This is a genomic window from Citrobacter sp. KH_055_1 (genome assembly GCF_057838705.1).
On record NZ_CM174473.1, the window covers coordinates 4,079,850 to 4,137,520 of the forward strand.

50 protein-coding genes (2 of these 50 cut by a window edge) are annotated in these 57,671 nt (G+C 52.8%); 27 read left to right on the forward strand and 23 right to left on the reverse strand.

The features are described 5' to 3' along the window. Together fhuF and AC3ITF_RS19205 are read left to right on the forward strand one after the other, a co-directional pair. A protein-coding gene (gene fhuF / locus AC3ITF_RS19200) for a siderophore-iron reductase FhuF (protein ID WP_489175935.1) crosses the window boundary here: on the forward strand, nt 1-265 show its end. It extends 533 nt beyond the left edge of the window; the window shows 265 of its 798 coding nt (coding positions 534-798); its start codon lies beyond the left edge, outside the window; the stop codon is at nt 263-265. A gap of 155 nt (nt 266-420) precedes the next feature. Then, nucleotides 421-879: a YbaK/EbsC family protein gene (locus AC3ITF_RS19205; protein ID WP_115259534.1), complete on the forward strand. Its 459-nt coding sequence runs from the start codon at nt 421-423 to the stop codon at nt 877-879. 54 nt (nt 880-933) lie between these two features. Here AC3ITF_RS19205 and bglJ read toward each other — a convergent pair whose 3' ends face one another. Together bglJ and AC3ITF_RS19215 are read right to left on the reverse strand one after the other, a co-directional pair. Beyond that, nucleotides 934-1,611 carry a DNA-binding transcriptional activator BglJ gene (gene bglJ / locus AC3ITF_RS19210; RefSeq protein WP_174360736.1) on the reverse strand — a complete coding sequence of 226 codons (678 nt, stop codon included), beginning with the start codon at nt 1,609-1,611 and terminating at the stop codon, nt 934-936. After that, nucleotides 1,572-2,297, reverse strand: a complete 726-nt coding sequence (locus tag AC3ITF_RS19215) for a helix-turn-helix transcriptional regulator (protein WP_117342363.1) — start codon at nt 2,295-2,297, stop codon at nt 1,572-1,574. The genes bglJ and AC3ITF_RS19215 overlap by 40 nt, the downstream gene beginning before the upstream one ends. 456 nt (nt 2,298-2,753) lie before the next feature. On the opposite strand from AC3ITF_RS19215, the gene AC3ITF_RS19220 reads away from it, so the two are divergent. The 6 genes from AC3ITF_RS19220 (at nt 2,754) to opgB (ending at nt 8,480) form a co-directional block, all read left to right on the forward strand. Next, nucleotides 2,754-3,530 (forward strand): threonine/serine exporter family protein, encoded by a 777-nt coding sequence (locus AC3ITF_RS19220; RefSeq protein WP_138140550.1) that lies wholly within the window; start codon nt 2,754-2,756, stop codon nt 3,528-3,530. Further along, nucleotides 3,521-3,994, forward strand: coding sequence for a threonine/serine exporter (locus AC3ITF_RS19225; protein ID WP_096758421.1), 474 nt, complete (start codon nt 3,521-3,523; stop codon nt 3,992-3,994). The genes AC3ITF_RS19220 and AC3ITF_RS19225 overlap by 10 nt, the downstream gene beginning before the upstream one ends. Before the next feature lie 122 nt (nt 3,995-4,116). Next, complete coding sequence (dnaT, locus tag AC3ITF_RS19230) at nt 4,117-4,656, forward strand: primosomal protein DnaT (protein WP_096758422.1); 540 nt, start codon at nt 4,117-4,119, stop codon at nt 4,654-4,656. A 2-nt stretch (nt 4,657-4,658) separates the two neighbouring features. Beyond that, nucleotides 4,659-5,396 carry a replicative helicase loader DnaC gene (gene dnaC / locus AC3ITF_RS19235; RefSeq protein WP_096758423.1) on the forward strand — a complete coding sequence of 246 codons (738 nt, stop codon included), beginning with the start codon at nt 4,659-4,661 and terminating at the stop codon, nt 5,394-5,396. Between the two features lie 68 nt (nt 5,397-5,464). Further along, on the forward strand, nt 5,465-5,953 hold the full coding sequence (locus AC3ITF_RS19240; protein WP_115259538.1) for a YjjA family protein: 489 nt from the start codon (nt 5,465-5,467) through the stop codon (nt 5,951-5,953). Nucleotides 5,954-6,188: 235 nt separating this feature from the next. Next, complete coding sequence (gene opgB / locus AC3ITF_RS19245; protein WP_135912628.1) at nt 6,189-8,480, forward strand: phosphatidylglycerol--membrane-oligosaccharide glycerophosphotransferase; 2,292 nt, start codon at nt 6,189-6,191, stop codon at nt 8,478-8,480. Nucleotides 8,481-8,526: 46 nt separating this feature from the next. On the opposite strand, the gene AC3ITF_RS19250 is transcribed toward opgB, so the two are convergent. Beyond that, nucleotides 8,527-9,549 carry a zinc-binding alcohol dehydrogenase family protein gene (locus AC3ITF_RS19250; protein ID WP_096758426.1) on the reverse strand — a complete coding sequence of 341 codons (1,023 nt, stop codon included), beginning with the start codon at nt 9,547-9,549 and terminating at the stop codon, nt 8,527-8,529. A gap of 137 nt (nt 9,550-9,686) precedes the next feature. Here AC3ITF_RS19250 and AC3ITF_RS19255 point away from each other — a divergent pair, with 137 nt between their 5' ends. Together AC3ITF_RS19255 and AC3ITF_RS19260 are read left to right on the forward strand one after the other, a co-directional pair. Then, nucleotides 9,687-10,601 (forward strand): GntR family transcriptional regulator, encoded by a 915-nt coding sequence (locus AC3ITF_RS19255; RefSeq protein ID WP_096758427.1) that lies wholly within the window; start codon nt 9,687-9,689, stop codon nt 10,599-10,601. Nucleotides 10,602-10,814: 213 nt separating this feature from the next. Then, complete coding sequence (locus AC3ITF_RS19260) at nt 10,815-12,176, forward strand: MFS transporter (protein ID WP_096758428.1); 1,362 nt, start codon at nt 10,815-10,817, stop codon at nt 12,174-12,176. Nucleotides 12,177-12,258: 82 nt separating this feature from the next. On the opposite strand, the gene tsr is transcribed toward AC3ITF_RS19260, so the two are convergent. Next, on the reverse strand, nt 12,259-13,923 hold the full coding sequence (tsr, locus tag AC3ITF_RS19265) for a methyl-accepting chemotaxis protein (protein WP_115259543.1): 1,665 nt from the start codon (nt 13,921-13,923) through the stop codon (nt 12,259-12,261). Between the two features lie 489 nt (nt 13,924-14,412). On the opposite strand from tsr, the gene btsT reads away from it, so the two are divergent. From btsT to yjiA, 3 genes are all read left to right on the forward strand, one after another. After that, entirely contained in the window at nt 14,413-16,563 is a 2,151-nt protein-coding gene (gene btsT / locus AC3ITF_RS19270) for a pyruvate/proton symporter BtsT (protein ID WP_135912629.1), read from the forward strand. A 107-nt stretch (nt 16,564-16,670) separates the two neighbouring features. Then, a complete protein-coding gene (locus AC3ITF_RS19275; protein WP_003830038.1) occupies nt 16,671-16,865 on the forward strand; it encodes a YbdD/YjiX family protein in 195 nt (64 codons plus the stop codon). Nucleotides 16,866-16,877: 12 nt separating this feature from the next. Next, nucleotides 16,878-17,834 (forward strand): GTPase, encoded by a 957-nt coding sequence (yjiA, locus tag AC3ITF_RS19280; RefSeq protein ID WP_489175936.1) that lies wholly within the window; start codon nt 16,878-16,880, stop codon nt 17,832-17,834. 110 nt (nt 17,835-17,944) lie between these two features. Here yjiA and AC3ITF_RS19285 read toward each other — a convergent pair whose 3' ends face one another. Continuing rightward, nucleotides 17,945-18,247 carry a BrnA antitoxin family protein gene (locus AC3ITF_RS19285; RefSeq protein WP_117342368.1) on the reverse strand — a complete coding sequence of 101 codons (303 nt, stop codon included), beginning with the start codon at nt 18,245-18,247 and terminating at the stop codon, nt 17,945-17,947. 291 nt (nt 18,248-18,538) lie between these two features. Here AC3ITF_RS19285 and AC3ITF_RS19290 point away from each other — a divergent pair, with 291 nt between their 5' ends. From AC3ITF_RS19290 to symE (AC3ITF_RS19310), 5 genes are all read left to right on the forward strand, one after another. After that, nucleotides 18,539-19,705 (forward strand): restriction endonuclease, encoded by a 1,167-nt coding sequence (locus AC3ITF_RS19290; protein WP_489175937.1) that lies wholly within the window; start codon nt 18,539-18,541, stop codon nt 19,703-19,705. Nucleotides 19,706-19,961: 256 nt separating this feature from the next. Continuing rightward, nucleotides 19,962-23,483 carry a type I restriction-modification system endonuclease gene (gene hsdR / locus AC3ITF_RS19295; protein ID WP_489175938.1) on the forward strand — a complete coding sequence of 1,174 codons (3,522 nt, stop codon included), beginning with the start codon at nt 19,962-19,964 and terminating at the stop codon, nt 23,481-23,483. 66 nt (nt 23,484-23,549) lie between these two features. Then, nucleotides 23,550-25,169, forward strand: coding sequence for an N-6 DNA methylase (locus AC3ITF_RS19300; RefSeq protein WP_489175939.1), 1,620 nt, complete (start codon nt 23,550-23,552; stop codon nt 25,167-25,169). Further along, a complete protein-coding gene (locus AC3ITF_RS19305; RefSeq protein WP_489175940.1) occupies nt 25,166-26,503 on the forward strand; it encodes a restriction endonuclease subunit S in 1,338 nt (445 codons plus the stop codon). Before AC3ITF_RS19300 ends, AC3ITF_RS19305 begins: the two co-directional genes overlap by 4 nt. A gap of 349 nt (nt 26,504-26,852) precedes the next feature. Next, nucleotides 26,853-27,197, forward strand: a complete 345-nt coding sequence (gene symE / locus AC3ITF_RS19310) for an endoribonuclease SymE (RefSeq protein ID WP_489175941.1) — start codon at nt 26,853-26,855, stop codon at nt 27,195-27,197. A gap of 103 nt (nt 27,198-27,300) precedes the next feature. On the opposite strand, the gene AC3ITF_RS19315 is transcribed toward symE (AC3ITF_RS19310), so the two are convergent. Then, a complete protein-coding gene (locus AC3ITF_RS19315) occupies nt 27,301-27,465 on the reverse strand; it encodes a DUF1127 domain-containing protein (protein ID WP_181498931.1) in 165 nt (54 codons plus the stop codon). Nucleotides 27,466-27,640: 175 nt separating this feature from the next. Between AC3ITF_RS19315 and AC3ITF_RS19320 the strand changes: the two genes are divergently transcribed. Continuing rightward, entirely contained in the window at nt 27,641-29,053 is a 1,413-nt protein-coding gene (locus AC3ITF_RS19320; RefSeq protein ID WP_196207848.1) for an aminotransferase-like domain-containing protein, read from the forward strand. 26 nt (nt 29,054-29,079) lie between these two features. Here AC3ITF_RS19320 and AC3ITF_RS19325 read toward each other — a convergent pair whose 3' ends face one another. Further along, a complete protein-coding gene (locus tag AC3ITF_RS19325; protein WP_489176458.1) occupies nt 29,080-29,148 on the reverse strand; it encodes a hypothetical protein in 69 nt (22 codons plus the stop codon). A gap of 317 nt (nt 29,149-29,465) precedes the next feature. Here AC3ITF_RS19325 and mdtM point away from each other — a divergent pair, with 317 nt between their 5' ends. After that, complete coding sequence (mdtM, locus tag AC3ITF_RS19330; protein ID WP_181218809.1) at nt 29,466-30,707, forward strand: multidrug efflux MFS transporter MdtM; 1,242 nt, start codon at nt 29,466-29,468, stop codon at nt 30,705-30,707. Between the two features lie 81 nt (nt 30,708-30,788). Here mdtM and metC read toward each other — a convergent pair whose 3' ends face one another. Beyond that, nucleotides 30,789-31,979, reverse strand: a complete 1,191-nt coding sequence (gene metC / locus AC3ITF_RS19335) for a cystathionine beta-lyase (RefSeq protein WP_115259546.1) — start codon at nt 31,977-31,979, stop codon at nt 30,789-30,791. Nucleotides 31,980-32,011: 32 nt separating this feature from the next. After that, a complete protein-coding gene (locus AC3ITF_RS19340) occupies nt 32,012-33,244 on the reverse strand; it encodes a cation:dicarboxylate symporter family transporter (protein WP_182270498.1) in 1,233 nt (410 codons plus the stop codon). Nucleotides 33,245-33,468: 224 nt separating this feature from the next. On the opposite strand from AC3ITF_RS19340, the gene AC3ITF_RS19345 reads away from it, so the two are divergent. The 5 genes from AC3ITF_RS19345 (at nt 33,469) to AC3ITF_RS19365 (ending at nt 37,870) form a co-directional block, all read left to right on the forward strand. Beyond that, nucleotides 33,469-34,395: a LysR family transcriptional regulator gene (locus AC3ITF_RS19345; protein WP_115259548.1), complete on the forward strand. Its 927-nt coding sequence runs from the start codon at nt 33,469-33,471 to the stop codon at nt 34,393-34,395. Between the two features lie 75 nt (nt 34,396-34,470). Further along, nucleotides 34,471-35,751: a DUF445 domain-containing protein gene (locus tag AC3ITF_RS19350; RefSeq protein WP_115259549.1), complete on the forward strand. Its 1,281-nt coding sequence runs from the start codon at nt 34,471-34,473 to the stop codon at nt 35,749-35,751. A 9-nt stretch (nt 35,752-35,760) separates the two neighbouring features. Next, nucleotides 35,761-36,000: a DUF2164 domain-containing protein gene (locus AC3ITF_RS19355; protein ID WP_115259550.1), complete on the forward strand. Its 240-nt coding sequence runs from the start codon at nt 35,761-35,763 to the stop codon at nt 35,998-36,000. An 88-nt stretch (nt 36,001-36,088) separates the two neighbouring features. After that, nucleotides 36,089-37,276 carry an MFS transporter gene (locus AC3ITF_RS19360; RefSeq protein WP_137399038.1) on the forward strand — a complete coding sequence of 396 codons (1,188 nt, stop codon included), beginning with the start codon at nt 36,089-36,091 and terminating at the stop codon, nt 37,274-37,276. Nucleotides 37,277-37,468: 192 nt separating this feature from the next. Next, a complete protein-coding gene (locus AC3ITF_RS19365; protein WP_115259552.1) occupies nt 37,469-37,870 on the forward strand; it encodes a hypothetical protein in 402 nt (133 codons plus the stop codon). A gap of 63 nt (nt 37,871-37,933) precedes the next feature. Here AC3ITF_RS19365 and AC3ITF_RS19370 read toward each other — a convergent pair whose 3' ends face one another. From AC3ITF_RS19370 to dld, 6 genes are all read right to left on the reverse strand, one after another. Next, nucleotides 37,934-38,941, reverse strand: coding sequence for a porin (locus AC3ITF_RS19370; RefSeq protein WP_096758445.1), 1,008 nt, complete (start codon nt 38,939-38,941; stop codon nt 37,934-37,936). A gap of 190 nt (nt 38,942-39,131) precedes the next feature. Continuing rightward, on the reverse strand, nt 39,132-39,332 hold the full coding sequence (locus tag AC3ITF_RS19375) for a hypothetical protein (RefSeq protein ID WP_096758446.1): 201 nt from the start codon (nt 39,330-39,332) through the stop codon (nt 39,132-39,134). A gap of 715 nt (nt 39,333-40,047) precedes the next feature. Next, the gene (locus AC3ITF_RS19380) at nt 40,048-40,743 is read right to left on the reverse strand and encodes a LutC/YkgG family protein (RefSeq protein ID WP_489175942.1); all 696 of its coding nucleotides are present in this window, start codon (nt 40,741-40,743) and stop codon (nt 40,048-40,050) included. After that, on the reverse strand, nt 40,736-42,163 hold the full coding sequence (locus tag AC3ITF_RS19385) for a LutB/LldF family L-lactate oxidation iron-sulfur protein (protein WP_072663053.1): 1,428 nt from the start codon (nt 42,161-42,163) through the stop codon (nt 40,736-40,738). Before AC3ITF_RS19385 ends, AC3ITF_RS19380 begins: the two co-directional genes overlap by 8 nt. A 10-nt stretch (nt 42,164-42,173) precedes the next feature. Continuing rightward, nucleotides 42,174-42,893 carry a (Fe-S)-binding protein gene (locus tag AC3ITF_RS19390; RefSeq protein WP_064186363.1) on the reverse strand — a complete coding sequence of 240 codons (720 nt, stop codon included), beginning with the start codon at nt 42,891-42,893 and terminating at the stop codon, nt 42,174-42,176. 130 nt (nt 42,894-43,023) lie between these two features. Continuing rightward, nucleotides 43,024-44,721, reverse strand: coding sequence for a D-lactate dehydrogenase (gene dld, locus AC3ITF_RS19395; RefSeq protein ID WP_149385165.1), 1,698 nt, complete (start codon nt 44,719-44,721; stop codon nt 43,024-43,026). 432 nt (nt 44,722-45,153) lie between these two features. Here dld and AC3ITF_RS19400 point away from each other — a divergent pair, with 432 nt between their 5' ends. Continuing rightward, nucleotides 45,154-46,707 carry an L-lactate permease gene (locus AC3ITF_RS19400; protein ID WP_489175943.1) on the forward strand — a complete coding sequence of 518 codons (1,554 nt, stop codon included), beginning with the start codon at nt 45,154-45,156 and terminating at the stop codon, nt 46,705-46,707. A gap of 472 nt (nt 46,708-47,179) precedes the next feature. Here AC3ITF_RS19400 and AC3ITF_RS19405 read toward each other — a convergent pair whose 3' ends face one another. Both AC3ITF_RS19405 and AC3ITF_RS19410 read right to left on the reverse strand, forming a co-directional pair. Next, complete coding sequence (locus AC3ITF_RS19405; protein ID WP_096758451.1) at nt 47,180-48,445, reverse strand: aromatic amino acid transporter; 1,266 nt, start codon at nt 48,443-48,445, stop codon at nt 47,180-47,182. 189 nt (nt 48,446-48,634) lie between these two features. Further along, on the reverse strand, nt 48,635-50,005 hold the full coding sequence (locus AC3ITF_RS19410) for a tyrosine phenol-lyase (RefSeq protein ID WP_096758452.1): 1,371 nt from the start codon (nt 50,003-50,005) through the stop codon (nt 48,635-48,637). A gap of 780 nt (nt 50,006-50,785) precedes the next feature. On the opposite strand from AC3ITF_RS19410, the gene symE (AC3ITF_RS19415) reads away from it, so the two are divergent. Further along, nucleotides 50,786-51,148 carry an endoribonuclease SymE gene (symE, locus tag AC3ITF_RS19415; protein ID WP_096758453.1) on the forward strand — a complete coding sequence of 121 codons (363 nt, stop codon included), beginning with the start codon at nt 50,786-50,788 and terminating at the stop codon, nt 51,146-51,148. 129 nt (nt 51,149-51,277) lie between these two features. Here the strand turns inward: symE (AC3ITF_RS19415) and AC3ITF_RS19420 are convergent, their stop codons facing one another. From AC3ITF_RS19420 to AC3ITF_RS19445, 6 genes are all read right to left on the reverse strand, one after another. Continuing rightward, nucleotides 51,278-51,604, reverse strand: a complete 327-nt coding sequence (locus tag AC3ITF_RS19420; protein WP_181218798.1) for a DUF1493 family protein — start codon at nt 51,602-51,604, stop codon at nt 51,278-51,280. Nucleotides 51,605-51,729: 125 nt separating this feature from the next. Next, a complete protein-coding gene (locus tag AC3ITF_RS19425; RefSeq protein WP_146717588.1) occupies nt 51,730-52,740 on the reverse strand; it encodes an Ldh family oxidoreductase in 1,011 nt (336 codons plus the stop codon). Nucleotides 52,741-52,751: 11 nt separating this feature from the next. Further along, nucleotides 52,752-54,353: an APC family permease gene (locus tag AC3ITF_RS19430; RefSeq protein WP_489175944.1), complete on the reverse strand. Its 1,602-nt coding sequence runs from the start codon at nt 54,351-54,353 to the stop codon at nt 52,752-52,754. A gap of 11 nt (nt 54,354-54,364) precedes the next feature. Further along, nucleotides 54,365-55,972 (reverse strand): aldehyde dehydrogenase (NADP(+)), encoded by a 1,608-nt coding sequence (locus AC3ITF_RS19435; RefSeq protein ID WP_489176459.1) that lies wholly within the window; start codon nt 55,970-55,972, stop codon nt 54,365-54,367. A 14-nt stretch (nt 55,973-55,986) separates the two neighbouring features. Beyond that, on the reverse strand, nt 55,987-56,907 hold the full coding sequence (locus AC3ITF_RS19440; protein WP_135912639.1) for a dihydrodipicolinate synthase family protein: 921 nt from the start codon (nt 56,905-56,907) through the stop codon (nt 55,987-55,989). Between the two features lie 138 nt (nt 56,908-57,045). Continuing rightward, nucleotides 57,046-57,671, reverse strand: partial view of an AraC family transcriptional regulator gene (locus AC3ITF_RS19445; RefSeq protein ID WP_146717640.1) — the 3' portion only. It continues 190 nt past the right edge of the window; 626 of the gene's 816 nt are visible here — the last part of the coding sequence; its start codon lies beyond the right edge, outside the window — the gene reads right to left on this strand; its stop codon occupies nt 57,046-57,048.

The following is a 57,671-nucleotide window of genomic DNA, read 5'->3' on the forward strand; positions in this document are numbered from 1 at the left end:
GGGAGAGATTAACGGCAAGCTTATCTGGAGCAATACCGGATACTTAATTCACTGGTATTTGACAGAGATGAAGCCGCTGCTGGGTGATGAACTACTGGCAGCGTTGCGCCAGGCCTGCTTCTTTGAGAAACAACTCACCTGTGGCGAAGATAATCCACTCTGGCGCACCGTGGTGCCACGTGACGGGCTGTTAGTCCGCAGAACCTGCTGCCAGCGCTACCGTCTGCCAGACGTCCAGCAATGCGGCGACTGTACGCTGAAATAAGCGAGAATCCTCCCCCTCGCCGCTCGTCTTAAACGTCCTGCTGATGTTGCTTTGTTGTAACAATAAAATATTTACAGCCACGCTTCCCCTGTGACAAATTACGCCATGCGGTTTTCTGCCGTGCAGAACTGCGCGTACGCTATCGGGAGAGAAGAATGAGTTTGCAATCAGTACGGCAATTTTTGGCGGAACATGCCCCGGATATTGAAATCATTGAACTGGACCAGAGCACGGCCACCGTCGATCTGGCAGCGAAAGCCCACAATGTCGAACCCGGACAGATCGCTAAAACGCTTTCTCTAAAGGTAAAAAATGACATTATCCTGGTCGTCGCCAAAGGCGATGCCCGTCTGGATAATAAGAAGCTAAAAGGTACGTTTGGCGCGAAAGCCCGCATGCTGAGTAGTGATGAAGTGGTCAACGCAACGGGACATCCGGTTGGGGGCGTCTGCCCTTTTGGACTGGAGACCCCCATTTCAGTCTACTGTGATATCTCCCTGAAGCATTACGCTGAAGTCCTACCCGCAGCTGGAGCCACGCACAGCGCAGTGCGTATCACGCCAGACAGAATGGCTGAACTGACTTCTGCTACTTGGGTTGATGTCTGTCAGTAACGAATACCCACCCAGGTGCCGGAGAGTGAATCCGGCACACGCGTAATCGCCCCGTTACGAAACCGCATGGAGAAAAGGCGCTGGCTCCCCGGCACGCAGGTACAGCAGAATATCAGCGGCATCCAGGAGTCCGGCGTCAGAATTCACACCCAGTTTAGACATCACGTTAAATTTATGCGCCCGAATGGTTTTAATGTTCCGTTCAAGCTGAATGGCGATCTGCGGCATCGAGTATCCATTCGACATAAAACGCAGTATTTCGCGCTCAGTAGGGCTTAACATACGGTTTTGGTTAACAAACCAGTGATTTTTTGTCCCTTCGACTCCCCGTTTGGCGCAATTCAAGGCTGCGAGTAGCCCTTCCTGTAATACATCCAATGATGATGCTTTGCTGATGACCCCATCCAGCGGCAACGGGGAAAGCGAGCTAATTAATCGCACTTCAGCATCATCATCAGCGATCACCACGCGCCGGATACGCGGGTAATTGACCGCCAGTTCCGTCAGGTAGACCAGCCCTGCGCGGCGATCCGCTCTTAACGCTGAAAGTGAAAAAATGACCGCAGAAAAAGACGTTTTTAACATTTCCTGGCTAAAGGTCGGCTGATTAGAAAACTGATAAAGATGGTATGGGCTATCTGGCATGGTATTAAATAAACTCTTAATACCTACACGACTCATTGCGCACTTTTCTACCAGTGCGACATTGCTTTTGTTATTTCTGCTTTCCATTCCGTGGTCTCTCCATAAACTGAAGGTAAGTTCAGCTCTCGTGCTCCTTGAGAACTGTTTATCCATGCATACATTTCTGCATTGCTATGGATTGATAAACGACGCATCGCGCTATTTTTTTGCGCGCTAATTGTTTTATTACTTTTCTTTAGTAACATCGCAATCTGGTTAATTCCCCAACCTTTTCCGAGTAGCCGTAACACTTTTCTTTCAGAAAGGGTGAGCACAATTGACCGAGCGCTGTGATCCTGTAATTCAGGGATAATTGGCGGAGAGAGCAGCACCTTACTGATTCTCTCGGCCCGGGTATTTCCCGAATGAATAACATTCACCAGACTCTCAATGGGTTCCGCATCAGATAAGAGTGAGCTGACAGGACACATGAGCAACTCAACAGCCAGAGGATAAAACAGGCGTGAAACGAGAAAAACCCAGTGGATATCGCGATATTGAGACAGTAAAGAATAGTATTGATCGCAGATTGCACGCGGATTACTACAGTCCCTGGTTAAGTCGGCTATCACCAGGTCAGAGCAGCGCAACTGCAGCAAAGTTAGTTCTTCTACGGAGCGACAATACGTCAGTTCATAATCAGAGAACTGCCCTTGCATCACCCCTTTAAGCCCAGTTTGTATGATTGGTAATTTACTAATGATAATTGCGTTCTTGCAGCGTCCTGGCAACATAAATCCTCCATATTCACCTGTCCGCAATCTTGTTCACCTGAAATTCTTTCATAAATAAAAAAACAATAAGACAGCAGGTAAAAAAGATAGACAGTATGAATTGTTTATCCTTGGTTTTTATTTTAAATATATGAAAAAGTGATGACACTACAATCCTAATAGCATCACACTATAAAACCATCCTGACATAATCACTTAGAGGAACATTAATTGTACAATTAAAATATCTACATTAATTTATTAGCGCTACTTACGTAATTGCTGCACACAGGAATAACCGCACCAGGGAAGTTAACCCTATAGCATAGAAAAGAGAGCCGTACATCGGCAAAACTCACCGCTCTGCCTCTTTTTTCAACACAAAGATTGATCTTAGCCAGAGCCAGCGGGATCATGCTTCATGATAAAAAGAAGACAGTCGTTATCCAGAGTGCATCTTTTCAGTCAGAGCGAGCCATGCAAACAGAGCAGTCGTCACAGCGAACGGTTACACGGTTATGTATACAATGCGGACTATTTTTATTGCAACACGGAGCGGAAAGCGCGCTGGTTGACGAACTCTCTACCCGCCTCGGCCTGGCGCTTGGTATGGATAGCGTAGAAAGCGCCATCTCCTCTAATGCTATCGTCCTGACCACCATTAAAGACGGACAATGCCTGACATCGACCCGAAAAAATCAGGATCGCGGCATCAATATGCACGTCGTAACCGAAGTTCAGCACATCGTCATTTTGGCCGAGCATAAGCTGCTGGACGGCAAAGGCGTGGAGAAACGCTTTAGTCAGATTAAACCGCTGCGCTACCCTCGATGGCTGGTTTCATTGATGGTCGGCCTGTCCTGCGCCTGCTTTTGTAAGTTGAACAATGGCGGATGGGATGGGGCGGTTATTACCTTTTTTGCCAGCATGATTGCCATGTATATCCGCCAGATTCTGGCCTCCCGGCATTTGCATCCGCAAATTAACTTTTGCGTCACCGCTTTTGTCGCCACCACCATTTCCGGTCTGCTGCTGACGTTGCCGACGTTTAATCACACGCCGACGGTTGCCATGGCGGCCAGCGTGCTGCTGCTGGTTCCAGGTTTCCCATTGATTAACGCGGTCGCAGATATGTTTAAAGGGCACATAAATACCGGGCTGGCGCGCTGGGCCATTGCCAGCCTGCTCACGCTAGCAACCTGCGTTGGTGTAGTGATGTCGATGACTCTGTGGGGGTTACGCGGATGGGTGTAATTGATTTCATTTTTGCCCTGCTGCAGGACATGATCCTGTCTGCAATTCCGGCTGTCGGATTCGCCATGGTCTTTAACGTACCGCATCGGGCGCTCCCCTGGTGTGCCCTGCTCGGCGCGCTTGGGCACGGTTCACGCATGGTGATGATGACCGCGGGGCTCAATATCGAATGGTCAACCTTTATGGCATCATTACTGATTGGCTGCATCGGGATCCAATGGTCACGCTGGTATCTGGCGCACCCGAAAGTCTTTACCGTCGCGGCAGTAATCCCCATGTTTCCGGGGATCTCTGCATACACGGCGATGATCTCTGCGGTAAAAATCGGTCATTTCGGTTACAGCGAAGAGCTGATGATTACCCTGCTGACTAACTTCCTGAAAGCCTCGTCCATCGTGGGGGCTCTGTCCATCGGGCTTTCCGTACCGGGATTATGGCTGTATCGCAAACGCCCGCGCGTGTGACGGTGCACCTGCTTAATACCATAGCGGATGGGGAATCACCCTCATCCTGCTGCTCTCCTTCTTCTCTGTGTTACTATAAAAGCAGTCCCCTTCTCGGTTGTTGTTCAGTATTGAGAAACATTATGCCCTGTAAAATTTTGACTCCGGACGTCGTCGGTATTGACGCCTTATTACACGATCACCAGGCCGTGCTGGCAAAGTCAGCAGGTGGCGCAGTGGCCGTTTTCGCCAATAATGCGCCCGCGTTTTATGCCGTAACCCCTGCGCGTCTGGCCGAACTACTGGCGCTCGAAGAGAAGCTGTCACGTCCGGGAAGCGATATCACGCTGGATGCGCAATTTTACGAAGAGCCGCAAGCGGCACCTGTTGCCGTACCGATGGGGAAATTTCCGATGTACGCTGACTGGCAGCCCGATGCTGACTTTCAGCGACAGGCCGCGCTATGGGGCATCGCGCTCAGAGAACCGGTCACCGCCGAAGAGCTGGCCGCGTTTGTGGCCTACTGGCAGGCAGAGGGCAAGATCTTTCACCATGTTCAGTGGCAGCAAAAACTCGCGCGTAGCGTACAAATTGGCCGGGCCAGCAATGGCGGAATGCCCAAACGTGATGTTAACAGTGTCAGCGAACCTGACAGTCATATTCCACCGGGTTTTAGAGGATAACGATGAAAAACGTTGGCGACCTGATGAAACGTCTGCAAAAAATGATGCCGCCCAATGTCGAGCCCGCATTCAAAACGGGCGAGGAACTGCTGGCGTGGCAAAAGGAACAAGGTGAAATTCATGCCGCGGCGCTGGCGCGCGAGAACCGGGCCATGAAAATGCAGCGCACGTTTAACCGCTCCGGTATCCGTCCGCTGCACCAGAACTGCTCGTTTGAGAACTATCGGGTCGAGTGCGAAGGACAAATGAATGCCCTGAGCAAAGCCCGTCAGTACGTCGAAGAGTTTGATGGCAATATCGCCAGCTTTATCTTCTCCGGCAAACCTGGCACCGGAAAAAACCATTTGGCTGCCGCTATCTGCAACGAACTGCTGCTGCGCGGCAAGTCAGTGCTGATCATTACCGTGGCAGACATTATGTCGGCAATGAAAGAGACGTTCAGCAATCGTGAAACCAGCGAAGAACAGCTGCTCAACGATCTCAGCAACGTAGATCTGCTGGTGATCGACGAGATCGGCATGCAGACCGAATCGCGCTATGAAAAAGTGATCATCAACCAGATCGTCGATCGCCGCTCTTCCTCCAAGCGACCGACCGGCATGCTGACAAACAGCAATATAGATGAAATGAACAAACTGCTGGGTGAGCGCGTGATGGATCGTATGCGGCTCGGCAATAGCCTGTGGGTGATTTTTAACTGGGAAAGTTATCGCAGCCGAGTGACAGGCAAAGAGTATTGAGACCATTCCTAACATCAGCAGCGCTATACTGCGCTGAAAAGGCATAACACGAGTTACCTATAATGATAATGATGAAAGCAACAAAACGATTTCTGTGCTGTGCGGTTGCCGCCAGCACGCTGATCTCCACCAGCGTTTTCGCCGCCTCCTGGCAGGATTCACTCTCCAGCGCGGCTGGCGAACTGAGTAAGCAAACCTCTGGCTCTCAGAGCAGCAGCTCACTTTCTTCCCTGACCAGCCTGCTCGGCAGTAATCAGTCGCTCACGTCCAGCAGTATGAACAACGCAGCCGGGATTCTGGAATATTGTGCGAAACAGAAACTGGCTTCGGTCACCGATACCGAAAACGTCAAAAATCAGGTGCTGGATAAACTAGGCCTGGGCGCAACGGAGCAGAAAAAAGACACCAACTATCTGGACGGCATTCAGGGCATGCTCAATGCCAAAGATGGTCAACAGCTAAATCTGGATACGATTGGTAACAGCTCGCTGGCAAAGCAAGTCAAAACCAAGGCCTGCGATCTGGTGTTAAAACAGGGTATGAACTTCATTTCCTGATGCACAAATGCCGCGCACGGTTTTTCACAGCCTGCGCGGTATCAATTTATGTCCCGCAAACATTCCTCAAAATAATCAGTAATCCCCTTCAACACCCTGCATATCTAAACCAATTCTGAATAACAACGTAATTAAATGTCACTACAATTGCAGCAATGTAACAACGCTATTACATTGTACTTTCCAGAAATGATTAGCCTGCCAGGTATTTACCCGGCTTACTGAGGATCGTCCGTTGTCTGAATTATTCTCCATCACTCTGTTTCTCGCGTCGGTGTTGATTTACGCCTGGAAAGCGGGTCGCAACACCTGGTGGTTTGCCGCCACGTTAACGGTGCTGGGGATTTTTATTGTCCTGAATATCACGCTGTATGCCAGCGACTATTTCACCGGCGACGGCATCAACGATGCAGTTCTGTACACGTTGACCAACAGTCTGACCGGCGCGGGCCTTGGCAAATATGTTCTGCCAGGCATTGGGATTGCACTGGCGCTGGCCACCGTGTTTGGCGCGCTGGGTTGGGTGCTTCGCCGTCGTCGCCACCATCCTCATCACGTGGGTTACAGCCTGCTGGCTCTGCTACTGGCGCTGGCGTCGGTGGATGCCAGCCCGGCGTTTCATCAGATAACCGAACTGGTGAAATCCCAGTCGCGCGATGGCGACCCGGATTTTGCGGCGTATTACAAAGAGCCGTCAAAAACCATTCCCAACCCGAAGCTGAACCTGGTATATATCTACGGCGAAAGCCTGGAACGCACCTATTTTAACAATGATGCATTCCCGGATCTGACCCCGGAGCTCGGGGCATTAAAAAACGAAGGGATGGATTTCAGCAATACTATGCAGCTGCCGGGAACGGATTACACCATCGCCGGCATGGTCGCTTCACAGTGCGGCATTCCGCTGTTTGCCCCGTTTGAAGGTAACGCCTCGGCATCAGTTTCCAGCTTCTTCCCAAACAATATTTGCCTGGGCGACATCCTGAAGAACTCCGGCTATCAAAACGTCTTTGTACAGGGCGCAAATCTGCGCTTTGCCGGGAAAGACGTGTTCCTGAAATCCCATGGTTTTGATCATCTGTACGGCGCTGAAGAGTTAAAAGGCGTAGTAGCGGACCCGGCCTATCGTAATGACTGGGGCTTTTACGACGATACCGTCCTTGATGAAGCGTGGAAAAAATTCGAAGAGCTTTCACAGTCTGGTCAACGTTTTTCACTGTTTACCCTGACGGTCGATACTCATCACCCGGATGGATTTATTTCGCGCACCTGCAACCGCAAACGCTATGACATCGATGGCAAAGCCAATCAGTCATTTAGCGCAGTCAGCTGTAGTCAGGAAAACATTGCCGCGTTTATTAAGAAGATCAAAGCGTCACCGTGGTTTAAAGATACCGTTATTGTAGTGTCCTCCGATCATCTGGCGATGAACAACACCGCCTGGAAATACCTGAACAAGCAGGATCGCAACAACCTGTTCTTCGTGCTACGCGGCGACAAGCCGCAGCAGGATACGCTGGCGGTGAAACGCAACACGATGGATAACGGCGCGACCGTCCTGGATATTCTCGGCGGCGATAACTTTATCGGTCTAGGACGCAGTAGCTTGTCGAGCGAGTCGGTGTCAGAAGTATTCCTGAACATCAAAGAGAAAATGCTGGCCTGGAAGCCCGATATTATTCGCCTGTGGAATTTCCCCAAAGAGATGAAAGCATTCACCGTCGACACGGACAAAAGCATGATCGCGTTCTCCGGCAGTCACTTCCGCCTGCCGCTGCTGCTGCGCGTGTCGGAGCAACGCGTTGAGCCACTGCCGGAAAGTGAATACTCTGCCCCGCTGCGCTTCCAGCTGGCGGATTTCGCCCCGCGCGATAACTTTGTCTGGATAGACCGCTGCTACAAAATGGCCCAACTGTGGGCACCGGAACTGGCGCTCTCCACCGACTGGTGTGTATCACAAGGGCAACTGGGCGGGCAGCAAATTGTACAACACGTCGATAAAGCCAAATGGCAAGGTAAAACCGCGTTTAAAGACACGGTGATCGACATGGAGCGCTACAAAGGTAACGTCGATACGCTGAAAATTGTCGATAACGATATTCGCTACAAGGCCGACAGCTTCGTCTTTAACGTGGCCGGCGCGCCAGAAGAGGTGAAACAATTTAGCGGGATTTCGCGCCCCGAATCCTGGGGACGCTGGTCCAACGCACAGCTGAGTGACGAGGTAAAGATCGAATACAACGCCCCGTTACCGAAGAAATTCGATCTGGTGATCACTGCCAAAGCGTTCGGTGACAACGCCAATCGTCCCATCCTGGTACGCATCGGCAACGAGGAACAAACGCTGGTGTTAAGCCATGACGTCAGCACCACCACGCTGCATTTTGATAACCCAGCAGACGCCGACACGCTGGTCATTACCCCACCCGATCCCGTCGCTACCAACGAGGGCAACATTCTGGGCCACTCTCCGCGTAAGCTGGGGATCGGAATGGTTGAAATCAAAATCGTGGACCTGCAAGGATAAAAAAAGCAGCGCCCAACACACCTCCGGGCGCTGCATGGCAACCTTATCAGAAGGTGATCACGCCCTTAATCAGTTCACGGTTGTTGATCACATCCCGCTCGTAGATCTCTGCAAGCGTGGCAAACGCGTAACGGTGAGTCAGCATCATGTCCGCCGTCAGCTTACCTTCCGACATCAGGCGACCGACTTTGGCAAAGTCTTCCGGCGTGGCGTTGCGACTGCCCATCATGGTGGTTTCTTTCTTGTGGAATTCTGGGTCAGAAAACTGCAAATCACCTTTGAACAGCCCAACAAACACAATGCTGCCGCCGTGACGAATCAAATTCACCGTGTTGTTCATTGCATGCTGATTCCCCGTCGCATCAATCACTTTTTGCGCCAGAGAACCGTCAAACTGCGCGCGTAGCTGCGCGTCAAAATCCTCAGCAGAGGGATCGATAACCGGTAATCCTAAGCGGGAGACTACATGCTCCCGCCTGGCAGGGCTGGTATCCGCCACCACCACCTGTGCACCATCGGCTTTGGCAATCGCCGCTGCGCCAAGACCAATCGGCCCCGCTCCCACCACCAGCACCTGCTCGCCAGGCACCACGGCAGCCCGACGCACAGCATGCGCACTGATGGCATACGGTTCGATCAGCGCCGCCGCCTGCGGATCAATGCCCTGCGCATCCAGCAAGTTGGTCTCCGGCACGGACAGGTATTCGCTGAAGCCCCCATCCTGGTGCACGCCAATCACCGAAATCTTCTCGCAGCAGTTGGTGCGCCCGCTCTGGCACGCCGGGCACTGTTGGCACGCAACGTAAGGAATAACCGCAACCTGCTGGCCTATTTCCAGATTTTGTATATTCCGCCCCAGACTGACAACTTCCCCACATATTTCATGGCCTAATACGCGTGGATAGCTGAAAAAAGGTTGATTGCCACCCCATGCATGAATATCGGTCCCACAAATCCCGACAGACTTTATTTTTATTAATGCTTCGCCATTACCCGGAATAGGTATATCACGTTCTTTCCAGACTAATTTTTTGGGTTCCTGGCAAATCAGTGTATTCATCGTAGACATGATTCTGCTCTCCTGTTTTTTTGTTGCCTCAGATATCGATGAAAATAAAAATACTGGCGCAAGCAGAAACATAATCTGTGAAACCCAACGCATAAAAATGTTTTAAATCGGGTTTTAATAGGTAAAAAGGAGACGCCATGAGCCGTTCACAGAATCTACGCCACAATGTGATTAACCAGATAATTGATGATATGGCGCGGGGTCATATTCCTTCCCCACTTCCTTCGCAAAGCGCGCTGGCAGAGATGTACAACATCAGCCGCACCACCGTGCGCCATATGCTGGGCCATTTAGCTGAATGCGGTGTGCTGACTCAGGTGGGTAGCCACTACGTAATCGTACGCAAACCGGATCATGACGACGGTTTTGATTGCACTACGGCCTCCATGGCTGAGCAAAATCGTATTTTTGAACAGGCCTTTTTCACTATGATTAACCAGCGCCAGTTGCGCGCAGGCGAAACGTTCTCCGAGCTGCAGCTTGCCAGAGCAGCGGGCGTCAGCCCGGTCGTTGTGCGGGAATACCTTTTAAAATTCGAACGTTACAACCTGATTAAAAACGAAAAACGCGGTCAGTGGAGCATGAAGCAGTTCGACCAGGCCTATGCCGAACAACTGTTCGAACTGCGCGAAATGCTGGAAACGCATTCTTTGCAACATTTCCTGAATCTGCCCGACAACGACCCGCGCTGGCTACAGGCCAAAACGCTGCTCGAGCGCCACCGGATGCTGCGCGACAGCATTGGCAGTAGCTTTCGTATGTTCTCGCAGTTAGACCGCGAGTTCCACGCCCTGCTGCTTTCCGCTGCTGATAATATTTTTTTCAATCAGTCACTTGAGATAATTTCTGTGATTTTCCACTTCCACTATCAGTGGGACGAAAGCGACCTCAAGCAGCGCAACATCATTGCCATCGATGAGCATATGACCATTCTCAGCGCGCTGATCTGCCGCAGCGACCTGGATGCCACCCTGGCACTCTGTAACCATTTGAATTCAGCCAAACAATCGATGATTCGCTCTATCAATCAAACCAGTGACAGCACCCATTAAGAACGGATAAAAAACAGCAAACCACTACCGGGAGCACGATTTTATAAAAATAAAAACGCCAGAAAAAACCTCTTGCCTATGCTCACGCTAAGTCGACTGCATTAAAAAAATTTCGTGAGCGGTGATGAATAACGTGATTTATCACTGGTATTTTTCAATACAGCACGGTCTGGCACCGTGTAAAAATAAATTATTGAGGTTCAGGAGTCCGGCGTGGAAAAAAATAATATTACCCTCGACCCGAGTTCTTCGTTTGGCACCTCGTCATCTGCGGATATTAATGTCCCGCCAGACGGCATGGTGCAACGCAGCAGTCGAATAAAACGTATTCAGACCACAGCAATGATTTTATTATTTTTTGCGGCGGTCATTAATTATCTCGACCGCAGTTCACTGTCAGTAGCTAACCTGACAATTCGTGAAGAACTGGGACTCAGCGCAACCGAAATCGGCATCCTGCTGTCCGTGTTCTCTCTCGCTTACGGTATTGCGCAACTGCCCTGCGGTCCGCTGCTGGATCGCAAAGGCCCGCGCATTATGCTGGGGCTAGGCATGTTCTTCTGGTCGCTCTTTCAGGCGATGTCCGGCATGGTACATACCTTCACTCAGTTTGTGCTGGTACGTATCGGGATGGGGATTGGTGAAGCGCCAATGAACCCGTGCGGCGTGAAGGTGATCAACGACTGGTTTAACATTAAAGAGCGCGGCCGCCCGATGGGATTATTCAACGCTGCCTCAACGATTGGTGTCGCCATTAGCCCACCGATTCTGGCCGCGATGATGCTGGTGATGGGCTGGCGCTGGATGTTTATCACTATCGGCGTACTGGGTATTTTCCTCGCCATCGGCTGGTACATGCTGTATCGCAACCGCGAGCAGATTGAACTGAGCGCCACCGAACAAGCGTACCTGAACGCCGGTAGCGTCAATGCCCGCCGCGATCCGCTGAGCTTTGCCGAATGGCGCAGCCTGTTCCGTAACCGTACCATGTGGGGCATGATGCTAGGCTTTAGCGGCATCAACTACACGGCATGGTTGTATCTGGCCTGGCTGCCGGGTTACCTGCAAACATCCTATAACCTGGATTTAAAAAGTACCGGGCTCATGGCCGCGATCCCGTTCCTGTTTGGCGCCGCTGGCATGCTGATTAACGGTTTTGTCACCGACTGGCTGGTGAAAGGCGGCATGGCGCCGATTAAGAGTCGTAAGATTTGTATCATTGCCGGGATGTTCTGCTCTGCTGCATTCACCTTCGTGGTACCGCAGGCGACAACCTCAATGGCCGCAGTGTTACTGATTGGGATGGCGCTGTTCTGCATCCACTTCGCCGGCACGTCCTGCTGGGGTTTGATCCACGTCGCAGTGGCTTCCCGTATGACCGCGTCCGTGGGCAGTATTCAGAACTTTGCCAGCTTTATCTGTGCGTCGTTCGCACCGATTGTCACCGGATTTATCGTGGATACCACCAACTCTTTCCGTCTGGCGCTGATTATCTGTGGTTGCGTGACGATGGTAGGGGCGTTCGCTTATATCTTCCTGGTTCGCCAGCCGATTAGCGACCCGCGTCAGGAGTAATGACGTGTAGCCCGATAGCATCGGGCTACACATACCTTCCCGGTAAGCCGGATGAGCAATAGCACCATCCGGCATCACAGGCTTAGAACGTTTCCCAGTTCTCACCCGCATCCGTCGCCACGGCTTTACGCGGCTGGGTGGTTGTCGATGCCGGTTTTACGGCAGCAACATCACGCGGACGCTTTTGATCGTGCTGAATACGGAACACAGCAACGGCCTGGGTCAAACGGCTGGCTTGTTCTTCCAACGCCGCCGCGGCGGCAGCGGACTCTTCCACCAGCGAGGCGTTCTGTTGGGTTACACGATCCATCTCGGCAACGGCCAGACCGACCTGATCGATACCGCGGCTCTGCTCGTCAGATGCTGAGGCAATTTCCCCCATGATATCGGTCACGCGGGTCACCGCATTGACGATCTCATCCATGGTTTCACCGGCGCTTTCAACCAACGTTGAACCGACATCCACGCGGCTGACCGAATCTTCAATCAGGCTCTTGATCTCGCGCGCGGCCTGCGCACTACGCTGGGCCAGGTTACGGACTTCACCGGCGACCACCGCAAATCCACGGCCCTGCTCACCTGCGCGTGCCGCTTCTACTGCGGCGTTCAACGCCAGAATGTTAGTCTGGAAGGCAATACCGTCGATCACGCTAATAATGTCGGCAATTTTCTGCGAACTGGAGGCAATGTCACGCATGGTTTGTACCACGTTATCCACCACTTTGCCGCCTTTCTGCGCCGTTTCAGAGGCACTCAGCGCCAGATGGCTGGCCTGACGGGCGTTTTCGGCGTTCTGCTTCACGGTTGCCGTCAACTCTTCCATGCTGGCCGCGGTTTCTTCCAGCGAAGCCGCCTGCTGCTCAGTACGTGACGAGAGATCGTTATTGCCCATCGCAATCTCGCTGGCACCGCTGTAAATGGCGTTAGCACCGTTACGCACATCACCCACGGTGCTCATCAACTCACTCTGCATGTGGCGCAGGCTCTCGGCCAGTTGCCCAATCTCGTTGGAGCCTTCCACGTCGATGCGCTTCACCAGGTCACCGCTGGCAATATGACGAATGCTGTCAATCAGGCGGTTCATCGGGGCGATCAGCGAGAACTTAATTCCAAACCAGACGGCGATAATGGCCGCCAGCACGGTAATCAGCACGCAAGCCAGCACCCACATCGCCTGGCTGTAAGAGCTGTTGTTATCTTCAACCGCAATGTCATACAGACGATCGTTCTGCTGCATGTAGTTCATATACTGCTTCTCAAAGCCATCCTGATAGCTTTGTGTCGGCTGATCAAAGAACGCATTGATCTTGCCGTCGCCCAGCAACTGGATCAGCTCTGCCAGCGCACCGTGGTAGATGTCATAGGTACGATTGATCTCCTGGAACGCAGCTTCGCTTTGACGCGGATCGCGCGGCAGCGATTCATAGGTTGCCCAGTTTTTCTCGGTCATTTTCAGCGCAGTGCTCGCCACCTGCATCAGCTCTGCCACGGTGGCACCGCTGCCGATATTGCTCTGATCCATCATGTAGCGGATCCCTGCCCTGTTCAGGGTATTTCGCGTTTGCAGCAGTTCAACCCAGGTCGCATTCAGCGCAGACTGCTGCTGGCGAATGGTTTGCAGAACGGTAAAGTTCTCCTTGTCATTCTTCAGTGAATTAAAGAACAACCCGCCCGAGGCCAGTTGTAAAAGGCCAAACAGCGCCAATACCAGCAGTAAGCTGGTAACAATCTTCATTCGTTTTAACATGTTTTCTCTTTCCGCTAGACAGATGTCAGAATTTTCGGCCTGAAAAGAGAAAACTTTACGGAATTCGTGCTTCCTGAATCGATCGCAGCATCGACGAATCGGCGATACCGCCTTCCGTAAGGGCTCTAAAAGAGTTTTTTAGTGATCTCAATCACATAATCATCCCCGTTTACCGCACCCCGGAACCGCTCGCTGACACTTGGGACCGCTTAAGCTGACATATAACCACTCACATATTTACCTTACTTTACGCGCGTAATTCTCTGGCAAGATCCTCCCAACATAGCAGTCAACTTATCTCCTCAAACACACACTCAAACCCACGCGGCTTCGGCCAATTATTAATCGGTACCCTAGATAATTCGAGTTGTAAGAAGGCGGCAAATGAGAGAATCCTCAGGAGCTTACAAAAGTAAGTGACTGGGGTGAACGAATGAAGCCAACGCACATACAACTTGAAGTATGACGGGTAAAAAACCAGGTTTTACTATGGATACGAAAAAGATATTCAAGCACATACCCTGGGTGATTCTCGGAATCATCGGTGCATTTTGCCTCTCGGTAGTGGCATTACGTCGGGGTGAACACATCAGCGCCCTGTGGATCGTGGTCGCCTCTGTCTCTGTTTATCTGGTGGCCTATCGTTACTACAGTCTGTACATCGCCCAGAAAGTGATGAAACTTGACCCCACGCGTGCCACGCCGGCGGTCATCAACAACGACGGTCTGAACTACGTCCCAACCAACCGTAACGTCCTGTTCGGTCACCACTTTGCTGCTATCGCCGGGGCAGGTCCGCTGGTTGGACCGGTACTGGCCGCGCAAATGGGCTACCTGCCGGGTACGCTGTGGTTGCTGGCGGGCGTGGTGCTGGCCGGTGCAGTGCAGGACTTCATGGTGCTGTTTATCTCTTCTCGTCGTAACGGCGCGTCTCTCGGTGAGATGATCAAAGAAGAGATGGGCCCGGTACCGGGAACCATCGCACTGTTCGGCTGCTTCTTAATCATGATTATCATCCTGGCAGTGCTGGCGCTGATCGTGGTGAAAGCGCTGGCGGAAAGCCCGTGGGGTGTGTTCACCGTCTGCTCAACCGTACCGATCGCGTTGTTCATGGGGATCTACATGCGCTTCCTGCGCCCGGGACGTGTGGGCGAAGTGTCGGTGATTGGTATTGTTCTGTTGGTTGCCTCCATTTACTTCGGCGGCGTGATTGCCCACGACCCGTACTGGGGCCCGGCACTGACCTTTAAAGACACCACCATTACCTTTACGCTTATCGGCTACGCATTTATCTCTGCGCTGCTGCCGGTATGGCTGATCCTCGCCCCGCGCGACTATCTGGCCACCTTCCTGAAAATCGGCGTTATTGTTGGTCTGGCTGTCGGTATCGTTATCCTGAACCCAGAGCTGAAAATGCCGGCGATGACCCAGTACGTTGACGGTACCGGTCCGCTGTGGAAAGGGGCACTGTTCCCGTTCCTGTTCATCACCATCGCCTGTGGCGCGGTGTCTGGCTTCCACGCGCTGATCGCCTCCGGTACCACACCGAAGCTGCTGGCCTGTGAAACCGATGCGCGTTTCATTGGTTATGGCGCAATGCTGATGGAATCCTTCGTCGCAATTATGGCGCTGGTTGCCGCCTCCATCATCGAACCGGGTCTGTACTTCGCGATGAACACCCCGCCTGCGGGCCTTGGCATCACCATGCCAAACCTGCATGAAATGGGTGGCGAGAACGCGCCGCTGATTATGGCGCAGCTGAAAGACGTGACCGCGCAGGCAGCGGCAACCGTCAGCTCCTGGGGCTTCGTGATTTCGCCTGAGCAGATCCTGCAAACCGCGAAAGACATTGGTGAACCGTCCGTTCTGAACCGCGCCGGTGGCGCACCGACGCTGGCTGTCGGTATCGCGCACGTGTTCCACAAAGTGCTGCCGATGGCTGACATGGGCTTCTGGTACCACTTCGGTATTCTGTTTGAAGCGCTGTTCATCCTGACCGCACTGGATGCCGGTACCCGTTCTGGCCGCTTTATGCTGCAAGATTTGCTGGGTAACTTCGTCCCGTTCCTGAAGAAAACCGACTCCCTGGTTGCCGGTGTTGTGGGTACTGCGGGCTGCGTAGGCCTGTGGGGCTACCTGCTGTATCAAGGCGTGGTTGACCCGCTGGGCGGCGTGAAGAGCCTGTGGCCGCTGTTCGGTATCTCTAACCAGATGCTGGCCGCCGTGGCGCTGGTTCTCGGCACCGTGGTACTGGTTAAAATGCAGCGCACCAAATACATCTGGGTCACCGTGGTTCCGGCCGTATGGCTGCTGATCTGCACCACCTGGGCGCTGGGTCTGAAACTGTTCAGCACCAACCCGCAGATGGAAGGCTTCTTCTTCATGGCAAGTCAGTACAAAGAGAAGATTGCTAACGGCGGTGAACTGACCGCGCAGCAGATTGCCAACATGAACCATATCGTCATCAACAACTACACCAACGCAGGCCTGAGTATTCTGTTCCTGGTGGTGGTGTATAGCATCATTTTCTACGGGTTCCGTACCTGGCAGAAAGCCCGCGCCATCAACGGCCGCTCTGATAAAGAGACGCCGTATGTACCGGTGCCGGAAGGCGGCGTGAAGACCTCTTCACACCACTAACCTGATGCCGGGTGGCGCGCAGCGATCCCGGCCTACAGAATGCAGTTAACGTAGGCCGGATAAGGCGCAAGCCGCCATCCGGCTTTATTCATTAACAGGACGGCAGAATGTTTGGTACTTTAGGTCAGGCAAAAAAGTATCTCGGTCAGGCGGCAAAAATGCTGATTGGTATTCCGGACTACGACAACTACGTCGAGCATATGAAGACCAACCATCCCGATAAGCCGTACATGACCTACGAAGAATTCTTCCGCGAGCGCCAGGAAGCCCGCTACGGTAGCGGCGGAAGCAGTTGCTGTTAGAAGGAGAAATGAATGACCCCGATTGCAGTCACCCTACTCACCGGTTTTCTCGGCGCGGGTAAAACCACCCTGCTGCGCCATATTCTCAACGAGCAGCACGGTTACAAAATTGCCGTTATCGAAAACGAATTCGGCGAAGTCTCGGTGGACGATCAGCTAATTGGCGACCGCGCCACGCAGATCAAAACCCTGACTAACGGCTGCATCTGCTGCACCCGTTCCAGTGAACTGGAAGACGCCTTGTTAGACCTGCTCGACAACCTTGATAAGGGGGCGATCGATTTTGACCGTCTGGTGATTGAGTGCACCGGCATGGCCGATCCCGGCCCGATTATTCAGACCTTTTTCTCCCATGAAGTGATTTGCGAACGCTACCTGCTGGACGGCGTGATCGCGCTGGTTGACGCGGTGCACGCCGACGAACAGATGAACCAGTTCACCATCGCCCAGTCGCAGGTTGGCTACGCCGACCGCATCCTGCTGACCAAAACCGACGTAGCAGGTGAAAGCGAGAAACTGCGTGAGCGCCTGGCGCGCATCAACGCCCGCGCGCCGGTGTATACCGTCACTCATGGCGACATCGACCTCGCGCAGCTGTTCGACACCAACGGTTTTATGCTGGAAGAGAACGTGGTCAGCGCCAAACCGCGTTTCCACTTTATCGCCGACAAACAAAACGATATCGCCTCGATCGTCGTCGAACTGGATTACCCGGTGAATATCAGTGATGTGTCCAGGGTGATGGAAAACCTGCTGCTGGAATCTGCCGAAAAACTATTGCGTTACAAAGGCATGTTGTGGATCGAAGGCGAACCCAACCGCCTGCTGTTCCAGGGCGTCCAGCGTCTGTACAGCGCCGACTGGGACCGCCCGTGGGGCGACGAACAGCCGCACAGCCAGCTGGTGTTTATCGGCATTAATTTGCCGGAAGATGAGATTCGGGCGGCGTTTGCGGGGTTGAAGAAGTAATCCCCTGCTGAATTGCCCGGTGGCGCTACGCTTACCGGGCCTACAAAGCCTTCTCCCGTAGACCGGATAAGGCGCAGCCGCCATCCGGCACTCACAACCTCGGTATAGGGCTATTTCTTGTTTTGCTCTCTCAGCATAGCCTCGCGCAAAATAGCATTTAGCCGCGTCTGGTAACCCTTCCCGGGGCGCTTTAACCACTCCATCACATCGGCATCAATGCGCACCGATGCCTGAGTTTTCAACGGACGGAAAAACGTACCGCGATTAGCCTCTGACCACTGCTCATCTTCAGTCACCGGAATGTCGCTATAATCAATATCATCATCCGGTTTATTCGCCAGCGCCTTCAGTTCCGCCTCATGCTGAGCACTCAGCGCGGATGCGCTGCCACGTTTATGTTTAATCATGCTCATAACGATTCCCCGGCTTACTTTGTGCCTTGTTTGCATCCCACTCAAACTCCATTGGCATGTATTTTATCCCTAATTGTATATACAAAAATGTATCTACAATTATCTTACGATTATACCTGGATTGTTGGAAATAGCTTCACAACTTGACGATCAGGGATTGAATTTTGTAGGCCGGATCAGGCGCAGCCGCCATCCGGCACTGGCAGTTTTCATCCCGATAAGTGATTCATCCCATGGAATTTTTCATTTGCTGTGGCAAGCTATTGCCATTGCACTCGTTAAGGGACCAACGTGAAAAATTACAAAGTAATTACCCCGCTTTTTCCGACCTACGCCCAGGTAAAAGCGATGATGAAAGCCGTTTCAGGCTATTCCCTGAAAGCAGTGCGCGATATGATTACCGCCATTCACGAGCAGACCGGCACACCGCAACAACCCGTTGACTGGTCAGAACCAGATCTGTGGATCAGTGAGCGCTTGTCAGGTGAAGATGCCGAAATCGCCCGCCGTATCTGGGATACCGATAACCATATCCTGAACCCACGCCACAGCTACGGCTGCTATCTGTTCCTCAACTACCCTCAGTTTGACCTGATGAAAAGCACGCCAGATGATGTCTGGCAACCGACTACTCGTGGGCAACAATTTCTGCACGATGACGAAAAGACATTGCGTTCGTTAGACGATCAGGAAGGCATCCTGCAGCTTCTGGAGCTACTGGCAGGCCGGGAAATGTCGCGTCGCGCGGATTTACTTCCCGAATGGCAGGCCTTTTTGCACCAGCACTCCAAATTCGCTTCTGCCAGTTCCGTTAAAAGCACACTCTACTCCCGCCTCAATAACCTGATCGACCGCGAAATGGTTAACCGCGAAGGTATGAGCTATCGCATCACCGATGCCGGGCGAGCCTGGCTCGGAAAAGCGCTGCCAGCGCGAAAAAGCGATCCGCGTAAAGAGCTTTTGGAAGCCGTGAAGCGCTATAACGAACAGCAAAAAGAACTGCTGCGCGAGCAAATCAGCACCATGAATCCATACAAGTTTGAGCATCTGGTCGGGCAATTGCTGGAAGCGATGGGCTACGAACAGGTTGAAGTGACCAAAGCCTCAGGTGATAAAGGCGTGGACGTGATTGGTAAGGTTCAGGTGGGCATCACCACCATTACCGAAGTGGTACAGGTAAAACGGATGCAGAACACCATTACTCGACCATATATCGATCAGCTACGCGGCGCACTGCCCTACCACAAAGCCATTCGCGGCACGCTGATCACCACCGGGAAATTTGCCGCCAGCTGCCCGGAAGCCGCATTATTCCCCGGCGCCGCGCCGATTACGTTAATCGACGGCGACCGCCTGCTGGAGCTGTTGATTGAAAATAACGTCGGCATCCGGCGCAGCAATGCGGTCGAGTTGCTGGACGTGGATTTGCAGCTGTTTGACGAGCTGGAGATTGAGTAATAAGCACGAAAGGTCGCGGCCAGTAAGGTCGCGCCCTCTTCTTCTCATCACTCAGACATCATCACTATCTACAAATTACCCATCACTCCCATTCTTTAGCCTTTTTAAAGTGTTACACACAACATCCTGCCCTTATAACGCTTGATAAAAAAACGTGCAGCGTTATGATTTTGGAAGACGTCTCGCAAAACGAACCTTTTCACCCTTTGCAGTTTCAGCAATACGCTGCGGGTGATCGCTGCAAGGAGCTCAATCTTTGACAACCGCTAGCCCAACTCAGCCAACAAACTTTGATTTCCTGGCAGAATACGATCCGCTATTGGTTCAAATCACTGCCACAGCAGAACGGCTATTCTCCAGCGATCCCAATACCACGCTAATGAAGCTGCGCCAGTTTGGTGAAGCGCTGGCACAAAATATTGCTGCCCGGCTGAATATTAGCCGGGAAGATAATCCAAACCAGCAAGAATTGCTCTACCGACTGGACAGGGAATTACAGTTTGATCCTGCCATCCGTCAGTTATTTCATACGCTGAGAATTGAAGGTAACAAAGCGACGCATCAGTTCCAGACCCGGCACCGTGAAGCGATGGATGCGCTAAAAGTCGCCCGTGCGCTGGCAATCTGGTTCCACCAGACATTTGGTGATGCGGGTAGTCAGTTTAATCCGGGCCCTTTTGTTCCGCCGCATGACCCGAGTGAACAGCTCAATAAATCTCAATCTGCCATCGAACAACTCAAACAAACCTTATTGGCAGCGAACCAAAAGCTGGAATCCAGCGAGCAGCTTCAGACTTTACTTAAACAGCAAAAAGAAGAATATGAACAGCTGGCTCATGCGATGGATATTGAGGCCAGAGAACAGCAGCAATTGCTGGAAATAAGTCAGCAGGATCTACAAACGCTCCAGCAAAATTATGAAGCGAAGCTCACCGCCTTGCAGGCACAGCTTGCCCAGCAAACACAGCAAGCCATTACGGCCCAGCGCAAAGAATTTGGCCGCAAGTCCAGCTATGCCCGCAAGTACATCATTACCGAAGAGCTGACCCGGATCCTGATTGACCAGCAGCTCAATGAATGGGGCTGGCTGGCGGATACCCAGGAAATCACCTGGAAAAAGGGCTCCCGCCCCGAAAAAGGGGTCAACAAAGCCATTGCAGAATGGCCTACCTTTGCCGATGACGAACATGGCCGAGCGGATTACGTCCTTTTCTGCGGGCTCACACCCGTCGCAACCGTTGAAGCGAAAAGAAAAAACGAAAACGTTGCTGGTAAAATCCCCCAGGCCGAGCGCTACAGCAAAGGGTTTCAGTTCGACGCGTCCATGACTCCCGCCTGGTCTGAAGAAGGGCGCGTTAAAGGCTGGGAAGATGGCGTGAATAGCGTGTATCAAATTCCTTTCGTCTTCTCCTGCAACGGTCGGCCTTATATCAAACAGTCCGCCGAACATTCCGGCACGTGGTTCCGCGATGTTCGCTCGCCTGACAATACCCGCTATCCGCTGGAAAGCTTCATCACGCCAGAAGGCCTGATGGACCGCCTGCATCGTAGCCGGGCGCAAGCAGAAGCCAGACTGCATCAGGAACCGTTTAGCTATCTTGGCTTGCGTGATTACCAGGTCAACGCAGTTAAGGCCGTCGAGTCCGCGCTGGAACAGGGTTCGCGTGAAGCGTTGCTGGCCATGGCGACCGGGACGGGGAAGACACGTACTATTATTGGCTTAATTTACCGCTTCCTGAAGGCCGAACGCTTTAAACGGATCCTCTTTCTCGTCGACCGCTCTGCGCTGGGCGAACAGGCGCAGGATGCCTTTAAAGAAGCTTCGCTGGAACAGAACCAGACGCTTTCACAAATCTATAATGTCGCCGAACTGGGCGACATGGCGGCAGAAGCGGAAACCCGCGTACAGGTTGCGACGGTACAATCCATGGTTAGCCGCATCTATCGTTCCGGCACGCCGCCTGCGGTAGATACCTACGACTGCATCATCATCGACGAAGCGCACCGTGGTTACACGCTGGATCAGGAGATGACCGAGGGCGAGCTTTCCATTCGCGATAACGCCCAATATCTCTCCAGCTATCGTCGGGTGCTGGACTACTTTGACGCGGTGAAAATCGGGCTAACCGCCACCCCAGCTAAACATACCAGCGAGATTTTTGGTCATCCCGTGTATATCTACTCCTACCGGGAAGCGGTGGCGGAAGACTGGCTGATTGACCACGAACCGCCGGTTCGCTATGAAACCCAGCTCAGCAAATACGGTATTCATTTTGAGGCTGGAGACACCGTCAGCGCCGTGGATGCAGAAACAGGGGAAGTCGATACCAGCGAGCTGGAAGACGAGCTGAATTTCGACGTCGACGCCTTCAACCGTAAAGTAATCACCGAAGATTTTAACCGGGTAATCTGCGAAGAGCTGGCGAAAGAGATCGATCCTTCCGGCGATGAAAAAACGCTGATTTTCTGCGCCACTGACGCCCACGCCGATATGGTGAAGCGCCTGCTCGATGAGGCCATGGGCGCGGTCAACCCCGACTTTAATCAGGCCGCGATTGAGAAGATCACCGGCAAAAGCGATCAGGTCAGCAAGCTTATCAAACGCTTTAAAAACGAACGCTATCCCAGCATTGGCATCACCGTGGATCTGTTAACCACCGGCATTGACGTTCCGGCAATCACCCACCTGGTGTTCCTGCGTCGGGTGAAATCGCGCATTCTGTACGAGCAGATGATCGGCCGCGCCACCCGTCGTTGCGACGATATCGGCAAAACCGTCTTCTGGATCCACGATCCGGTGGATATCTACGCCACGCTTCAGGATGTGAACACCATGAAGCCGCTGGTGAAAAACGCGGGCGTCAGCATCGAGCAACTGGTTGAAGAGCTGTCGAATGACGATGTACTGGAAACGGCGCTGAACAATCCAGGCGATAGCCCAACGGAAACCCAGGCGGATAGCTTACTCAATCAGCTCAGCCAGAAAATTATGCGCGTCCTGCGTAAAGCGGAGAAAAAGGCCGAAAAACGCCCGGAAGTCCGCCAAAAACTCAATGAACTGGAAGAACTCTGGGGCGTGGAGCCAAAACAGTTGCACCAGCACCTGCATAAGCTTGGCCCGCAGCAAGCTTCGGCGTTTCTCAAGCAGCATCGCAATCTGATCCGCCAGTTAAGCGATGTCGGTACCCTGCTGGGCAGCGAGTACCGCCCGGTGATTTCAGACCATGATGATGAACTCATCAGCAAAGAGCAGACCTACGGGCGCTACCAGAAACCCGCCGACTACCTGCAAAGCTTTAATGAGTTTATCTCCACGCAAATCAACCAGTCCGCCGCGCTATCGGTGGTGATTAACCGTCCGCGTGACCTGACGCGTGAGCAGTTAAAAGAGATCCGCCTTTTGCTGGATGAAGCGGGCTACAGCGAGGCCAGCCTGCGTTCGGCGGTACGCACCCAGAGCAGCCAGGATATCGCCGCCACCATCATCGGGCATATTCGCCAGGCCGCGCTCGGCGAACCGCTTATTCCGTTCGAGGAACGCGTGAAGCTGGCGCTGGACAAAATCTATGCCCAGCATAGCTGGAGTAAAGTGCAGAAACGCTGGCTGGAGCGGCTGGCAAAACAGCTGGTCCATGAAGTGGTGCTGGATAAAAACTTCGTTAACCACCTGTTCTCCGCCGACGGCGGAACGAAGAAGCTCAACAGCCTGTTGGACAACCAACTGGACACCATTCTCGACCAGATGAGCGATGCATTGTGGGCACCAAAATCCGCCTGATCGTGATACCCTTCCCCATCATTTTTTGACAGACAGGCCGGGTAACCGGCCTTAACCGGAATAGCTATGAGTAACAACGAAATCGTTCAGAAACTCTGGAATCTTTGTGACGTCCTGCGTGACGATGGCATCAACTACAGCGATTACGTCACCGAGCTGGTGTTACTGCTGTTTATCAAGATGGTGCACGAAAACACCGAAGCGGAAACGCTGGATAAACACATCCTGCCAGAAGGGTGCCGCTGGAGCGATTTAAACAGCAAATCCGGTCTTAACCTGCTGAACGACTACAAACAAATTCTGCTGAAACTCTCTACCGGGAAAGACGCCGAAGGCAAACTGGTCCACGCCGACCCGCTGATCACCGCGATTTATGCCGATGCGCAAACGCGCCTGCGCGAGCCGCGCCACCTGGAGCAGCTGATCCGCTCGCTGGATCAGATCGACTGGTTCAGCGCGCAGAAAGACGGTCTGGGTGACCTGTATGAAGGGCTGCTGGAAAAGAACGCTGGTGAAACCAAGTCCGGTGCCGGGCAGTATTTTACCCCGCGGGCGCTGATCAACAGCATGGTGCGCTGCATTAAACCGCAGCCGGGCGAAGTGATTCAGGATCCTGCCGCCGGTACCGCGGGCTTTTTGATTGCCGCCGATCAGTACATCAAGGCCAACACCGACGATCTGTACGATCTGTCGGACAAAGAGCGCGTGTTCCAGAAGAATAAAGCCTTTATCGGCGTTGAGCTGGTGCCGTCCACCCGCCGTCTGGCGCTGATGAACTGCCTGCTGCACGGCATGGAAGGAGATGAAAAAGGCGTGGTGCATCAGGGCAACGCGCTGGGTAAAGCCGGGGAGTCGCTGGCAAAAGCCGATATTATTTTAGCCAACCCGCCGTTTGGTACCTCCAAGGGCGGGGAAGCCAGTATTACCCGCGACGACCTCACCTACAGCACCAGCAATAAACAGCTGGCATTTTTGCAGCATATTTACCGCAACCTGAAGCCGGGCGGTCGTGCCGCCGTTGTGCTGCCTGATAACGTGCTGTTTGAAGCAGGCGTCGGCGCCGACGTTCGCCGCGACCTGATGAACAAATGCAATCTGCACACCATTCTGCGTTTGCCGACTGGGATTTTCTACGCACAGGGCGTGAAAACCAACGTGCTGTTTTTTACCAAAGGCACCGACGCCGATAAATACCAGGAAGAGAACTGCACCGAAAATGTCTGGGTGTATGACCTGCGTACCAATATGCCAAGCTTCGGTAAGCGTACGCCGTTTACCGAGCAGCATCTCAAGCCGTTTGAGGATGTATTTGGCGACGATCCGCACGGTAACAGCCCACGCAGCGAAGGCGAGTGGAGCTTTAACGCCGAAGAGAGCGAAGTCGCCGACAGCGCAGAGAATAAAAACACCGACCAGCATCAGGCCACCAGCCGCTGGCGCAAATTCAGCCGCGAGTGGATCCGTAGCGCTAAATCCGATTCGCTGGATATCTCCTGGCTGAAGGATAAAGACAGCATCGACGCCGACAGCCTGCCGGATCCGGACGTACTGGCGGCAGAAGCCATGAGCGAGCTGGTACAGGCGCTGGGCGAGCTGGATGCGCTGATGCGTGAGCTAGGCGCAGGCGATGAGGCGGATACACAGCGGACGTTGCTGAATGAAGTATTTGGTGAGGTGAAGGCATGAGTGCGGGGAAATTGCCAGAGGGGTGGATTGATACTCAATTAGGCAATATTGTTGACTATGGTAAAGCGACCAAAAGAGTTTTATCTGACGTTAATGATGACACATGGGTACTTGAACTCGAAGATATTGAAAAAGAATCATCAAAGCTATTAAGTACTATGAGAGCAAGCGAGCGTCCATTCAAAAGTACTAAAAACAGCTTTAAAAAAGGTGATGTACTTTATGGAAAGCTACGCCCTTATCTCAATAAAATTATTATCGCAAAAGAGGATGGTGTCTGTACTACCGAGATTATTCCCCTAAGTGCAGAACCTTCATGCTGCAATAAGTACATTTTCTACTGGCTTAAAAGTTCAACATTCCTGGGATATGTTAATGACGTCAGTTATGGCGTAAATATGCCCCGCCTAGGAACGGCAGATGGCCTTAAAGCACCATTAAGGCTGGCCCCACTCGCTGAACAAAAAATCATCGCCGAAAAACTTGATACGCTGCTGGCGCAGGTAGACACCACCAAAGTACGTCTTGAGGAAATACCACAAATCCTGAAACGTTTTCGTCAGGCGGTGCTGGCTATGGCGCTAAATGGGAGTTCAGAACAATCACGAAACCCTGCTAAAATAGTTAAACTCATAGACGTCACCAAAAAAATTACTGATGGGGAACATCTTACACCTAAAACAATTAATAGCGGCATTCCACTATTATCAGCTAAAGATGTGCAAGAATATGAATTGTTATTTGATAATGTCAAATATGTATCAGATACCATTGCAGCTAAGGCACTGAATCGATGCAAACCAGAAAAAAATGATATTTTAATTGTAAGTAGGGGAGCAACTGTTGGCAGAACACATTTAGTTTCAACGAGTAAAACATTTTGTCTGATGGGTAGTGTTTTACTTATTAAATTGGACACAGAACAAGTAGTACCGGAATACATGAAATTAATATTTAATGATATTTCTGGGCAGCAACAGCTGGTCTCTGCCTCTGGAGCAACAGCCCAGCAAGCGATTTACATTCGTGATGTCAAAGAATTCAGTTTCAAACTTATATCGCTTCATGAACAACACGAAATCGTCCGCCGCGTCGAACAACTCTTCGCCTACGCCGACAGCATCGAAAAGCAGGTTAACAACGCCCTGACCCGCGTCAACAGCCTCACCCAGTCGATCCTGGCAAAAGCCTTCCGCGGCGAGCTTACCGCCCACTGGCGTGCGGAAAACCCGGATCTGATTAGCGGTGAAAACAGCGCCGCCGCCCTGCTGGAAAAAATTAAGGCCGAACGCGCCGCCAGCGGGGGTAAAAAAACCTCGCGTAAAAAAGCCTGACGCTTATTTCAAGCGCACCTGGCCGGTGCGCTTTTTTACACTTCATCCTTCAAGTTACCTCGGCGTTGGCTGCGTTCGCTCACCCCAGTCACGTATTTATATACGCTCCTGGAGACTCGTTCTCTTGCCGCCTTGATGCAACTCGAATGATTTTTTGTATATTATTTTTCGTAACCATAACCATCAAAAATATATCCAGTTTCTTCCTGAACATTCCCATTACAGTCTATTTTCAGCTGGACTTTCCTTCTATTTCCTGATGATATATACAGGTATTTATCGCAAGACGCCCGTGCTGCAACACGAGCGCCTCGCTAATCACAATCACTATTTAACGAGAATAGCCATCATGACTACCCCGCATTCTATTGCAGAATTCACCGATCCAGAAGTCTCCCCGGCAAATAATCGTCTGGGCACCGTCAGCTATGCGAGCCGTTATCCGGATTACACGCATGTACCGGCAATTATAATGAAAGGCCAGTGGCTGGAAGCCGCCGGTTTTACCACCGGCACCCCATTCGATATCAAAGTGATGCCCGGCTGCATTGTATTAACGGCAAAGCTGCCGGAGCCGGAAGAACCGGCGTTATTGCAGTCGTTGCGTCGGGTGTGCAAGCTGTCCGCGCGTAAGCAGCTTCAGGTGCAGGAGTTTATCGACGTGATTTCGGCAAAACCTCTCAGGCAAAAATAATCTCCCTGATGCCCGGTGGCGCTACACAAAGCTCTCTCCCGTAGGCCGGATAAGGCGGTTACGCCGCCATCCGGCACTACAGCCTCTGTCGATGAAAGAGCAATTACTCCACCTGATCGCGCCGCAACCCGACATCCTTTAGCCGCTCATCGCTCATCTGTTGCAATACACGCCGCGTTTGCGCCCGCAGATACCAGCGTTTGATCGCCCTCCACACCTGCACCAAACCAATAAATGGCTGCTTTGCTCTGTTCTCATGAAATTCCATACCCGCCTCCCGTCTTATCAGAGACGTTATCTTCGCGGATTCAGGGATATACATTACAGACTCACAAAGTACTTTTATTTAACATACAGATTGGTTAAAAATGATTCTGCATTCCATTTATTCCACCATTCTGTACTGGTTTTTTAATCTGTATGGCACCCATGAGGGATACAGCATGACGCGTTACCAACATCTGGCCAATCTGCTGGCCGAACGCATTGAGCAGGGACTGTATCGCCATGGCGAAAAGCTGCCGTCGGTGCGCAGCCTGAGTCAGGAACATGGGGTCAGCATCAGCACCGTGCAACAGGCGTATCAGACGCTGGAACAGCGGCAGCTGATCACCCCACAGCCGCGATCCGGCTATTTTGTTGCGCCGCAAAAAGCGCAGCCGCCGGTGCCGCCAATGTCGCGCCCGGTACAGCGTCCGGTGGAGATAACCCAGTGGGATCAGGTGCTGGACATGCTGGCAGGCCACGCAGACACATCAATCGTCCCTTTCAGCAGCGGCGTTCCCGATATCAATCAACCCAGCCTGAAACCGCTGTGGCGCGAGCTAAGTCGCGTGGCGCAGCATAATCTGCGCGCGGTACTGGGTTACGACGAGCTGCCCGGCTGTCGGGAACTGCGCCAACAGATAGCCCGGCTGATGCTGGACGGCGGTTCGGTGGTCAGTGCGGACGATATAGTAATCACCAACGGCAGCCAGAGCGGAATGTCGCTGGCGCTGCTGACGGTCTGCCAGCGCGGCGATATCGTCGCCGTGGAATCCCCCGCCTATTACGGCACAATGCAGCTGCTACGAGGTCTCGGTATCAAAGTCATTGAGATCCCAACCGATCCGGATACCGGGATCAGTATTGAAGCTCTGGAACTGGCACTGGATCAGTGGCCGATTAAAGGGGTGATCCTGGTCCCCAACTGCAATAATCCCCTCGGATTTATTATGCCGGATGCGCGCAAGCGGGCGGTACTCACCCTCGCCCAGCGTCACGACATTGTGATTTTCGAAGATGATGTGTATGGCGAACTGGCTACAGAGTATCCGCGCCCGCGCACGATCCACTCCTGGGATATCGACGGTCGGGTGTTGCTATGCAGTTCGTTTACCAAATCCGTGGCACCGGGTCTGCGCGTGGGTTGGGTCATTCCTGGCCGCTACCATGACAAACTGCTGCACATGAAATACGCCGTCATCGGCACCAACGTTCCCGCTACGCAGCTGGCGGCGGCAACCTTTGTACGCGAGGGTCATTATCATCGCCATGTCCGTCGTATGCGCCAGATCTATCAGCGAAATATGGAGATCTACACCTGCTGGGTACGGGAATACTTCCCCTGTGAGATCTGCGTCACCCGACCAAAAGGTGGCTTTATGCTGTGGGTTGAATTGCCGCCGCAGGTCGACATGGTCTGCGTCGCCAAACAGCTCTGCCGCCTGAAAATCCAGGTTGCGCCGGGTTCACTGTTCTCGGCGTCAGGAAAGTATCGCAACTGCGTACGCATCAACTGCGCACTGCCACCAGACGAAAAGCACCGGGAAGTGATGCAGAAACTCGGAGAGGCGGTGATGATCGCGATAGAGTAAATCGGCACACCCGGCTTCGCCTCTTTCTAATGGCTTAAACCCTGGATATCCTCAGCGGACAGTCGGGTAATTTTTTGTACCGTACTGATATCAATACCGTCTGTCTGCGTATTAACTCGCTAAACTCGTTTAATTAATATCCAATCCGCATTACACTGCGGATGGTTATTCCCCGTTCAACTTACTCTTCCTGAGGTGCGATGTGCTGATTGTTACCTGTAATCGTTACGTTTTCTGACCTGAGTCAGAGAGGCGTATTTCCTGTTTGCGTTTCACGCAGGCAGCGTTTTTGATTACATGAAATTCAGTACATCTGCAGTCTGTTTTTTTCTGGCACCAGCCTGACGTCTGTAAGCCGGTATTGAATTTCGCTATTCCCGTTGAGGGTTCTCTCCCGACAAGGAGCTGTTTTATGCAACGGATTTTCGCGTTTTTCTCGCAACGCGCCACGACGCTGTTTTTCCCCATCGCGCTGATTCTGTACGACTTCGCCGCCTACCTGTCAACGGACCTGATCCAACCCGGCATCATTAATGTCGTGCGGGATTTCAACGCCGATGTCAGCCTGGCTCCGGCTGCGGTTAGCCTGTATCTGGCGGGTGGGATGGCGCTACAGTGGTTATTAGGGCCGCTTTCCGATCGAATTGGTCGCCGACCGGTGCTAATTACCGGCGCGCTCATCTTCACCCTTGCCTGCGCGGCTACACTGTTCACCACCTCAATGACGCAGTTTCTGATTGCACGCGTTGTGCAGGGCACCAGCATCTGCTTTATCGCCACCGTCGGCTACGTCACGGTGCAGGAGGCATTTGGCCAGACAAAGGCCATCAAGCTGATGGCCATCATCACCTCCATTGTGCTGGTGGCACCGGTAATTGGCCCGCTCTCCGGGGCGGCGCTGATGCACTTTGTCCACTGGAAGGTTCTGTTTGCCATCATTGCCGCGATGGGCCTGGTCGCCTTTATTGGCCTGCTGTTGGCGATGCCAGAAACAGTGCAGCGCGGCACGGTGCCGTTCAGCGCACGCGGCGTACTGCGGGATTTTCGCGATGTATTTCGCAACCGGGTGTTCCTGTTTGGGGCCGCCACGCTGTCGCTGAGCTACATCCCGATGATGAGCTGGGTGGCGGTATCGCCGGTGATCCTGATCGACGCGGGCGGCATGACCACCTCGCAGTTTGCCTGGGCGCAGGCTCCGGTATTTGGAGCGGTTATCGTCGCCAATATGGTGGTGGTGCGATTTGTGAAGGACCCGACAAGGCCGCGCTTTATCTGGCGGGCAGCACCTGTCCAATTGAGCGGGCTGGCGATACTGATTGGTGGCAATTTACTCTGGCCGCACGTCTGGCTGTGGTCGGTGCTGGGCACCAGTCTGTATGCATTTGGTATCGGGATGATTTTCCCGACGCTGTTCCGTTTTACGCTGTTTTCCAACAACCTGCCGAAGGGCACGGTCTCCGCATCGCTGAATATGGTGATCCTGACGGTAATGGCAGTTTCTGTCGAGATCGGGCGTTGGCTGTGGTTTAACGGCGGCAGGATTTCGTTTCACCTGTTGGCGGTTGTCGCAGGTATTGTCGTGATATTCACGCTCGCCGGATTGTTGAAGCGGGTACGTCAGCACGAGGCCACGACGTTAGCCACGGAAAACTAACCTGCCATGCTTATTCGGCCTACGACATCGTGGTAGGCCGGATAAGGTGCTGGCACCGCAGCCGGCATTTATCACATCACATTACGCGATACGCGCGAACCCGGCGTCCAGATCGGCAATCAAATCACCGACATCTTCCAGGCCAATATGCACCCTGACCAGCGTGCCGCTGAAGTCGACATCCCCGGCCGGGCGAATGCTGTTCAGCTCCTCCGGCTGGTTAGCCAGAATCAGTGACTCGAATCCGCCCCACGAATAGGCCATATGGAACAGCGAGAAGTTATCGAGGAAATTCGCCATCTGTTCATCTGTCAGGCGCTTTTTCAGGATAAACGAGAACAGGCCCGAGCTACCGGCAAAGTCGCGCTGAAAATACTCATGGCCCGGACACTCCGGTAACGCCGGATGATTCACCCGCGCCACCTCCGGTCTTGCCGACAGCCAGCGGGCAATATGGATACTGCTTTCCTGATGCTGTTTCAGACGTACCGCCAGCGTGCGCAGTCCGCGGCTGCCGTTATACGCCGTGTCGGCATCCAGCGTTTGCCCCATCAAATACGAGTTCTCACGCAGACGATCCCAGCAGCGGGCGTTGGACACCGCCGTGCCCAGCATGCCGTCCGAGTGGCCAATGGTGTATTTCGTCCCCGCCTGAATGGAAATATCCACGCCGAAATCCAGCGCCTTAAACAGTACGCCCGCCGCCCAGGTGTTGTCGATCATGATGACTATGTCCGGGTTCACTGCGCGGATCGCCTTCACCATTCCCGGCACGTCCTGGACTTCCATGGTGATTGAACTGGGCGATTCCAGAAACACCACTTTCGTCTCAGGGCGCAGAAAATCGACGATACCTGCGCCAATCAGCGGATCGTAATAGGTGGTTTCCACGTTGAATTTACTCAGGATCTTATTACAGAAATCCTGGGTTGGCTCATAGGCCGCGCCGGTCATCAGGATATGATCGCCGCTTTGTACAAACGCCAGAATCGCATTGGTAACCGCCGCGGCCCCGCACGGGTACAGCGCACAGCCCACACCGCCTTCCAGCTCGCTCATCGCCTTCTGAAAAGCGAAGTGGGTATACGTACCGCGACGACCATAAAACAGTTCCCCGTTAGCGCGATTGGCGGTGGCGAATTTTTTATCCTTCACGGTATCAAACACCAGCGAAGAAGCGCGTTGGATAACCGGATTCACCGCCCCCTGGGTGTAACGTTTGTCACGTCCGGCGACGACCAGTTGGGTTTCAATCTTCATTGCGTCTTTCATAACATCTCCTGTTTCTTAATCCGTGTGCAAACCTATACCGCAGCGGCGGTCGCGTTGATTTCAGCGTCGGTCTGCTTTTTTCCTGCAAACCGCTCAACAATTTGTGCCGCGTTCAAATCATGGATCACGTTGATAAGCGTGGCGGGCGCATCGGTAATCGTACCCAGCACCACCAGCATCGGGATCGCTTCCATCGGCAACCCGAGCGTGGTGACAATAAAGATCTCACCCAGAAACGCACCGCCCGGTACGCCGCCGACGATAATGGCGGAGAGCACGGCAATCAGCATGGTCAGGAAGAAGGTCTCGGTGGTGAACGGTATGCCGAGCACGGAATAAATAAAGACAATTTTCAGCGCGGCAATCATCGCCACGCCGCCTTTGTTCAGGTTAACCAATAACGGAATAGAGACATCGACGATTTCCGGGTTAATCCCCATCGCCTTACCAGCACGCAACGTGACAGGTAATGTGCCCAGTGAAGAACAGGTTCCCAGCGCGGTGGCGGAAGGTTCAATCGCATTACGCCAGAAGGCTCTGACCGCCGGAACACCGCCACCAATATACGAATAGAGAGTTGAGCCGAAAACAAAGTAGACCAGCGTGGCGACCATAAACAGGCCAATGGCGCGGGCAAAGGTTAACAGCAGCGCGGAGTCCTGGCTGGCCATGGTCGCAGCGAAATAGCAACCAAGACCAATCGGCGCCACTTTCATAATGATAGAGACGATCTTCATGATCACGGTATTGGCATCTTCCAGCAGTGACGCAATGCGTTTCCCCGCCTGATCTGATTGCCCAATCGCCACACCGGCAATGATCGCCATGACGATCAGCGCCAGAATATTGGACTTCGAAAACAGTCCGATAAAATCATTGGTGGTGATCATGCTGACAAAATCCATCTTGCCACTGCCCGCCTGCACGGACTGCGAGAGATCGATAGTGACGCCCTGCGCCGGGTTGTACCATAGCGCCAGCGCCACAATCCCGGCAGCCGGAATAAAGGCCATCGCGATCGAAACAATAAAGATAATCGCCATAATGCGTCCCAGCCTTTTCAGGTCGGTCATACTGGCGATAGAAGACATGACGCTGATCCCCACCAGCGGCACGATGATCATAAATAACAGGTTTAAGAATATCTGACCGACTGGCTGGAGTGTGCTGGCAAACGTCGGGGCATAAATACCTAATAAGCCGCCAATAACCAGAGCAAATAATAAAATAATCGACGATCTGTAGGGTTCGAGTCGTGACCACATAATGGGTACCTTTTAAATTATATAATTTTTAATGAGACTACATTCACAACTTGATGCGTTTCAGGCCTGCCTCCTTATATTTTGTGATGCAACTCACTTAACCTGTTATTTTTTCATTTTGCCAGCGAGTTGTTTCCTGTGATTCAATAGTTGCATGTTTAAAATGCGAATGTAACGGCCTATTCGTACCGTTTTTGCAAATCACTTGTGAATTAAAGGAAATTATGGGTACGCCGATTTCACTCAAGCATTTGGAATTTTTCGTCAAAATCGTTGACTGCGGAGGGTTATCGGAGGCTGCCGCGCAGCTCAACGTCTCGCCTTCCGCGGTGAGCAAAAGCCTGACGGCGATGGAAGACACGCTGGGGACAACGTTAATTAAACGCACCACCCGCAGTATTACCCTGACCGATGCCGGGCAATATTTATTTAACCGCGCCAATAAGCTACTGACAGAGTTTGATGAAACGCTGAATACTACCTCCGGTTATTACCACAGCCCGCAGGGCGAATTACGCATCACCTGTTCCATTGCCTTTGGTTATTCGCGACTGGTAAACCTGGTGGATAAATATCGCACCCAGTTCCCGGATGTGAATCTGTACATCGATCTCAACGATAACTTCGTCAATCTGAACGAAACCGATTTCGACATCGCCCTGCGCATCTCCACCGCGCCGCCGCAGAATTACGCCATGCGTAAACTGGTCCCTATCCGCTGGGCGTACTGCGCGTCGCCGGGATACCTCGCAAAAAAAGGGATGCCCCAGCGTCGCAGCGACTTGGTGAATCATGATTGCCTGGTTTACCCCGGCCTCACGCCAGTGCTTAAAGTGGCAGACGAGCAGGATCGTTTGCACCAATTGAAGCTGCATATGCCGATCCAGGCCAACAGCAGCCTGGTGCTATTGAAGTCGGTGTTAGAAGATCAGGGCGTGGCGTATTTACCCACCTATCTGATTGGCGATCATATTCAAAAAGAAGAGGTCACGCCGCTGATGCTCGACGGCACCATCACCTGTGAAACCCACGCCCTGTATGCGCTGTATTTTCCCAGCAAGTACAGTAATCCGAAGGTACGATCGTTTATCGATTTTCTGGTGGCGGAACTCGGTCCGTTACCCGCGTGGGACAACTGGATCCCAGGATAAGATCATTCAGTCTAAAAATGGGAGGCGTGCCACAATTTTTGCACGTTCCCCCCGTCTGGCTCTATCCTTAAGTCTATGAATAAAATTGCTGAACTCAAACGCGCCAAGCGACTGGCGCTCTCTCTGCTGCTGATTGCTGCCGCGACCTTCGTCATCACGTTGTTTCTGCCACCCAACTTCTGGGTGCTCGGGATCAAAGCGATTGCCGAAGCGGCGATGGTAGGTGCGCTGGCGGACTGGTTCGCCGTGGTCGCGCTTTTTCGCCGGGTACCGATCCCGTTTATCTCGCGCCATACGGCGATTATCCCGCGTAATAAAGACCGCATCGGCGAAAACCTGGGTCAGTTCGTGCAGGAAAAATTCCTCGACACCCAGTCACTGGTGGCGCTGATTCGCCGCCATGAACCGGCGCTGCTCATTGGCAACTGGTTCAGCCAACCGGAAAATGCCCGGCGCATCGGCCAGCATCTGCTGCAGATCATGAGCGGATTTCTCGAACTGACCGACGACGCCCGCATCCAGCGGCTGATCAAACGCGCGGTGCATAAGGCTATCGACAAGGTCGATCTCTCCGGCACTAGCGCATTAATGCTGGAAAGCATGACCAAAAACAACCGCCACCAGGTGCTGCTCGACACGCTGATTACGCAGCTGATCGCCCTGCTACAGCGCGACAGTTCGCGGGCGTTTATCGCCCAGCAGATTGTGCGCTGGCTGGAGACCGAACATCCGCTCAAAGCGAAGATCCTGCCAACCGAATGGCTCGGTGAACACAGCGCCGAGCTGGTCTCTGATGCGGTCAACTCCCTGCTGGATGACATCAGTCACGATCGGGCGCATCAGATCCGCCACGCCTTCGATCGCGCCACGTTGAACCTGATCGATAAGCTCAAACACGATCCTGACATGGCCGCACGTGCAGAAAGCCTCAAAAGCTACCTGAAAGAGGACGAAGCCTTTAACCGCTATCTCGGCGAGTTGTGGGCGGATCTGCGTCAATGGGTGAAAACCGACATTAACGCCGATGATTCTCGCGTGAAACAACGCATTGCCAGCGCCGGACAGTGGTTTGGCGAAACGCTGGTTGCCGATGGTGCCCTGCGTGCGTCGCTGAATGAACACCTGGAGCAGGCTGCGAAAAAAGTCGCACCGGAGTTCGCTACCTTCCTGACGCGCCACATCAGCGACACCGTCAAAAGCTGGGATGCACGGGAGATGTCGCAACAAATTGAGCTCAACATCGGCAAAGATTTGCAGTTTATTCGCGTCAACGGCACGCTGGTTGGCGGTTCTATCGGGCTGGTGTTATATCTGTTGTCGCAACTACCGTCTCTGCTCACGCTGCCGAATTTTTAAGGAGAAAAAATGGCTGAAATCACCCTGTCATCCGCGGAGCGCGATCGCCTGCGCAACGAACTGGAAACGTATTGCAGCGACCACTTCGATCTCGACCTTGAGCAGTTCGATGCCGAGTTCTTTATTGATTTTATTATCGAAAAACTGGGACCTGCGTTTTACAACGCCGGTATTGAAGAGGCGATCCGCACCCATATCGCCTACAGCGAACGGATCCAGGAAGAAATGGACCTGAAGAAAATCCTCTGACGGTAACCTCGCATCATTTAACTTTAAATTATCATTTGCATATGTAATATAACAAATATCCACATAACAGCGTGAAGTGAGCGTCTGCATGCCGCAGGGAAGTCCTGGTTCAAATCATCATTCCATCCGCATCGCGCTGTTTGGCCTGCTGGTCTTGACGCTGGGCATGGGGATTGGCCGCTTTCTGTATACGCCAATGCTGCCGGTGCTGCTGACTGAAGGTCAGTTTACCTTTAGCCAACTCTCGTGGATTGCCAGCGCCAACTACGCCGGGTATCTGGCAGGCAGCCTGCTGTTTTCCTTCGGTTTGTTCCACCAGCCCTCACGCCTGCGTCCGATGCTATTAGCCTCTGCGCTCGCGACCACCGGACTTATCCTGGCGATGGCATTTTTTACCCAGCCCGCACTGATGATGGCGATCCGCTTTCTGGCAGGTGTCGCCAGTGCCGGTATGATGATCTTTGGTTCGATGGTGGTTCTGCAGCATACCCGTCATCCGTTTGTGATTGCGGCCCTGTTCTCCGGCGTCGGGACCGGCATTTTTCTCGGTAATGAGTATGTCATCGCTGGTTTACGCTTTGCGCTGTCATCGCATACGCTGTGGCTGGGTGCCGGAGTCCTTTCTGGCTTACTCCTTCTGCTGCTGGTCGTGCTGCTCCCCTCTCGTGACCGCGTGCTGCCCGCCGTACCACTAGCAAAATCCGCGCATCAACCGATGTCATGGTGGCTGCTGGCGTTGCTTTACGGGCTGGCCGGTTTTGGCTACATCATTGTCGCCACTTACCTGCCGCTGATGGCGAAAAATGCCGGTTCGCCACTGCTGACCGTACACCTGTGGTCGCTGGTTGGCATCGCAATCATTCCGGGGTGTTTCGGCTGGCTATGGGCGGCGAAACGTTGGGGAGTCCTGCAATGCCTGACCGCCAATCTGCTGACCCAAAGCGCCTGCGTGGTGTTAACACTTGCCAGCGACTCGTTGTTCCTGCTGGTTCTCAGCAGTATCGGTTTTGGCGCAACCTTTATGGGAACCACCTCACTGGTGATGCCGCTCGCCCGCCAACTCAGCGTGCCGCGAAACATTAACCTATTGGGACTGGTGACGCTGACGTACGGCATTGGGCAAATTCTCGGGCCGCTATTAACCAGCCTGCTGGGAAGCGGTGCTGTCGCCATTATCAACGCTACGCTGTGTGGTGCAGCGGCACTATTTTTTGCTGCACTGATTAGTGCAGTACAATGCTATAAACAGCGTTCTCTTACACCTAAAGAAGTATAAGTGCCCCCCTCTAAAAAATCTTAAATTCGGATTACTCCGCAATTAAATGTCAACATTTCATAATCCACAAATAACCAATAATTCATTTTCCAGACACTTTATAATCCGTCTTAACTCATTTGTAGAATAAACATAAAATGAGTAAAAATGGACATATCCATACAACATCAACAGCATATTCAGGAACAGTACATGTCGTGGTTTAAAAAAATCATACTTGGGTTAATTATTATCATCAGCTTATTTAGCACCATGAAGGATTATAAAGACTTCGGCTTTTTCGGGGCCGCAGGGCTGTTTATTATATTTGTACTCACCACGATTTTTCTCTGGCAGTGGGCTGCCGGAAAGTGGCCAGAGATAGGCACCGTCAAAGCGATTCTTATTTTGCTGGCCAGTACCATTGCCTCTATATTCGTCATTAATATGGCCATCGCCGGAAATTTACATGTAGATCTGATGGAAGTAATGCGCGTTTCGATTACGCATAAACCCCTTTTTTATCTCATTTTCTGCGTGGTGGCATGGGTAAAAGTGGGGATCTGGAAGTGGTTATTTAGCGAAGTGCGTGGCAACCCACAGCAGCCAGTCTGACAGGAAAAGCAATGTAAAAAAGGCGTCTGACTAGAGACGCCTTTTTCATGACATAACAAAAACTTAGAACTGGTAGGTCAGGCCAGCAACAACTTCGTTGTCACCGTCCTGGCCATTGAGCAGGTTAAACTTGTAACCCACATCGGCCACGATGTTTTTGTTGAAGTAGTAATCGGTACCCAGCGCCACGTACTCGGTCAGGTCAGTGTTGTCAGTGTCACGTGAGTGGACGTAAGCCACGTTAGGACGCAGACCAAAATCAAACACATAGGCCGCCATCGCTTCAAAGTGCTGCGCTTTGTTGGCATTCTGGATCAGGTTGTGGGATTCACCGTACATCGTCGCCACATAGACAGCATTGGCATCATACTTCAGGCCCGCACCCCAGAATTCAGCGTTATCACCTTCCCAGCCCTGCTGTTTCTGCTCAGCAGTTACCGCGCTGGTAGAGTAAGCCGCGATGGCAGACACGCCAGAGTCCGCGATGTTGTCATAACCCAGAGAGAAGCCGTAGCCATTGCCGTGCTGTTTAGCCGGGTCTGCATCGGTATCATCCTGACCCTGGTATTGCGCCGCCAGGTTTACACCATCAACGGCACCAAACAGATTTTTGGTACGGAGTGTTGCAACGCCAGAAGTGCGTGTAGTAAGGAAGCGGTCAGTATTTTCATAGGAATCACCGCCGAACTCTGAAAGAACGTCAGTGTAAGATCCCACGTCATAAGCGACACCGTAGTTACGACCGTAGTCAAAGCTAACGTCGTGACCGTAATCCAGGCCAGCAAACGCGAGACGTGTTTTAATACCATCCTGAGAACCTTCTGCTCCAGCGGCATCAAACTGACTTTCAAAGTGGCCATAACCGGTCAGCTGATCGTTAATTTGTGTCTCACCACGAAAACCCAGACGCGCATAAGTACCGTCGGCGTCGGTGCCGTCAGTCCAGGTATGTACGGCTTTAACTTTGCCGTACAAATCCAGTTTATTGCCATCTTTGTTATAAATTTCCGCTGCATGAACGGACGTTACCCCTAATGCCATCACGGCTAATGCCACTGCTGTCTTTTTCATTTTTTTACTCACTTTTAATTGTGAATTTTGCTATCAACTTTGTTATGCGGGCGCCGCGCCAACATAAAAAAGCCCCCTATTGAACAAGGGGAAAACAAATAACACACCAGTAAAATTATTAAGGACGTAGCAAGGCATATATCATTATTGGGAATATAAATAAAACCCAGACAGAGCGTGATAGCATGTATTACTGAGAGTCACTCTCATTAATAGAGCGATGTAGCATTAATGCTTCAGCAATAATATCTTGTTTGCTTTTTCGTGTTTCAAATGCCAGCGTGCGAACGTATTCCCACAAAGAGGTATCGACACGCGCACTTAAAAGAACCATATCTTTCGAGCGGGTACCTCTGGCTTTTCGACTATCGGGATAATCTCGAGAAGGCATTGTCATCTCCTGAACGCAATAATACGCTTATGGCGATGAAATATGCATCCAGTGTAAAAACATGTCAACGGCAAAAAAAATGCACAATAGTAATGAAACTGTTAATAAATCACTTAAAAGTGGAACGCTATTTCAAATGAAAGATAACTTGATTGTAGAATAATGTGTAATTTTTACTTTACGCACATTCATTGTGACTCATTAGATTAAAAAAAAGACGTCTACCGCGTGGCTAACAATGTGCTATCAAAACATCATTCCAGCCAATAGGTTACATAACGTGTTTAATGTCTACTTTTACCTAAAACCCCTGTTTTTATATGCCTTTTTGCGTTGATTTTCGGTGCTATCCGCTGCGTAAATCGCGTTGATTCTCACTGCGTTGTCGCCTGCGTTGTCGAAAAATAAGCACGGAAAGGTAAAATTTTAGTAAACATTGCATTCTTTCGCTTTTAAAAATAAGTCGATTTAAATTGATTTAGATCAATTTTACCAGCCGCGTAACGGCGTAAAAATCGCCACTTGCGGTGACTGGAAACAATGTTGTACGCCGATTTTATCAGCAGAAAAAACAGGTGCAGGAACGTTAAACCGCAGAGGAAAGCGCGGACCAGGACGCCATTTTCAGGCGATCCCTTGCGAAAGGAGAGTCCGCAGAGTGCGGAATGTCATCCCGCTCTGGGCTACAACGCCAGAGCGGTCTTATTCACGAATCTCAACAATCTTCAATAATCAGATACACCGCCTTCACCGGACCATGCACCCCGACCACTTTGATAAGCTCAATATCCGCCGTTGAGCTGGGCCCACTGATGATGTTAATGCACGACGGCATACGCTCACCGGCCTGCGCTTTCTGATGCAGAACCTGCGCCAGTTGCGCCACACGCGGTAGGATGCTGCTTTTACGCAGCACGAAAATAGAGGACTCGGGCAACAGGCTGATTGAACGCCCGCGCTCCGGAGCGGAAAACAGCACCACGCCCCCGGACTCCGTCAGGCCATACTCGGCATACACCACGCCAACTTTCGCCTGCTCGGCCTGAACAATATTCTCGGCTCCACGCACCGGATCCCAGACCACAGCATTACACTCTCGCTGCAAACGCTCGGTTATCCCCAATTCTGCCAGCCGACTGTCGCCGCTAACCACCACCGGCTGCTGCCCCAGCTGTTGGCACAGACGTAACGCCACCTCAGGGGCCTGCACCTCATGGGTCAGTTCGCACTGCGCCAGCATCACCTCGCTGGCAAACTGCACAAACGCGTCGCAGCGCTGCTGCGGGCTGAGTTCGGTCAGCCGCTCGTTCGCATAGTTGTTCACCGGCGCGGCTTCGGCCTGCGGTTCCCGCCGCAGCGGACGGCCCAGCGCCTGGGCAACGGTGTTTAAAAACGCGGTACGGTTATCCATTCTTTTTCTCCTGCGCCTGATGTTTCTTAAACCAGCTACGGAAACTCTCTCCGTCAGCATCAGGAAGATCGCGCGCTTCCATCCAGTCGCCAATCGCGCCAACCTTGAGCGGCGTTTTACCGCCATTGATAAACCAGCTCGCCGCGTGGGCACCGGCCATCATGCCGACCTTCCACAACCCTGGATGGCTGTTGGCATAAGCGAACATTTTGATCGCCCGACGTTCCGCTTTCGGGGTAATCCCTTCCTCGGCCATTACCCGGCGATGGCGCAGGATCAGTTTTGACAGCGGGATCTGCACCGGACAAACGCTGTCGCAGGCCGTGCACAGTGAACAGGCGTAAGGCAGGTCTTTAAAATCTTTATAGCCGCCGAGCAGCGGAGAGATCACCGCCCCGATAGGCCCTGGATAAATAGAACCGTAGCCGTGCCCGCCAATATGGCGATACGCCGGGCAGGTGTTCATACAGGCTCCACAGCGGATGCAGCGCAGCACATCGCGAAACTCAGAACCCAGCACCTGCGAGCGACCGTTATCCACAATCACCAGGTGAAACTCTTCCGGCCCGTCGACGTTATCCGCCTCGCGCGGCCCGGTAAGCCAGGTGTTATAGCCCGTCAGACGAGCGCCCACCGCACTGCGTGCCAGCATAGTGATCAGCACGTCCACGTCGGCAAACGTCGGCGCGATGCGCTCCATGCCCATCACCGCAATGTGCGTTTTCGGTAACGTGGTACACATCCGCGCGTTACCTTCGTTGGTGACCAGACAAACCGAGCCGGTCTCCGCCACCGCGAAGTTACAGCCGGTAATGCCAATTTCAGCGCTGAGGAAATCCTCGCGGATCTTCTGGCGGATGAACAAGGTCATCGCTTCCGGCGTTTCCGGACCGTCATAGCCCATCTGCTCATGCAGCACGCGACGGATCTGATAGCGATCTTTGTGGATAGCCGGGACCACCACATGCGAAGGCGGATCCTGATCTAACTGGAGAATATATTCGCCCAGATCGGTTTCGATCACCTGAATACCGGCATCCTGCAGCACGTGGTTAACGCCGATCTCTTCGGTCACCATCGACTTGGACTTCACCACCTTCTTCGCATTTTTCGCTTTTGCGACCTGCAAAATGTAGCGGGTAGCCTCTTCCTTGGTCTTTGCGAAAAACACCTGACCGCCGTTTTCCGTCACTTTCTCGGAGAGTTGATACAGGTAGGCGTCGAGGTTACTCAAAACGTGGTCGCGGATCTGGCTGGCACGGTCGCGCCATTCTTCCCAGTGCCCTAGCTCATCGACCATTTTTTGCCGGTTCGCGCCGATGCGCCCCTGCGCGTTCGCCACGGCTTTGCGCATAATCGGATCGTCAATTTGCTGGCGAATGCGCGTTTTAAACTCTACATCGCTGGTTTTTATCGACATCTCTTTCCCCTCAGCGGCTCATCAGCACTTCAGCAATATGCATTACTTTGACCGGCTGGCCTTCACGCTGCAGTCGGCCGCCAATGTTCAGCAGGCAGCTGACGTCGGCACCAATCAAATACTCCGGTTTCGCATCCATGAGATGCAGGACTTTCTCTTTCACCATCTCGCCGGATATTTCGGCCATTTTGACCGAGAAAGTGCCGCCGAATCCGCAGCAGGTGTCCTGATCGGCAAAGGTTAACAGCTCCAGACCGCGTACGTTTTTCAACAGCGTGAGCGGCTCTTCTCTCACGCCCAGCTTGCGAGTCAGGCTGCATGAAGGGTGATAAACCGCTCTGCCCTGCAGGCTGGCACCGACGTCCACGACGCCCAGTTTGTTGACAATAAAAGAGGTGAGATCCTGCATACGCGCGGCAACCTTTTCGGCGCGCAATGCCCATGCAGGTTCATCGGCCAGATACGTCGGGTAGCTTTTGACCGCGTAGGTGCACGAACCTGCCGGAGAGATAATCGGATCGTCGTTATCCTCCAGCGCAGCGATCATGTTTTTCATCCCCGGGATGGCTTCTTTGATATAGCCACTGTTAATGGCGGGCTGACCGCAGCACCCCTGCTTCTCGGGGAAATTAACGCGGCAGCCGAGCTTTTCCAGCAACAATACGGAATCGCGTGCCATCCGTGATTTCAGCGCGTCACCAATACAGGTGACAAAGAAATTTACATTCACAATAAATACCCCATTGCTTCATTGCCTTTTAAAACCGGCGACACATCGCCGCCCGGTAATAATTCAATAATAAAAACTGGCCATTAATAAAACGGTGATACCTGACCTTTACTGTTTTATTGTCTTTTCGTCAGGCCCAGTTTTTACGTTTACTGGTTTTACCAATGCCCGGGTTCATGCTGTTGGTCGGGTCATTTTCCTGATAAAACCGCGCCAGATTTTCAGGCGCTTTATAAAGGTGGCCAACATTATGTTCTGCCGGATATTGCGCCCCGCGTTGGCGCAACAGTTCGAGCATCTGTTCTTTTAACGCGTGCGCATCAACGCCTTTTTTAACGATATAATCCTGATGGAACACATGGCACATAAAGTGGCCATAATAAAGTTTATGCACCAGCTGACTGTCAATTTCAGCCGGCAGATGTTCATACCACTCGGTATCATTGCGGCGTAGCGCAATATCCAGCGCAAGAATATCCTCAACCTCATCAGAATGAACGGCCTGATAGCGAATGGCGGCTCCCGCTGCAGCAAAGCGGTGCAGAAACGCCTTGCTGCCCTCTTCCGGGGTACAAGCAAAGAAATCTCCGTCTGCCGTTTTAAAGTACTCGGTTAACCACGCCTGCGCTTCGCCGATGCCGTCCCCTGCCATTTTCAGCATCAGATGATGCTCGTAGTTGTCACGCCAGGTTTTCATGCGTGGCGGGAGATGGCTCGGGAAAAGATGACTGAATGTCTGCATTGCGCGGTCGGTAAAGTGCGGGCGGAAAATCTTCACCTTCTCCAGCATGGCCTCCGTGCGCCCCTTCAGATTAAAGAAAAACGGCATTTTGTCGGTGCCGAGTTTGTCGATCATCAGGAAGGTGTCTTTGCTGTATTTCTCTGCAACATCATAGATATCACGATGCATATACTCACCGGCGACCGGTAAGTGTGTAAACGTCGCCAGCATATGGCGGCGTATGTCCGTCAACACCGAGGTCTGATTGGTACCAATGTAGAACACCTGCTGATTCTTCTCAGCTTCAAAGGTGTCCAGACGCACGGCAAACACCGCCAGTTTCCCCGCGCAGCCTGAGGATTCGAACAGGCGGTCCGGGTCGGCGTTGTAGCGCGCCGGGGTGTCGGCATCAACGTCTCTGACGCGGGTCACGTAGTCGTGGTCGTGCGCGTGACGCCCGTCATGACTGACGTCAGCACGCGCAATCGCGTTGTTATCCAGGCGGGCGAGGATCTGTTCCGGCGTCTCGCCCAGTTCGATGCCCAGATGATTAACCAGTTGTAGCTGTCCCTGTTCATCCACGCGGGCAAACAGTGACATCTCGGTGTACGCCGGGCCACGCTGAACCAATGCACCACCAGAGTTATTACAGATACCGCCAATCACCGACGCACCAATGCAGGAAGAGCCAATCACCGAATGCGGCTCGCGGCCAAACGGCTTCAGCGCCTTCTCCAGCGAATACAGCGTGGTGCCCGGATACGCCAACACCTGCTTGCCCTCATCCAGCACATGCAGACTGTCGAGGCGCAGCGTGCTGATGATAACGATGTCGCGATCGTAGCCCTTGCCGTTCGGCGTGGAGCCTTCCGTCAGGCCGGTATTTGAGGCCTGCATCAGAATGATTTTATCGGCCTCCACGCAGGCCTTGAGCACCTGCCACAGTTCAAGCAGAGAGCCGGGGATCACCACCGCCAGCGCCTCGCCCTGACCCGAGCGGAAGCCCTTGCGATAACGCGCCGTTTTGGACGGATCGGTAAGGACGTAGGCGGGGCCAACCCGTTGGGTAAGTGCAGTCAAAAAGGATTTATTATCAGTGTTTTTCATGGAGGGCGGCTCTCCGCTCCTTATATCAGGGCAATCGAAAATGGCGATAGATTCATTTGTATGACAAAACAAAATAATCCCCCAATCATTACTTACATGCAATACCCTGGTTTATTTCTTTCGGCCTCGCTCACATTTTTATATTGAAAACCACAATTATCAGAAATCAAAAAACCGTTTAAAACGACTTACCCGCCCGTCTCTATCATTATTACATAGACCATTATATAACTATTTATAGGTACCCATTTTGCGCCCAAAGATATTTACAGAGCATTATTTCTCAATTAAAAGCTTACAATAGTTACAAAACCATTAATCATAATTACTTTATCCACTGAAGCGATTCAGTTTGCATATTTTATTTATCCAGCCATGTAAGTTTCCCGCCATAAATACAAATAAGGTTTAATAAACCCATCAGGAATAGTAATGAACGAATATATTATGTTTGTTTTAGCCCTCTCTCCTTTGCTGCTTATGGTATTTTTAATACTAAAATTAAAAATGCCGATTCATTATTCAGTCTTGATTACGCTGGCCTTTACCATCGCGCTGTCGGCGATATTCTGGGATATGCCGTTACAGAATCTGAAAACCTCCGTGGGCTATGGTGCCCTCAAAGGGTTATGGCCGATTGTGATTGTGATCCTCGGTGCGATATTCAGTTATAACGTGATGCAGGCCACCAAAGCGCTGGATATTCTGCGCGATATTCTCGCCAGTATTAGTGAAGATAAACGCATCCAGGTACTGCTTATTTCGTGGTGTTTTGGCGGGTTTCTTGAGGCCGCCGCTGGCTACGGCACCGCGGTTGCCATTCCTATCGGCATCCTGATCGCACTGGGATTCAATCCGCTCAAAGCGGCCATCGCCTCACTCGTCGCCAATACCGTGCCGACGGCATTCGGCGCGGTGGGTATTCCGGTTTCAATTCTCGCTGAACAGGTTAACCTGCCGGTTTTCACCCTCGGCGGAACCATTATTATGCAGCTGGCGCTGTTTAATATTCTGCTGCCGTTTGTGATTATTTGTATTATCGGCGGTGGCCTGAAGGCGATTCGCGGCGTGTTCTTCATCACACTAATTTGCGGTATTACCACGCTGGTGCCGCAGTATTTTGTCGCTATCCACCTTGGCGCAGAACTCCCTGCATTTGCCGGCAGCCTGGTCAGCCTGTTTGCCGTCGCCATTCTTGGTCGCCTGCGCAACGGCAAAACCGCTCCCGAATGGCGCATTGAAACCAGCCATACCCGGGAAACCACACCGCGCTCGGCGAAGGTGCTGTTCCGGGTCGGCTCCATCTACCTGTTTATTTTTATCTTTATTCTGCTGTGCTCGCCGCTGTTCCCGGCGGTAAAAGCGGCAGCATCGCAGCTGGCTTCGGTGCTGCATTTCACCCTCGCCGACGGTAAAACGCTGGCGCTGAAAATCGAGTGGGTCACCACGCCGGGGATGCTGATCATCTTTGCGACCCTGATCGGCGGTTTTATCCAGGGGGCTTCGGCGCGCGGGATGCTGGAAGTGTTTGTCAAAACCATTTTCCAGTTGAAGAATTCGATCGTCGCCATTATGGCGATTGTTGCGCTGGCCACGGTGATGGATCTCAGCGGTATTATCGCCACGCTGGCTCAGTCGATTGTTGACCTGACCGGCGGCTCGTATGTCTTTCTCGCCCCGGTCATTGGCGCGCTGGGTACGTTTGTCACCGGCAGCGACACCAACTCGAATATTCTGTTTGGTAAACTGCAAACCATTGCTGCCAGCAAGTTGAATATTGACCCTAACTGGCTGGCGGCGGCCAACACCTCCGGCGCGACGGGCGGGAAAATGATCTCCCCACAGAGCATCGCCATTGCGGTTTCCGCCACCAAAATGGAAGGCCAGGCGAACCAGATTATGTCTGGCACCATGAAATACTGCTGCGCCTACATCGTGATCCTCGGCTTAAAGGTCGGCCTCTTCTACTACTGGTTTATGGCGTAACGCATTGTCAACCCCAGCCATATTCTGGCAAGCGTGTTTGACAAGACAGTGAACAAAAAGGTTTACAGCCACCCGGTCAGGAGAACGCCGCGGCTGGCTTTACGATTTGTCGGCGCTGACTAAAATAGCGCCGATATTTCAAAGAGAGGATTGTTGTTATGTTGTTCTGGAAAAAGATGGTGAAGAAGTTCGACGCCTTTTCTGCGTTGATCCCACCACGCTACTTCCGCGTGTAATGCCTGGCACTTATGCCTGATGGCGCTTCGCTTATCAGGCCTACGTTTCACGCACATTTGTAGGCCGGATAAGGCGCAAGCGCCGCATCCGGCTGCTACAGCAGAGTAAAACACTCACCCCTTTCTCTTACGCATTCCGCACGTTCTTAACACCACCACCCGTAAACGCAGCCACGCAAAGCGATAAACCAGCGGATGCTGAAACCGTAGCAATGTTAAAAACATAGCGCCTCCCGTTACCGGAACGTAGGCAGCAGGCCAAACACGTCCAGCACCACCGTCAGATAGACAACCGCCCCGCAGACGATCACCAGGTTAAGCACCGTGTTATTGCAGGGTGCAGTGTAGCTGGCCGTAGGGAAACGCTTACGCGCCGCTTTTACCAGGAACGGTGGCAGGATCACGCTCCAGATGGTGAAGGCCAGACCGGCATAGCCAATCGCGTGAACAAAACCATTCGGGAAGAAAAAGCACACGGCAGCCGGTGGGAAGTAGGTTACCAGCGCAGTTTTCAGACGACCGACGCCGTTATCCGGGAAGTGAAACAAGTCAGCGATATAGTCAAACAGGCCGAGGGTTGCCGCCAGCAGGGAACTGGCTACCGCAAAGTTGCCGAAGAAAGTCAGGATCAGATCCATATAGCGGCTGGTAAACAGCCCGCTGATGGCCTCGACAAACACGTCGATATTGCCGCCTTTAGCGATAATCGGCGGGAATTCCGAACGGCTGATGTTGCCCATCGTCACGCCCAGCCAGAAGACATACAGCAGCAGAGCAAACAGCGTGCCGATGATTATCGAACGCGTAATATGCGGGATCCCACTCTTACCGTACAGTTTGACCAGGCTCGGCACGTTGCCATGAAAACCAAATGAGATAATACAGAACGGCAGCGTCATCAGGATATACGGCAGGTACTGCGACCCTGGGATCGCCACCGCGACACTGTCGACCAGTTTCGCCACTTCAATATGGCCGACCAGCCCGGAGAATGTGGCAAAGAACGCGATAAACTTACCGATGATCAAAATAGTGGTGATGCGTCCGACCAGCAGCGAACTGTACCAGGCAATCGCCCCGACCAGCATACTGACAATCACCACCGAGACATTCGCCGGAAAGCGCACGCCGCTGTATTTGAACACAGTTTGCGCCATCACCGCCGATGACCCGGAGATATAGGCGTAGGTCAGAATATACAACACAAAGCCAAACGCGATACCGACCACGATATTCCACTTCTGGCCTAATAAATCCTGAGTAAAGGTATTAAAACTGGCACCTGCGCCGTAATGCAGGTTAACTTCAACCAGCATCAGGCCGGTTAATAACATCATGATGGCAACAAAAAGCAGAATGACAGAGGCGCCGGGAAACCATACGCCGGCCATCGCAATCGGCAGGGAAAACATTCCACCGCCCACGACGGTTGCGATAACCAACATGGTTCCGCTAATCAGTCCGGGGGTACTACTCTGTCGCTCAATGGCATTAATATCCATGATAAATGTTCCTGTAGACTATTCGTTATAATTACAGCTGTCATTTGTACATCATGCGGATAATAAAAATGTCGGAGTCAGGGTTTGCAATTTTTTCGTTATATTGCGGTAACGGGCACCGCAAAGGCTTCCTGTTCATGGAAAAGGAATACAAAAAAGCCCCATCACAAGATGGGGCCTGAATAACATTTAAATATAGTCAAAGCGTGCGGTAAAGAAGCGCAACTGCTTCGGCTCGTAAATAAACTTCAGCCCGCGAATATCTTCTTTATGCTGGTAAAGTTTAATGATGCCGTCTGCCACAACATCCATATGTGCATAGGTATACACGCGGCGTGGAATAGTCAGGCGTACTGTTTCCAGTTTTGGTCTGTGGTGCTCACCGGTGGCATTATTACGGCCCGCAGAGATAATACCGCGCTCCATACTGCGCACGCCGGTCTCGACATAAATGCTGGCTGCCAGGCTCTGCGCCGGGAACTCGTCCTGGGTCAGATGTTCGCAGAAGCGACGCGCATCGAGGAATACCGCGTGTCCGCCCACTGGCTCAACAATCGGCACACCGGCAGCTTTCAGCTTGTCGCCGAGGTAGCGAACTTGCTTCACGCGGTGCTCGATGTACTCATACTGCATGGCTTCGCGCAGGCCAATCGCCATCGCTTCCATGTCGCGTCCGGCCAGACCGCCGTAGGATGGCATGCCTTCATAGACCACCACTAACTCTTTGGCAGAAGAGAACATTTCGTCGTCGTTCATGCACAGGAAGCCGCCGATGTTCACCAGACAGTCTTTTTTACCACTCATGGTACAACCGTCGGCATAGCTGAACATTTCATGGACGATCGCGGCGATGCTCTTGTCCTCAAAGCCCTGCTCTTGCTCTTTGATAAAGTAGGCGTTTTCTACGCAGCGGGTGGCATCGTAGAACACTTTAATGCCGTGAGCTTCCGTCAGCTCGCGCACCGCACGCATGTTAGCCATCGAGACCGGCTGCCCGCCCGCGAGGTTAACCGTCACCGCCAGGCAGATATACGCAATATTCTCTGCGCCTTTTTCATCAATCAGCTTTTGTAATTTTTTAAGATCAATATCACCTTTAAAAGCAATATTCAGACCAGCATCGTGTGCTTCGTCACGCACGATATCCACGAAGATGGCACCGTTTTTTTCCTGGTGATAACGCGTGGTGGTGAAATACATATTCCCGGCAACATATTGCCCCGGCTTAATGGCCAGCTGCGATAACAGGTTTTCTGCACCGCGTCCCTGGTGAGTCGGAACAATATGTTTAAAGCCAAACAGTTCCTGCACGGTTCTTTCCAGATGATAGAAGTTTTCGCTGCCCGCGTACGCTTCATCACCCATCATCATTCCGGCCCATTGCTTGTCGCTCATCGCGTTAGTGCCGCTGTCTGTCAGCAGGTCAATATAAATATCTTTCGAATTTAACAGGAAAGTATTGTAACCCGCTTCTTGCATTTTTATCAGGCGTTCATTACGCGGGATCATAGATACAGTTTCAACGCTTTTAATACGGAAGGGTTCTGCCGGATAATTCATGTTGTTTCTCCAGTAACAGTGGTCGTGTACGTATTAATGTGAAGTAAATCATATCGAGTTCATCAACAGAGGCTGATGAAATATTACTATTCTCCGCCTGATACAGGGGGTGAAATAATGTGGAAGCACTATGCAAGATTTGATTGATTATGGAAATAGCCCAATCAACATTAATCACTGCCAATAATTTAAAAAGCTGTAAATGTGAGTGATGCAAATCACACGTCTTTTTTTTACCCGTTCATATTCAACAAGTTTTTTTCTGCGTATTGATTTGCTGTTTGCCGTTGTGTGTCTGTGGAAAGTGGAAATACTGAAAACTTAACTTTCCACGCTGTTCTCACAATCTACGGGTGAATAAGTACACGCCATTTTGTGAGAGTCGGATCACTTCACGGGGTTATATTTGTGATTCATATCACTAAAAGTGTAAACCAAAGTGTACAAACCAGTGTAGTTTCAGAGTTTGCTATTTGCTTCAGTGATTTAGATCGCATTTTTAGCCCGACTCAGGGCCATGATATTTTCTGGAAATAATCGGTCTTTGACGGATGGAATGAGAATGAATTTATACGCTGAATAATACTGGTTTTGTTGGTGCAGGGAGATGTTCTGTTTATTCCGAATAGCACGCTAATCGCGCTTATTTCATTATATTTACATCTGGACTTCCCCCATTCTACTGGCGTAATTTACAGGGGTTTTATTAGCGCGACACGAAGGTGCTACCAACACCCTCGCATCGCTAATCGCAGTAACTATTATCGGAGAATAGCCACCATGACTGATACGCATTGTATTGCAGTTTCGTTTGATCCAGAAGTCCACGCCGCCGATAACCGCCATTTGAAGGTGGGATATGCGAGTCGTTATCCCGATTACAGCCGTATTCCGGTGAAGTACGTTCGCTTTCCGTCCATCGTGATGAAGGGGATGTGGTTAAAAGCCGCCGGATTCGACACCGGCACCGACGTAAAAGTACGGGTGATGGAAGGCTGCATCGTGCTCACCGCCCAAACGCCCCAACCCGAAGAGTCAGCGCTGATGACGTCGCTGCGCAAAGTGGAAAAACTGTCGGCGCGCAAACAAAAGCAGGTGCTGGAGTTTATCGCGGTAATTGCGGGGAAAGCGTCGAAGGGGTAACGGTCTTGCTAAAGGCGCCTGCGGGCGCCTTTTTAGAGTGGGCTGCGCCATCATTCCATTATGCCGCGGGTGTTCGTTCCTGGCGTCGGTATAATTAACGGGTACAGCCATTTTTAAAACTCACTAAAATCAATTATATAACCAGCGACCTGCTCTGGCTGATTCGGCGAACATACGCACAGTAAGTGGTTTTGACACTTGCTTGATGGGTTCTTTGGTAAACCACTTTCGATAGACCGATTCCCTTTCCCACGGGTAATAGGCTTCGAAATCAATGACTGAAACATCAACGTTATATTTCTCTCCAAAATCTTCAATGGCATACGGTAATTCATCCCATTCAGCGTAACCTTGCAGCGGCGTATCAAGTTCAATCGGGATAGGCTTGAAAGTAAACGTTACCGCGAGAGATAACTCCCCCCGAAAAAATTCTAATACCTCGTTATCAGTCACCATACGCGATTTCCCTCTCTGCATAGATCCTGGCAAGGAGACATTACGCGCAAAACACAGTATGAAAAAAAACACGTGACAAAAAACCTATAACAGGAGGGACATTATCCCGCCTGTTATAGCGATAATTATTTCACTAACGCAGATATATCCTTGAAAAGTGAATGGGCGATTTCCACACCGTCTCGAATTGTACGCGTACGGGAATGGTAGCGACGCTCACCCGGCAAACGCGCCCCTTGCCGCTGCATCCCGGCAAAGAGCATCTCGGCACGCGCCAGATGCCGCGGGGCGTCCGCCCCCAGGAAGCGGACAGGATCCAGTGCCAGGATCAGCTCACCACCATAGGGCAACCCGCCAGCGCCGTTATCCCACGCCAGTGATTCCGCACTGGTCATATCACCGATTAGCGGTCCGGCAAGCAGTTCCACCATCGCCGCCAGAGCTGACCCTTTATGCCCGCCAAACGTCAGCATCGCACCGTCGAGGATCGCCTGCGCGTCGGTGGTGGCCTGACCGTCACCATCGATACCCCACCCTTCCGGCACCGCTTTTCCTGCCCGTTGATGGAGCTGGATCTCACCCCGTGCCGCTGCACTGGTCGCCATATCAAAGATAAACGGTGGTTTTTCTTCACGCGGCCAGCCAAACGCTATCGGGTTAGTGCCAAAAAGTGGCTGCGTCCCGCCAGCAGGGGCAACCCATGCATGGCTGGGCGTCGTCGCCAGCGCCACCAGCCCAGCCTCCGTGAGCGGCTCAACATCGGCAAACAGCGCCGAAAAGTGCACGCAGCGGTTAATCACCAGTGCTGCAATACCACTGTGGCGCGCCTTTTCCATCAACAGCGGAAGCGCGCGCTCGAACGCCAGCAGGGAAAATGCCCCACCGGCGTCCACCTTCACAATGGCCGGCGCGGTATCGGTGATAACTGGCTCGGCGTCGGGTGACACCTTCCCTTTACGTAGGGTCGCCACAATCCCCAGCAACCGCCACAGACCATGCGAGGCACAGCCATCACGCTCGCCGTGGGAAACGTTTTTCGCTACCACAGCGGCATGCGCTTCACTGAATCCGTTCCCGCGCAGCACCTTATATGCCAGCGCATAAGCCTCTGTTAACGAGAGGTTTACCATCTCCATGACCGACTCCTTTACTCTTCTTCATCACCGGTAAAGTTAGCCTGCGGCAGACAGCTTCGCTCGCCCCAGTAGTAAATCCCCAGCGACATCACCGCCACCACGACCGTATCCCACGGATGACCAATAACCCCTGTGCCGCCAAAACTGCCCAGCCAGGAGAAGAGCATAATCAGCGCGTAGAAGGCGATAAGCCACAGAGACGATTTCACCTGTTGTGCCAGACTCACGGTGTGCACCGGCACTTTTGACTTGCACAGCACATAGACGACAAACATCACAATCTGCAGCCCCAGCAGCCATGACAGCGTGCCCCAGCCGGACCAAAATACAATCAGCGCCGAAATCACAAACGACACCGGGCCGATGATCCCGAAGGCACGCACGCGGAATGGGCGCGGCAAATCCGGCGCATTACGACGCAGCCCCGCCGCCGTGACCGGAGCAATGGCGTAGCTCAGCACCAACGCCGCCGACACCACGCTAATCAACTGTTCCCATGACGGGAACGGCAATGTCCAGAAGATAGACAATGCGAAGGTCAGCCACAGCGCCGGACGCGGAATGCCAGACTCTTTATCAATGTGGGTAAACGCCTTAAAGAAGGTGCCCGCTTTGGCCCAGCCATAAATCACACGCGGCGTGGCGTTCATGTAGATATTGCCGGTACCACTTGGGGAGACAATCGCGTCGCACACCACCATAAACGCCAGCCAGCCCATACCGAGCGTAATGGCGATATCTCGGTACGGCAGCGAGAATTGCTTGCTGATTTCCGCCCAGCCCCCTCCCAGCATATCGGTCGGAATACTGCCAAGAAACGCCACCTGCAGCAGCACGTAAATAATCGTCGACAGCACCACAGATAAAATCAGCGCCACCGGAATGGTACGCTGCGGATTCTTTACTTCACTCGCCACCGAAATAATTGGCGTCAGCCCCAGGTAGGCAAAGATGATCCCACCGGCGCTAATCGCGGCCTCAACGCCCGACATGCCAAAAGGGGCAATGCCCTGAACGTGCAAGTTCTCCGGTTTGAAAAAGGTAAAGAGCGTCACAACCACCGCCAGCGGTACCAAAAACTTCAGAATACTGATGATGTTATTGGAGCGGGCAAACGTTTTTACACTGTAGTAATTCAGCGCGAAGAATAAACACAGCAGCAAAAACTGCACCACCCATCCCAGCAGCGTTGGGTCGCTCGAGCCAGGTTGAGTCAACATAGGGAACCAGGCTGCCGCATACTGCCGTGCGGCAACAATCTCAATGGAGATGAGGCTTGAGAACGCAATCAGCGTAATAAATCCAAGCAGGTATCCCATCAATTCACCGTGGGAAAAGACCGGATAACGGATAATCCCCCCGGCGCGAGGCAGCGCAGCGCCCAGTTCACAATAGACAATCCCCAACAGCAGAACGGCAATCCCGCCGATGACCCACGAGGCAATGCCCGCAGGTCCGGCAATGGATGCGACATGGCTTGCGGCAAACAGCCAGCCGGAACCGAAGATGGCCCCGAGCCCAATAAACGTCAGGTCGGTTAGCGTAAGCTGCTTTTTAAATTTCCCCACCTCGACAACGCGGGACTGTGTTTGGTGCGTAGAGTGAATCGTCATGGTCATGCCCTTCAGTCAACAGAGGGGGAAATGGCTTCCCGGGTCCACTGCCCGTTAATCAGGCGCAGCAGGTTCAGAGGGTTGTCATCCTGGACAGCAGGCGGAAGCAGCGCGGCAGGCACATTTTGCAGGCATACCGGACGTAAAAAACGATCGATAGATTGGGTTCCTACCGAGGTACCACGAGCGTCGGTAGTGGCAGGCCACGGGCCGCCGTGCACCATGGCATCACAGACCTCGACACCTGTCGGATAACCGTTGAACACAACGCGTCCCGCTTTTTCACTGAGGGCGGGCAGCAGGCGTTGCGCCAGCGGCCCATCATCAGATTCAGCGTGAACCGTTACCGTCAGCTGGCCCGGAATGGCGCGCAGAATGGACTGCAATTCCCCCTCATCAGCCACCTCGACCAACACCGCCAGCGGGCCAAACACCTCATGCTGCAGAAGTGGATCCTGTGCCAGCAGCAGCGAAGCAGGTGCCTGATACAGCCGGGCCTGCGCGCGACCGATAACCCCTTCGTCCGATCCTGCCAGACGCTGAATATTCGGATGCGCCTCAAACGCGCTGACCCCTTCTTCGTAATGGGCAAGCGTCGGGGCATTCAGCATGACTTGTGCCGGCACCTGGCCCACCGCGTCTTTCAGTGCCTGGATGAAGCGGGAAATACCCTCGCCGCGCAAGGCAAGGATCAGCCCCGGCTTGGTACAAAACTGGCCACATCCCAGGGTGAAAGAGGACACCAGCTCATGTGCCAGCGTTTCTGCCCGGGCAGCGACGGCCTGCGGCAGAATAATCAGCGGGTTAATGGCAGACATTTCCGCAAAGACGGGGATCGGCTGTGGACGCTGCTGCGCCAGTTGCCAGAGCGCCTTGCCACCGCGCAGCGAACCGGTAAACCCCACCGCCTGAATCGCCGGATGGCGAACCAGCTCCGCGCCAATATCGGTGCCGAAAATCATGTTAAAAACACCCGCAGGCAGGCCAGAGGCCGCGACCGCACGCACTATCGCCTGGGCAGTCAACTCCGCCGTCGCCATATGCCCAGGATGGGCTTTCACCACCACCGGGCAACCGGCCGCCAGCGCGGAGGCGGTATCGCCCCCCGCCGTAGAGAAGGCCAGCGGGAAATTGCTGGCACCGAACACCGCCACCGGGCCAAGCGCGGTCAGATACTGACGCAGGTCCGGGCGCGACAGAGGCTGACGCTCAGGGAGCGCGGTATCAATGCGTACGCCAAATGCATCGCCCCGACGTAGCACCCCGGCAAACAGACGCAGCTGATTGCTGGTACGCGAGCGCTCTCCCTGTAACCGTGGCAGCGGCAGCGCCGTCTCCTGATGGGCAATCGCGAAAAAGTCCTCACCGAGCAGATCCAGTTCGTTGGCAAGCGTGTCGAGAAAGTGGGCACGCACATCGGGCGATGTCTGTGAATAGACCGGGAATGCCTGCTCAGCCGCCACCGCGGCGGCGGCGGCCTCCTCGCGGGAGGCCGGGTAAAAATGGTATCCAGTCAGTTCGCCATCAGCGGCGCGCAGGCTCGGCAATGTCGCCTCACCGCTTGCCACCCGGCGACCGGCAATAAACTGCTGCCCCGATACAGAGAGAGGTAATGTCATCATCGCTCCTTTACTTAAAGGCCGACATCCGGCAGCTGTGGTCGGGTCGCCAGCGCCTTCTCAACAATCGCCACCACTTGCGCACGGGTATCCCCTTCCAGCGCCAGACGCGGTGGGCGGGTAATGGCGCTACCGCGCCCCAGCAATTCTTCACAGAGCTTGATGCACTGCACCAGATCCGGACGCGCATCCAGATGCAGCAGCGGCATAAACCAGCGGTAGAGCGCCATCGCTTCCTCATAACGCTGCTGTTTTGCCAGGCGGAACAATGTCTCTCCTTCACGCGGGAAGGCGTTTGACATCCCGGAGATCCAACCTTCTGCCCCAACGGCGATGCTCTCTACCACCACATCATCCAGCCCGGCGAACAGCACAAAGCGGTCGCCAACGGAATTACGCAGGTCGATAAAACGGCGGGTATCACCGGAGGAGTCTTTGAAGCAGACGATGTTGTCGCAGTCGGCGAGCGTGGCCAGAATGTCCGGCGTCACGTCGTTTTTGTAAATCGGCGGGTTGTTGTACACCATGATCGGCAGGTCGGTAGCCATAGCCACACTGCGGAAGTGGGCCGCCGTTTCATGTGGTTTTGAGGAATACACCAGCGCAGGCATCACCATAATGCCGTCAACGCCTACGTGCTCAGCCTCTTTCGCCATCTTTTGTGCAAACGCGGTGGTGAATTCGGCCACCCCCGCAATGACCGGGATCTGACCGCCCGCAGCGTCTTTCGCCACTTCGATGATCTGCAGCTTTTCCTGCGTGGTCAGAGAGGTGTTCTCCCCCACGCTGCCGCACACCACCAGGCCAGAAACACCATCCTTGACCAGGTTTTTCATCACCGTGTGGGTGGCATCCAAATCCAGGGAATAATCGCTGCGAAACTGGGTGCTGACTGCCGGGAATACACCGCTCCAGTGAATGGCTTTCTTGCTCATGTTCGGTTCCTTGTCGTCAATTTGTTAATTTAAAGTGAATGAATGGTGAATATTCACTGACAGATTGACGTTTCAGGCGACCGACTGCTTGGTGGTTTTCTTCCTCTTTGATGACGAAATTAGCACAGTGAGCGTGTTTTACCCGGCGAGCGTGAGGCGGAAATCACGCGGTGTAGAGCCCGTCATCGCCTTAAACTGGCGGCTAAACGCGCTGTGATCGGTATAACCACACTGCAACGCAATATCAGTAATCGGCGTATCGCCCGCCAGCAGTTCGGTGGCTTTTTCCAGTCGAACTTTGTGGATCATCTGGCGCGGTGTGAGATGAAAAATACGCTTGCAGTAGCGTTCAATTTGCGCGACCGACATGCCACTCAGGGCGGTTAGCTCTTCCATCGCAATGGGCCGGTGGTAATGGTTGCGGATATGATCATCGACGATCGCCAGCCGCTGCCACGCCGGGTGACGCGCCTGCGCTTCCTGCAGATCGTGTGAAATTCCTGCCATACCGATGACCTGGCCCTGCGTATCCCGCAACGCCAGCTTCTGGGTCAAACACCAGCCACGTTCACGACCGTTGTAGAGATGCATTTCCAGCTGATCGCGCAGCGTTACCCCTTCGCGCAGCACCCGCATATCCTGCTCGGTATAGCCCAGCCCAAGCGCCGAAGGGAAAACATCGGCAGAGGTTTTGCCCAGCAGAGAGACCACGGTCTTAAACCCGCAGCGACGTGCCAGGGTCATATTGACCATCAAATAGCGGG

What these genes read in the sequence shown, in the direction of transcription:
- AC3ITF_RS19205 (WP_115259534.1), top strand. Translation starts at nt 421, where the DNA reads ATGAGTTTGCAATCAGTACGGCAATTTTTGGCGGAACATGCCCCGGAT.
- bglJ (WP_174360736.1), bottom strand. Translation starts at nt 1,611, where the DNA reads ATGGAAAGCAGAAATAACAAAAGCAATGTCGCACTGGTAGAAAAGTGC.
- AC3ITF_RS19215 (WP_117342363.1), bottom strand. Translation starts at nt 2,297, where the DNA reads ATGTTGCCAGGACGCTGCAAGAACGCAATTATCATTAGTAAATTACCA.
- AC3ITF_RS19220 (WP_138140550.1), top strand. Translation starts at nt 2,754, where the DNA reads ATGCAAACAGAGCAGTCGTCACAGCGAACGGTTACACGGTTATGTATA.
- AC3ITF_RS19225 (WP_096758421.1), top strand. Translation starts at nt 3,521, where the DNA reads ATGGGTGTAATTGATTTCATTTTTGCCCTGCTGCAGGACATGATCCTG.
- dnaT (WP_096758422.1), top strand. Translation starts at nt 4,117, where the DNA reads ATGCCCTGTAAAATTTTGACTCCGGACGTCGTCGGTATTGACGCCTTA.
- dnaC (WP_096758423.1), top strand. Translation starts at nt 4,659, where the DNA reads ATGAAAAACGTTGGCGACCTGATGAAACGTCTGCAAAAAATGATGCCG.
- AC3ITF_RS19240 (WP_115259538.1), top strand. Translation starts at nt 5,465, where the DNA reads ATGATGAAAGCAACAAAACGATTTCTGTGCTGTGCGGTTGCCGCCAGC.
- AC3ITF_RS19250 (WP_096758426.1), bottom strand. Translation starts at nt 9,549, where the DNA reads ATGTCTACGATGAATACACTGATTTGCCAGGAACCCAAAAAATTAGTC.
- AC3ITF_RS19255 (WP_096758427.1), top strand. Translation starts at nt 9,687, where the DNA reads ATGAGCCGTTCACAGAATCTACGCCACAATGTGATTAACCAGATAATT.
- tsr (WP_115259543.1), bottom strand. Translation starts at nt 13,923, where the DNA reads ATGTTAAAACGAATGAAGATTGTTACCAGCTTACTGCTGGTATTGGCG.
- btsT (WP_135912629.1), top strand. Translation starts at nt 14,413, where the DNA reads ATGGATACGAAAAAGATATTCAAGCACATACCCTGGGTGATTCTCGGA.
- AC3ITF_RS19275 (WP_003830038.1), top strand. Translation starts at nt 16,671, where the DNA reads ATGTTTGGTACTTTAGGTCAGGCAAAAAAGTATCTCGGTCAGGCGGCA.
- yjiA (WP_489175936.1), top strand. Translation starts at nt 16,878, where the DNA reads ATGACCCCGATTGCAGTCACCCTACTCACCGGTTTTCTCGGCGCGGGT.
- AC3ITF_RS19285 (WP_117342368.1), bottom strand. Translation starts at nt 18,247, where the DNA reads ATGAGCATGATTAAACATAAACGTGGCAGCGCATCCGCGCTGAGTGCT.
- AC3ITF_RS19300 (WP_489175939.1), top strand. Translation starts at nt 23,550, where the DNA reads ATGAGTAACAACGAAATCGTTCAGAAACTCTGGAATCTTTGTGACGTC.
- AC3ITF_RS19305 (WP_489175940.1), top strand. Translation starts at nt 25,166, where the DNA reads ATGAGTGCGGGGAAATTGCCAGAGGGGTGGATTGATACTCAATTAGGC.
- symE (WP_489175941.1), top strand. Translation starts at nt 26,853, where the DNA reads ATGACTACCCCGCATTCTATTGCAGAATTCACCGATCCAGAAGTCTCC.
- AC3ITF_RS19315 (WP_181498931.1), bottom strand. Translation starts at nt 27,465, where the DNA reads ATGGAATTTCATGAGAACAGAGCAAAGCAGCCATTTATTGGTTTGGTG.
- AC3ITF_RS19320 (WP_196207848.1), top strand. Translation starts at nt 27,641, where the DNA reads ATGACGCGTTACCAACATCTGGCCAATCTGCTGGCCGAACGCATTGAG.
- mdtM (WP_181218809.1), top strand. Translation starts at nt 29,466, where the DNA reads ATGCAACGGATTTTCGCGTTTTTCTCGCAACGCGCCACGACGCTGTTT.
- metC (WP_115259546.1), bottom strand. Translation starts at nt 31,979, where the DNA reads ATGAAAGACGCAATGAAGATTGAAACCCAACTGGTCGTCGCCGGACGT.
- AC3ITF_RS19340 (WP_182270498.1), bottom strand. Translation starts at nt 33,244, where the DNA reads ATGTGGTCACGACTCGAACCCTACAGATCGTCGATTATTTTATTATTT.
- AC3ITF_RS19345 (WP_115259548.1), top strand. Translation starts at nt 33,469, where the DNA reads ATGGGTACGCCGATTTCACTCAAGCATTTGGAATTTTTCGTCAAAATC.
- AC3ITF_RS19350 (WP_115259549.1), top strand. Translation starts at nt 34,471, where the DNA reads ATGAATAAAATTGCTGAACTCAAACGCGCCAAGCGACTGGCGCTCTCT.
- AC3ITF_RS19355 (WP_115259550.1), top strand. Translation starts at nt 35,761, where the DNA reads ATGGCTGAAATCACCCTGTCATCCGCGGAGCGCGATCGCCTGCGCAAC.
- AC3ITF_RS19360 (WP_137399038.1), top strand. Translation starts at nt 36,089, where the DNA reads ATGCCGCAGGGAAGTCCTGGTTCAAATCATCATTCCATCCGCATCGCG.
- AC3ITF_RS19365 (WP_115259552.1), top strand. Translation starts at nt 37,469, where the DNA reads ATGTCGTGGTTTAAAAAAATCATACTTGGGTTAATTATTATCATCAGC.
- AC3ITF_RS19370 (WP_096758445.1), bottom strand. Translation starts at nt 38,941, where the DNA reads ATGAAAAAGACAGCAGTGGCATTAGCCGTGATGGCATTAGGGGTAACG.
- AC3ITF_RS19375 (WP_096758446.1), bottom strand. Translation starts at nt 39,332, where the DNA reads ATGCCTTCTCGAGATTATCCCGATAGTCGAAAAGCCAGAGGTACCCGC.
- AC3ITF_RS19380 (WP_489175942.1), bottom strand. Translation starts at nt 40,743, where the DNA reads ATGGATAACCGTACCGCGTTTTTAAACACCGTTGCCCAGGCGCTGGGC.
- AC3ITF_RS19385 (WP_072663053.1), bottom strand. Translation starts at nt 42,163, where the DNA reads ATGTCGATAAAAACCAGCGATGTAGAGTTTAAAACGCGCATTCGCCAG.
- dld (WP_149385165.1), bottom strand. Translation starts at nt 44,721, where the DNA reads ATGAAAAACACTGATAATAAATCCTTTTTGACTGCACTTACCCAACGG.
- AC3ITF_RS19400 (WP_489175943.1), top strand. Translation starts at nt 45,154, where the DNA reads ATGAACGAATATATTATGTTTGTTTTAGCCCTCTCTCCTTTGCTGCTT.
- AC3ITF_RS19405 (WP_096758451.1), bottom strand. Translation starts at nt 48,445, where the DNA reads ATGGATATTAATGCCATTGAGCGACAGAGTAGTACCCCCGGACTGATT.
- AC3ITF_RS19410 (WP_096758452.1), bottom strand. Translation starts at nt 50,005, where the DNA reads ATGAATTATCCGGCAGAACCCTTCCGTATTAAAAGCGTTGAAACTGTA.
- symE (WP_096758453.1), top strand. Translation starts at nt 50,786, where the DNA reads ATGACTGATACGCATTGTATTGCAGTTTCGTTTGATCCAGAAGTCCAC.
- AC3ITF_RS19420 (WP_181218798.1), bottom strand. Translation starts at nt 51,604, where the DNA reads ATGGTGACTGATAACGAGGTATTAGAATTTTTTCGGGGGGAGTTATCT.
- AC3ITF_RS19425 (WP_146717588.1), bottom strand. Translation starts at nt 52,740, where the DNA reads ATGGAGATGGTAAACCTCTCGTTAACAGAGGCTTATGCGCTGGCATAT.
- AC3ITF_RS19430 (WP_489175944.1), bottom strand. Translation starts at nt 54,353, where the DNA reads ATGACGATTCACTCTACGCACCAAACACAGTCCCGCGTTGTCGAGGTG.
- AC3ITF_RS19435 (WP_489176459.1), bottom strand. Translation starts at nt 55,972, where the DNA reads ATGACATTACCTCTCTCTGTATCGGGGCAGCAGTTTATTGCCGGTCGC.
- AC3ITF_RS19440 (WP_135912639.1), bottom strand. Translation starts at nt 56,907, where the DNA reads ATGAGCAAGAAAGCCATTCACTGGAGCGGTGTATTCCCGGCAGTCAGC.